General features: G+C 64.3%; 57 protein-coding genes (2 of these 57 only partly in view). 24 read left to right on the top strand and 33 right to left on the bottom strand.

The annotated features are described in order from the left end of the window. The 8 genes from ACP8ML_RS01725 to ACP8ML_RS01690 form a co-directional block, all read right to left on the bottom strand. Positions 1-1,541, bottom strand: partial view of a bifunctional uroporphyrinogen-III C-methyltransferase/uroporphyrinogen-III synthase gene (locus tag ACP8ML_RS01725; RefSeq protein WP_065674262.1) — the 5' portion only. The gene continues 175 nt to the left of window position 1, outside the view; only the first 1,541 of its 1,716 coding nucleotides appear in the window; the start codon lies at positions 1,539-1,541; its stop codon lies beyond the left edge, outside the window. A gap of 123 nt (positions 1,542-1,664) precedes the next feature. Further along, positions 1,665-2,009 carry a glutaredoxin family protein gene (locus tag ACP8ML_RS01720; RefSeq protein ID WP_065674261.1) on the bottom strand — a complete coding sequence of 115 codons (345 nt, stop codon included), beginning with the start codon at positions 2,007-2,009 and terminating at the stop codon, positions 1,665-1,667. A gap of 18 nt (positions 2,010-2,027) precedes the next feature. Next, positions 2,028-2,129, bottom strand: a complete 102-nt coding sequence (locus tag ACP8ML_RS01715; RefSeq protein WP_002550589.1) for a 30S ribosomal protein bS22 — start codon at positions 2,127-2,129, stop codon at positions 2,028-2,030. Between the two features lie 135 nt (positions 2,130-2,264). Continuing rightward, positions 2,265-3,056, bottom strand: a complete 792-nt coding sequence (gene proC, locus ACP8ML_RS01710; RefSeq protein WP_065674260.1) for a pyrroline-5-carboxylate reductase — start codon at positions 3,054-3,056, stop codon at positions 2,265-2,267. Then, the gene (locus ACP8ML_RS01705) at positions 3,053-4,084 is read right to left on the bottom strand and encodes an aspartate-semialdehyde dehydrogenase (RefSeq protein WP_486703006.1); all 1,032 of its coding nucleotides are present in this window, start codon (positions 4,082-4,084) and stop codon (positions 3,053-3,055) included. The genes proC and ACP8ML_RS01705 overlap by 4 nt, the downstream gene beginning before the upstream one ends. Positions 4,085-4,128: 44 nt before the next feature. Beyond that, positions 4,129-4,962 (bottom strand): CPBP family intramembrane glutamic endopeptidase, encoded by an 834-nt coding sequence (locus tag ACP8ML_RS01700; protein WP_065674258.1) that lies wholly within the window; start codon positions 4,960-4,962, stop codon positions 4,129-4,131. Positions 4,963-4,964: 2 nt separating this feature from the next. Then, complete coding sequence (locus ACP8ML_RS01695; RefSeq protein WP_117189020.1) at positions 4,965-5,861, bottom strand: proline dehydrogenase family protein; 897 nt, start codon at positions 5,859-5,861, stop codon at positions 4,965-4,967. A 59-nt stretch (positions 5,862-5,920) separates the two neighbouring features. Next, positions 5,921-6,751, bottom strand: coding sequence for a sugar phosphate isomerase/epimerase family protein (locus ACP8ML_RS01690; protein WP_117189022.1), 831 nt, complete (start codon positions 6,749-6,751; stop codon positions 5,921-5,923). Between the two features lie 215 nt (positions 6,752-6,966). Here ACP8ML_RS01690 and ACP8ML_RS01685 point away from each other — a divergent pair, with 215 nt between their 5' ends. The 4 genes from ACP8ML_RS01685 (at position 6,967) to disA (ending at position 11,932) form a co-directional block, all read left to right on the top strand. Next, positions 6,967-7,605 (top strand): VOC family protein, encoded by a 639-nt coding sequence (locus ACP8ML_RS01685; protein WP_016666929.1) that lies wholly within the window; start codon positions 6,967-6,969, stop codon positions 7,603-7,605. A 62-nt stretch (positions 7,606-7,667) separates the two neighbouring features. Next, complete coding sequence (locus tag ACP8ML_RS01680) at positions 7,668-9,314, top strand: NAD-dependent malic enzyme (protein WP_486703005.1); 1,647 nt, start codon at positions 7,668-7,670, stop codon at positions 9,312-9,314. 64 nt (positions 9,315-9,378) lie between these two features. Next, positions 9,379-10,779 carry a DNA repair protein RadA gene (gene radA / locus ACP8ML_RS01675; RefSeq protein WP_484483244.1) on the top strand — a complete coding sequence of 467 codons (1,401 nt, stop codon included), beginning with the start codon at positions 9,379-9,381 and terminating at the stop codon, positions 10,777-10,779. Positions 10,780-10,828: 49 nt separating this feature from the next. After that, complete coding sequence (gene disA / locus ACP8ML_RS01670; RefSeq protein ID WP_065674255.1) at positions 10,829-11,932, top strand: DNA integrity scanning diadenylate cyclase DisA; 1,104 nt, start codon at positions 10,829-10,831, stop codon at positions 11,930-11,932. Positions 11,933-12,004: 72 nt separating this feature from the next. On the opposite strand, the gene ACP8ML_RS01665 is transcribed toward disA, so the two are convergent. The 3 genes from ACP8ML_RS01665 to ACP8ML_RS01655 all read right to left on the bottom strand — a co-directional run bounded on the left by ACP8ML_RS01665 (position 12,005) and on the right by ACP8ML_RS01655 (position 16,157). After that, a complete protein-coding gene (locus ACP8ML_RS01665; protein ID WP_486703063.1) occupies positions 12,005-12,367 on the bottom strand; it encodes a hypothetical protein in 363 nt (120 codons plus the stop codon). A gap of 353 nt (positions 12,368-12,720) precedes the next feature. Next, the gene (hemQ, locus tag ACP8ML_RS01660) at positions 12,721-14,772 is read right to left on the bottom strand and encodes a hydrogen peroxide-dependent heme synthase (protein ID WP_486703062.1); all 2,052 of its coding nucleotides are present in this window, start codon (positions 14,770-14,772) and stop codon (positions 12,721-12,723) included. 50 nt (positions 14,773-14,822) lie between these two features. Then, the gene (locus ACP8ML_RS01655; protein ID WP_065674288.1) at positions 14,823-16,157 is read right to left on the bottom strand and encodes a glutamyl-tRNA reductase; all 1,335 of its coding nucleotides are present in this window, start codon (positions 16,155-16,157) and stop codon (positions 14,823-14,825) included. A gap of 129 nt (positions 16,158-16,286) precedes the next feature. Here ACP8ML_RS01655 and hemE point away from each other — a divergent pair, with 129 nt between their 5' ends. From hemE to ACP8ML_RS01595, 12 genes are all read left to right on the top strand, one after another. After that, on the top strand, positions 16,287-17,348 hold the full coding sequence (gene hemE / locus ACP8ML_RS01650) for a uroporphyrinogen decarboxylase (protein ID WP_065674252.1): 1,062 nt from the start codon (positions 16,287-16,289) through the stop codon (positions 17,346-17,348). A 23-nt stretch (positions 17,349-17,371) separates the two neighbouring features. Then, positions 17,372-18,802 (top strand): protoporphyrinogen/coproporphyrinogen oxidase, encoded by a 1,431-nt coding sequence (locus ACP8ML_RS01645; protein WP_270236800.1) that lies wholly within the window; start codon positions 17,372-17,374, stop codon positions 18,800-18,802. A 44-nt stretch (positions 18,803-18,846) separates the two neighbouring features. Further along, positions 18,847-19,851 (top strand): hydroxymethylbilane synthase, encoded by a 1,005-nt coding sequence (hemC, locus tag ACP8ML_RS01640; RefSeq protein WP_486703004.1) that lies wholly within the window; start codon positions 18,847-18,849, stop codon positions 19,849-19,851. Further along, positions 19,848-20,573, top strand: a complete 726-nt coding sequence (locus ACP8ML_RS01635; protein WP_486703003.1) for a uroporphyrinogen-III synthase — start codon at positions 19,848-19,850, stop codon at positions 20,571-20,573. The genes hemC and ACP8ML_RS01635 overlap by 4 nt, the downstream gene beginning before the upstream one ends. Before the next feature lie 30 nt (positions 20,574-20,603). Then, on the top strand, positions 20,604-21,650 hold the full coding sequence (hemB, locus tag ACP8ML_RS01630; protein ID WP_284950735.1) for a porphobilinogen synthase: 1,047 nt from the start codon (positions 20,604-20,606) through the stop codon (positions 21,648-21,650). Between the two features lie 47 nt (positions 21,651-21,697). Next, a complete protein-coding gene (gene hemL / locus ACP8ML_RS01625; protein ID WP_221268719.1) occupies positions 21,698-23,005 on the top strand; it encodes a glutamate-1-semialdehyde 2,1-aminomutase in 1,308 nt (435 codons plus the stop codon). 13 nt (positions 23,006-23,018) lie between these two features. Continuing rightward, positions 23,019-23,894, top strand: a complete 876-nt coding sequence (locus ACP8ML_RS01620) for an HhH-GPD family protein (RefSeq protein ID WP_065674249.1) — start codon at positions 23,019-23,021, stop codon at positions 23,892-23,894. Positions 23,895-23,899: 5 nt separating this feature from the next. Continuing rightward, the gene (locus tag ACP8ML_RS01615; protein WP_249361263.1) at positions 23,900-24,427 is read left to right on the top strand and encodes a nucleoside/nucleotide kinase family protein; all 528 of its coding nucleotides are present in this window, start codon (positions 23,900-23,902) and stop codon (positions 24,425-24,427) included. Between the two features lie 148 nt (positions 24,428-24,575). Further along, complete coding sequence (locus ACP8ML_RS01610) at positions 24,576-25,292, top strand: N-acetylmannosamine-6-phosphate 2-epimerase (RefSeq protein WP_065674247.1); 717 nt, start codon at positions 24,576-24,578, stop codon at positions 25,290-25,292. A gap of 1 nt (position 25,293) precedes the next feature. Beyond that, complete coding sequence (locus tag ACP8ML_RS01605; RefSeq protein ID WP_486703002.1) at positions 25,294-26,832, top strand: PTS transporter subunit EIIC; 1,539 nt, start codon at positions 25,294-25,296, stop codon at positions 26,830-26,832. A gap of 11 nt (positions 26,833-26,843) precedes the next feature. Then, positions 26,844-27,317 carry a PTS sugar transporter subunit IIA gene (locus ACP8ML_RS01600; protein WP_065674245.1) on the top strand — a complete coding sequence of 158 codons (474 nt, stop codon included), beginning with the start codon at positions 26,844-26,846 and terminating at the stop codon, positions 27,315-27,317. Between the two features lie 4 nt (positions 27,318-27,321). Next, on the top strand, positions 27,322-28,215 hold the full coding sequence (locus ACP8ML_RS01595) for a PRD domain-containing protein (protein ID WP_065674244.1): 894 nt from the start codon (positions 27,322-27,324) through the stop codon (positions 28,213-28,215). 87 nt (positions 28,216-28,302) lie between these two features. Here ACP8ML_RS01595 and ACP8ML_RS01590 read toward each other — a convergent pair whose 3' ends face one another. Continuing rightward, positions 28,303-28,830 carry an FxLYD domain-containing protein gene (locus ACP8ML_RS01590; protein WP_016666911.1) on the bottom strand — a complete coding sequence of 176 codons (528 nt, stop codon included), beginning with the start codon at positions 28,828-28,830 and terminating at the stop codon, positions 28,303-28,305. A gap of 160 nt (positions 28,831-28,990) precedes the next feature. On the opposite strand from ACP8ML_RS01590, the gene ACP8ML_RS01585 reads away from it, so the two are divergent. Both ACP8ML_RS01585 and ACP8ML_RS01580 read left to right on the top strand, forming a co-directional pair. Then, positions 28,991-30,223 (top strand): sensor histidine kinase, encoded by a 1,233-nt coding sequence (locus ACP8ML_RS01585; protein WP_065674243.1) that lies wholly within the window; start codon positions 28,991-28,993, stop codon positions 30,221-30,223. A gap of 45 nt (positions 30,224-30,268) precedes the next feature. Then, on the top strand, positions 30,269-30,922 hold the full coding sequence (locus ACP8ML_RS01580) for a response regulator (protein WP_284950692.1): 654 nt from the start codon (positions 30,269-30,271) through the stop codon (positions 30,920-30,922). 1 nt (position 30,923) lies between these two features. Here the strand turns inward: ACP8ML_RS01580 and ACP8ML_RS01575 are convergent, their stop codons facing one another. The 6 genes from ACP8ML_RS01575 to ACP8ML_RS01550 all read right to left on the bottom strand — a co-directional run bounded on the left by ACP8ML_RS01575 (position 30,924) and on the right by ACP8ML_RS01550 (position 36,605). After that, on the bottom strand, positions 30,924-31,826 hold the full coding sequence (locus tag ACP8ML_RS01575; RefSeq protein WP_065674242.1) for a rhomboid family intramembrane serine protease: 903 nt from the start codon (positions 31,824-31,826) through the stop codon (positions 30,924-30,926). Beyond that, entirely contained in the window at positions 31,823-32,722 is a 900-nt protein-coding gene (locus tag ACP8ML_RS01570; protein ID WP_486703001.1) for a TIGR01777 family oxidoreductase, read from the bottom strand. Before ACP8ML_RS01570 ends, ACP8ML_RS01575 begins: the two co-directional genes overlap by 4 nt. Before the next feature lie 67 nt (positions 32,723-32,789). Continuing rightward, positions 32,790-34,277, bottom strand: a complete 1,488-nt coding sequence (locus ACP8ML_RS01565; protein WP_065674240.1) for a DHA2 family efflux MFS transporter permease subunit — start codon at positions 34,275-34,277, stop codon at positions 32,790-32,792. A 71-nt stretch (positions 34,278-34,348) separates the two neighbouring features. Next, positions 34,349-35,221 carry a 5-oxoprolinase subunit C family protein gene (locus tag ACP8ML_RS01560; protein WP_016666905.1) on the bottom strand — a complete coding sequence of 291 codons (873 nt, stop codon included), beginning with the start codon at positions 35,219-35,221 and terminating at the stop codon, positions 34,349-34,351. After that, positions 35,218-35,838: a 5-oxoprolinase subunit B family protein gene (locus ACP8ML_RS01555; RefSeq protein ID WP_252908273.1), complete on the bottom strand. Its 621-nt coding sequence runs from the start codon at positions 35,836-35,838 to the stop codon at positions 35,218-35,220. Before ACP8ML_RS01555 ends, ACP8ML_RS01560 begins: the two co-directional genes overlap by 4 nt. Further along, positions 35,835-36,605 (bottom strand): LamB/YcsF family protein, encoded by a 771-nt coding sequence (locus ACP8ML_RS01550; protein WP_065674237.1) that lies wholly within the window; start codon positions 36,603-36,605, stop codon positions 35,835-35,837. The genes ACP8ML_RS01555 and ACP8ML_RS01550 overlap by 4 nt, the downstream gene beginning before the upstream one ends. A 128-nt stretch (positions 36,606-36,733) precedes the next feature. Here ACP8ML_RS01550 and ACP8ML_RS01545 point away from each other — a divergent pair, with 128 nt between their 5' ends. The 3 genes from ACP8ML_RS01545 to ACP8ML_RS01535 are packed head-to-tail and all read left to right on the top strand — an operon-like array spanning position 36,734 to position 39,506. Further along, positions 36,734-37,495, top strand: coding sequence for a DUF969 domain-containing protein (locus ACP8ML_RS01545; protein WP_065674236.1), 762 nt, complete (start codon positions 36,734-36,736; stop codon positions 37,493-37,495). Next, positions 37,495-38,481 carry a DUF979 domain-containing protein gene (locus ACP8ML_RS01540; RefSeq protein WP_270236813.1) on the top strand — a complete coding sequence of 329 codons (987 nt, stop codon included), beginning with the start codon at positions 37,495-37,497 and terminating at the stop codon, positions 38,479-38,481. Before ACP8ML_RS01545 ends, ACP8ML_RS01540 begins: the two co-directional genes overlap by 1 nt. Continuing rightward, positions 38,478-39,506, top strand: coding sequence for a DUF2891 family protein (locus tag ACP8ML_RS01535; RefSeq protein WP_486703000.1), 1,029 nt, complete (start codon positions 38,478-38,480; stop codon positions 39,504-39,506). The genes ACP8ML_RS01540 and ACP8ML_RS01535 overlap by 4 nt, the downstream gene beginning before the upstream one ends. A gap of 64 nt (positions 39,507-39,570) precedes the next feature. Here ACP8ML_RS01535 and ACP8ML_RS01530 read toward each other — a convergent pair whose 3' ends face one another. After that, on the bottom strand, positions 39,571-42,102 hold the full coding sequence (locus ACP8ML_RS01530) for an ATP-dependent Clp protease ATP-binding subunit (protein WP_486702999.1): 2,532 nt from the start codon (positions 42,100-42,102) through the stop codon (positions 39,571-39,573). A 260-nt stretch (positions 42,103-42,362) separates the two neighbouring features. Beyond that, positions 42,363-42,680: a histone-like nucleoid-structuring protein Lsr2 gene (locus tag ACP8ML_RS01525; protein WP_004810449.1), complete on the bottom strand. Its 318-nt coding sequence runs from the start codon at positions 42,678-42,680 to the stop codon at positions 42,363-42,365. A 200-nt stretch (positions 42,681-42,880) separates the two neighbouring features. Between ACP8ML_RS01525 and ACP8ML_RS01520 the strand changes: the two genes are divergently transcribed. Then, a complete protein-coding gene (locus ACP8ML_RS01520; RefSeq protein ID WP_117189778.1) occupies positions 42,881-43,999 on the top strand; it encodes an NADH-quinone oxidoreductase subunit D-related protein in 1,119 nt (372 codons plus the stop codon). A gap of 93 nt (positions 44,000-44,092) precedes the next feature. Here ACP8ML_RS01520 and ACP8ML_RS01515 read toward each other — a convergent pair whose 3' ends face one another. From ACP8ML_RS01515 to dacB, 13 genes are all read right to left on the bottom strand, one after another. Next, complete coding sequence (locus ACP8ML_RS01515; protein ID WP_065674232.1) at positions 44,093-44,770, bottom strand: cell division topological specificity factor MinE; 678 nt, start codon at positions 44,768-44,770, stop codon at positions 44,093-44,095. A gap of 84 nt (positions 44,771-44,854) precedes the next feature. Beyond that, positions 44,855-45,394, bottom strand: a complete 540-nt coding sequence (locus tag ACP8ML_RS01510; RefSeq protein WP_016666895.1) for a DUF3180 domain-containing protein — start codon at positions 45,392-45,394, stop codon at positions 44,855-44,857. Beyond that, positions 45,391-45,948, bottom strand: coding sequence for a 2-amino-4-hydroxy-6-hydroxymethyldihydropteridine diphosphokinase (gene folK, locus ACP8ML_RS01505; RefSeq protein WP_117189759.1), 558 nt, complete (start codon positions 45,946-45,948; stop codon positions 45,391-45,393). The genes ACP8ML_RS01510 and folK overlap by 4 nt, the downstream gene beginning before the upstream one ends. After that, entirely contained in the window at positions 45,945-46,307 is a 363-nt protein-coding gene (folB, locus tag ACP8ML_RS01500) for a dihydroneopterin aldolase (protein ID WP_117189760.1), read from the bottom strand. The genes folK and folB overlap by 4 nt, the downstream gene beginning before the upstream one ends. Before the next feature lie 87 nt (positions 46,308-46,394). Beyond that, positions 46,395-47,243 (bottom strand): dihydropteroate synthase, encoded by an 849-nt coding sequence (gene folP / locus ACP8ML_RS01495; protein WP_117189761.1) that lies wholly within the window; start codon positions 47,241-47,243, stop codon positions 46,395-46,397. Between the two features lie 37 nt (positions 47,244-47,280). Next, complete coding sequence (locus ACP8ML_RS01490) at positions 47,281-47,751, bottom strand: hypothetical protein (RefSeq protein WP_117189779.1); 471 nt, start codon at positions 47,749-47,751, stop codon at positions 47,281-47,283. Positions 47,752-47,903: 152 nt separating this feature from the next. Further along, entirely contained in the window at positions 47,904-49,022 is a 1,119-nt protein-coding gene (locus ACP8ML_RS01485; RefSeq protein WP_117189762.1) for an OmpA family protein, read from the bottom strand. 269 nt (positions 49,023-49,291) lie between these two features. Continuing rightward, positions 49,292-49,867, bottom strand: coding sequence for a GTP cyclohydrolase I FolE (gene folE / locus ACP8ML_RS01480; RefSeq protein WP_065673719.1), 576 nt, complete (start codon positions 49,865-49,867; stop codon positions 49,292-49,294). 45 nt (positions 49,868-49,912) lie between these two features. After that, positions 49,913-50,197, bottom strand: coding sequence for a hypothetical protein (locus tag ACP8ML_RS01475; protein ID WP_249361338.1), 285 nt, complete (start codon positions 50,195-50,197; stop codon positions 49,913-49,915). Between the two features lie 30 nt (positions 50,198-50,227). After that, positions 50,228-52,387 carry an ATP-dependent zinc metalloprotease FtsH gene (gene ftsH / locus ACP8ML_RS01470; protein WP_065673718.1) on the bottom strand — a complete coding sequence of 720 codons (2,160 nt, stop codon included), beginning with the start codon at positions 52,385-52,387 and terminating at the stop codon, positions 50,228-50,230. Between the two features lie 138 nt (positions 52,388-52,525). Next, positions 52,526-53,080 (bottom strand): hypoxanthine phosphoribosyltransferase, encoded by a 555-nt coding sequence (hpt, locus tag ACP8ML_RS01465; RefSeq protein ID WP_004810421.1) that lies wholly within the window; start codon positions 53,078-53,080, stop codon positions 52,526-52,528. 9 nt (positions 53,081-53,089) lie between these two features. Next, positions 53,090-54,043 carry a tRNA lysidine(34) synthetase TilS gene (tilS, locus tag ACP8ML_RS01460; protein WP_117189780.1) on the bottom strand — a complete coding sequence of 318 codons (954 nt, stop codon included), beginning with the start codon at positions 54,041-54,043 and terminating at the stop codon, positions 53,090-53,092. Beyond that, on the bottom strand, positions 54,043-55,473 hold the full coding sequence (gene dacB, locus ACP8ML_RS01455; protein WP_486702998.1) for a D-alanyl-D-alanine carboxypeptidase/D-alanyl-D-alanine endopeptidase: 1,431 nt from the start codon (positions 55,471-55,473) through the stop codon (positions 54,043-54,045). The genes tilS and dacB overlap by 1 nt, the downstream gene beginning before the upstream one ends. 70 nt (positions 55,474-55,543) lie before the next feature. Between dacB and ACP8ML_RS01450 the strand changes: the two genes are divergently transcribed. Both ACP8ML_RS01450 and ACP8ML_RS01445 read left to right on the top strand, forming a co-directional pair. After that, positions 55,544-56,104, top strand: a complete 561-nt coding sequence (locus tag ACP8ML_RS01450; protein ID WP_069101971.1) for an inorganic diphosphatase — start codon at positions 55,544-55,546, stop codon at positions 56,102-56,104. 140 nt (positions 56,105-56,244) lie between these two features. Then, positions 56,245-57,014: the 5' portion of a TRM11 family SAM-dependent methyltransferase gene (locus tag ACP8ML_RS01445; protein ID WP_117189781.1), read on the top strand. The gene runs 244 nt beyond the window's last position; the window shows 770 of its 1,014 coding nt (coding positions 1-770); its start codon is at positions 56,245-56,247; its stop codon lies beyond the right edge, outside the window.

The raw sequence follows: 57,014 nt of genomic DNA, 5'->3' as shown, positions 1-57,014 counted from the left end.
GTCTCGGCAGTGCGCATGCCCACGGCAGCGACGACGGTGTGCTTGTGCGGCTTACCGGCGATACCGACGAGGTTGCGCACCGTCGTCGAAGAGGTGAAGACGACGGCGTCGAACTTGCCGGTCTTGATGGCCTCGCGTGTCTCGGCTGGCGGCGGGGCGGCACGAACAGTGCGGTATCCGACGACATCCTCGACCTCCCAGCCCAGTTCGGACAGGTCGGCCGACAGGGACTCGGTGGCGATGTCGGCACGCGGCACGAAGACCCGGTTGATGGGGTCAAGGGCCTCGTCGAAGGCCGGGAATACTGCGGCCAGGGCGCGGGTGGACTGCTCCCCGGACGGCACCAAGTCAGGTCGCACTCCCCACTCGGCCAGGGCGTTGATCGTCGACTCGAAGATGGCGGCGATGCGCAGACCCGAATAAGCGCGGGCGTCCAAACCGATCTGCTCCAGCTTCTCGGAGACGGCCCGCACGGCATTGGCGGAGGTGAAGACAACCCACTCGTAGCGTCCCTCGACGAGACCGCGGATGGCCTTGTCCATTTGCTGCGGGGTGCGCGGAGGTTCCATCGAGATCGTCGGGACGTCGAGGGAGTGAGCGCCGTAGCTCTGCAGACGTGAGGGCAGGGTCGCGGAGTGGTCGCGAGTGCGCGGGATGAGGATCCTCCAGCCGAACAGCGGCTTGGACTCGTACCAGTCAAGCTGTTCGCGCTCCGGAGCCTCGACGACCTTGCCGATGGCAATGTGAATCAGCTCGGCGTCGGTTAGCCGAGCGGACTTGGCGGTCTGCGGCAGCTCGCCGAGGGTGGTGGTGTGGGTGGTCTGCTGGGTCGTTGCGCCGTGGCAGATGAGGGCTGCCGGCTCGTCCTCGCTGCGACCAGAGGCCATCGCATGCTTGACGACCTCCTTGATCCGGCCGGCCGAAGTGTTGACGACGACGAGTCCGTTGGCCGACCAGGTCGATCCCCTGCCCGCGATGTCTCGCTGACAGGCGGCGTCACCGATGAGCTGGACGTCATGGCCATGGAGGGCCAGACCGGCGTACTCCGGAACTGCCGTCATCCCGGTGACACCGGGGACGACGTCGACATCATGGTCGGCGCGGGCCACGGCAGCGGCCTCGGCGCCGATGTCGCCATCGAGGAATGGGTCCCCGCTAACGAGACGGACGACCTCAAGTCCCTGGGAGGCCGCATCAATGATGGTGGCGGTGACGTCGGCGCAGTGCTCCGCGACCTTGACCGGGGTAGGTGCCCCCGTTCCAGGCTGGCTGGGCAGGACGGCTGCCTCTTCGTCGGGGCTACCAGCCGAGACGATCCTGACGTCGGAATGGAGCTCCAGGAAGTCGTTGCCGAGCAGAATGCGGTGTCCCGGGCACGAAATGACGATGACCTGGGCGCGATTGATGGCATCGACGGCCCCCAGGGTCAACAAATTCGGATCTCCTGGGCCAGTGCCCACGAACTGCACCCTGGCCTGGGCCGACGCGGTGCCCAGATCACCGGCCGACTGTGGCATCGGCTGGAGAGCCTCGTCAGTCATCTGGAGTCCTTCCGGTGTCTGCCGCCATGCCGGGCGGTGTGCTCCAACATTGGGCATTGAGGTCAATAGTGCTGGTCTGCGGGGCAACGTGCAAACCTGCCCGCCCGCTGGACGTTCCGACTGTCAGGGCAGCACCGCCGGAAGAGTGGGGCCATCACATAAGGCCGACATGAACGTGTCGGCGTCAAGGGTCCAGTAGGCAATGAGGGTGCCGTCGACGAAGGTGACCGGGACGTGGTCGCCCCAGCGGGAGCGTAGGTCCTCATCGGTGTCGACGTCGACGATCGTCGGTTCGGGCACGAGATCGCGGTGATCCTCTCTCATCTGTGCAACGAGTTCGATGGCCTCATCGCACAGATGACACCCCTGGCGGGTGACAACAACGACGCGCCCCTCGACCGGCGGGTCGAGGGGCCGTGATTCACCGCAGCGAGGGGCAGTCGTGTCATGCCGATGTCGTCGCCACATGCACAACCGCCCGAAGCGTCACTTGCCGGCGCGACGACGCTGAATACGCGTCTTCTTGAGCAGCTTGCGGTGCTTCTTCTTCGCCATGCGCTTGCGACGCTTCTTGATCACGGATCCCACGGTCAACCTCTTTCGTTGGAACTGGAAGTTTGGTGCACCCGGGTGGGTGCGAAGTTCTCGGCCCACCGACAAGGCGGACAAAGGATTACTTTACGCTGTGATCTGCAATCGAGCCAAAAACGCCGCGCTGACCCGTCAGGACACGCCCGCCGCACGGTCTCGACATGCCATCATCGCATCGGCGAAAGTGGCGCGCAGCCCCCCAGCTTCCAACTCAGCCAGGGCCGCCGCGGTGGTCCCGCCGGGGCTCGTCACCTCGGAACGCAGCACCGCCGGGTGCTCGCCTCCGGACAACAGCTCGGCCGAGCCGGCCAGGGTGGCGACGGTGAGCTGGCTCGCCTGGTCGCGCGGCAGTCCCATGGCGACGGCAGCGTCAATCATTGCCTCGGCCACCAGGAAGACGTAGGCCGGGCCGGAGCCCGACACGGCCATGGCGGCATCATGCAGTTTCTCGGGCACCTCGACGACCCTCCCGACCGTCCCCAAGATCTCGACGATCTTCTCGCCGGCCTTCTCAGCACCTGGCGCAGGGCTGACGATAAACGCGCCCTTGCCCACTCGGACGGGGGTGTTGGGCATGACGCGGACGACATTGCCCTGCCAGGCAGCGAGCAACTTCTCGGTGGTGACACCGGCGGCGATGGAGATGATGATCGCGTCATCCTTGAGGGAATCCGCGACCTCCTCCAGCACTCCGGCGGCCGCATAGGGCTTGACGCCGAGAATGACGAGGTCAGCGTCACGGGCAGCCTGGGCGTTGACCGCCGTCGTCTTCACGCCCAGAGCCCTGGCGATCTCCTCGCGATGGGACTCCGACCGCGCCGTCGCCACGACATCGTCAGCCTTGATCGTGTCGGCGTCGATGAGCCCACCGATGAGGGCTCCGGCCATCGTCCCGCAGCCCAGAACCGCAACCTTCCCGCTCATTCGGCAGCCACCAGTTCGGCCAGTTGCACGGCATTGAGGGCGGCACCTTTTCGCAGGTTGTCCGCGGAACAGAAGAACACCAGCCCCCTGCCTGCCGGGGCGGACTGATCAGGACGGATACGCCCGACCAGGGACGGATCGGTTCCGGCGGCAGAGCGAGGATCCGGGACGTCGACGACCTTGACACCCGGAGCCTTCACCAACAGCTCGGTAGCCTTCTCGGGGCTCAGATCGTCACGGAATTCCGCGTGCACCACCAGCCCGTGGCCGCTGTACACCGGCACCCGCACGCAGGTTCCGGCGACCAGCAGATCCGGGATATGGAGGATCTTGCGCGACTCGTTGCGCAGCTTCTGCTCCTCGTCGGTCTCGCCGGTTCCGTCATCAACGAAGTTGCCAGCGACCGGGACGGCGTTGAAGGCGATCGGCGCGACGTAGGGCCCGAAATCATCGACCGGTACTCCCCGTCCGTCCAGGGCCAGGGCAGAGGGGCCGTCGATGGCTGCGGTCTGCTCGGTGAGGGCGCGCACTCCGGCGACGCCCGATCCGGAGACCGCCTGATAGGTGGCCACGACGAGGCGGGTCAGTCCGGCAGCGTCATGAAGCGGCTTGAGCACCGGCATGGCCGCCATCGTCGTGCAGTTCGGGTTGGCGATGATCCCCTTGGGACGCTTGGCGATGTCCTCCGGGTTGACCTCGCTGACGACCAACGGGACGTCAGGGTCGCGTCGCCAGGCCGAGGAGTTGTCGATGACGACGGCCCCGGCAGCAGCCACCTTGGGGGCGAACTCGCGAGAGGTACCGCCACCCGCGGAGAAGATCGCGATATCAAGGCCTGAGAAATCAGCCGTCGCAGTGTCCTCGACGACGACCTCACCGTCTTCCCATGGCAACTTCTGGCCGGCCGAACGGGCAGAGGCGAAGAACCTCACGTCGTCAGCTGGGAAATGACGCTCCGCCAGCAAGGTGCGCATGACCCGACCGACCTGTCCAGTGGCTCCGAAGACTCCAAGCTTCATGCCGCCCATGGTAGGGGCATGCCACGACAGGTCCGCGCAGTGTCCGAATGGACTCACAACCAGCTGACGTGACCGACCAGATAGGCGTATCCGATGAAGGAGCCGATGTCGAGGAAGACGTGGGCCACGATGAGGGGCAGAAGTCGACGTCTCTTGGAGAAGACCCATCCCAGGAAAAGACCCATGATGATGTTGCCGAGGAAACCACCCCAGCCCTGGTACAGGTGATAGGTGCCGCGAATGACGGCCGAGACGACGATGACCATCGTCGTCGACCACCCGATCTGACGCCACCGCGTGAACAGGTAGCCGACCATGACGGTCTCCTCCAGGACCGCATTCATGAGGGCCAGACCGATGAGTACCGGGACCATCCACCACACATGCTGCAGTTGGGAGGCCTGAACCGTCGTGTTCAGCCCCAGTGCGCGAGCGGCGAGGTAGAAACCAAGCCCGGGAATGCCAATGATGACGGCCAGAATCGCTCCGGCGCCGACATCCTGTCCCCACCCCGGCCCTTGCAGACCGAGGGCGTGACGAACACCCTTGCGAGGGGGCTTGACCTGGGCGAGCAGTAGCAGAGCCAGCAGGGCCGGTGCGACACCGAAGACGATGTCAGATAACTGGTAGAGCAGATCAAGCCAGGGACGCCCGGGGGTCACCGATGAGTTGAGCTTCGAGGTCTGTTGATCCATCGGCACACCGCGGGTGAGTCTCTCGATCATTCGCAGAATTGAGTACCACGCGGACTGCCCCAGGCTGACGGCCAGGAGGAAAATCGTCTCCCACAGCAGGCGCCGATCCGCCCAGTGGTCCCCTATGATTCCCCGGCGAGGGGTTTCGTCCAGGCACCGGCGAGGGGAGACGGTGCTCGTGCCATTCCACATCGTCAACGCCTCTCCACCAGCGACCTTCCGAACAGCCAAATATTGCCCGGTCTCTCGACGATCCGTCGAGTGCAGTACCGGTACCAATCATGTCCATAGGGCAGATAAACCCTCACCCGGTGGCCAATGTCCACCAGCCTGCGCTGCTCGAGGGGACGAATTCCTTGCAGCATCTGAAATTCCAGGGGTCGATCCAAACTAGCCATGAGCTGCTCGCCGAGGGCGACGAAGACCGGATCATGGCTGGCCAGCATCACCGTCGAGGGGCCGGTCATGAGGGCACGCAGGCATGCCGCCATCCTCAGATCGACGTCATGGGGATGGATCAGGGTGACCGAACGAGGGCCAGTGTAGGAACCCTTGCACAGCCTGATGCGCCTCCCCGGAGCGGCCAGTTCCCTCACCTGGGTGAGGGAATCGTGGCGGGCCGCCTGGATGACGATGCCGGTGTTCTCGTAGTCCTCCAGCAGGTCCATGCCGATGCGGTGGGAACGATCATGGATGTCCGGGCCCTCGTCGTCCACCGTCACGGCGACGTGGTTGTCGCGAGCGATATCGCAGATCTGCCTGGCGTTTTCCCGGGCGAGCTCGTCGTCAACTCGCAGTCCCAGAGCCGCGAGGCTGATGGAGACCTCGCTGTGGCCACCAAACGCCGGATCGGCACCGAGCCTCTCGATCACTTCGCACAGCCCGACTGTCGCCCGGCGAGCCTGGGCGACGTCGACGGCGGCGGGGGCGAGGGGATGCAGGCTGACGTCCAGACCCTTGAACACCTGGTCGGCAGCCTTTTCGATGGCTGTCCCGACGTCCTCACCAGCGACATAGGTCGCGGCGATCTCACGGGCCAAACGTGACTGGGAAACCTCGTCGGCAATGGTCGGATCCATCGCCAGTTGCATCGCTAGACGTCGACCCGATGCAAGCAGAGCCCCGCCACGGAAATCGTGTCGATTCTCGGTCACTGATGGGCCTCCTGCTGCGCCTCGATGTCACGACGCGCGAAGATGCCACGGTCAACGGCCATACGGGTCTGCATCAGGACTTCGGAGAGCGCCTCGAACCGGGCACCTTGCCCAGCTCCCTGCCCGGAGAGCTTACGGGTGTTGACCTCGAGGACGATGTCACCGTTGAACCCGCCGGCCACGGCACGCTCGACGACCTCCCAGGCATGCTGATTTCCCCGGCCGGGCAGAAGATGCTCGTCCTTGAAGGTGCCCGAACCGTCGGTGAGGTGGATGTGACGCAGTCGCGGCCCCCACAGGTCCACGAGCTTTCGCGAGTCCATCTGGGCCGTGGCGGCGTGGGAGAGGTCCAGGACGAGGTGGTCGTAGCTGAGTTTGGTGGGGTCGAATCCCGGCAGGTATGCGGCGAAACGGCCCGCCGGGGTACGCCACGGGTACATGTTCTCCACGGCAAAAACCAGTGGGGCGTATTTCTCGTTGAGCTCGGCGATGCCTTCCTCGAACTGGCTCGCATAGTCGCGCTGCCAGCGGAAGGGCGGATGGACAACGATGAGCTCGGAGCCAAGTCGTCCTGCAGCCTCGGCGGCCTTGTCGAGCTTGCCCCAGGAGTCGCCTCCCCACACATTCGGAGTGACGAGCAGGCATGGAGCGTGAATCGACCACACCTTGACGTCGTGTTCTGCCGACAAGTCGACGATTCGGTCGACATCAGCGGCAACCGGGTCGATGCCGACCATGAGTTCCACCCCGTCATAACCAATGGCCTTGGCGCGGGCGAAGGCATCGACCGTCGACTCGGGATAGACCGAGGTCGTCGACAACGTCACGCGGGGAGCACTGGAAGCAGCCGTGGTCGAGGGTTTGTCAGGTCCGGCACTGTCAGGCACACGCTCAACCTACCTTGTCGGGGTCGACGGCGTGCCACAAGCCAAGGAATGCGTGCCCCGTCCACATCCCCTCAAGACCTCGCTCGGACCCGCTTCATTGCAGCCAACCGGGGGTCGGATTTCATCATGGAAAGCACAAAGGGGACAATACTGCCATGCACGTCGACCATCTCATGTTCGCCGCTGGCCCTGCAGGTCTCGATGAGGATGCCGCTCGCCTTGGCGAAATCCTGGGGACCTCATTCATCAACGGCGGAGTCCATCCGAGCTTTGGAACCCGCAACCGCATTCTGCCGCTGGTCGGGCCGCGTTACATCGAGGTTGTGGAGGTGCTGGACCACCCCGCAGCCGAGAAGGCCGTCTTCGGCCAGGCCGTGCGCGCACGTCAGGAACAGGGCGGCGGATGGATGGGGTGGGCCGTCTCCGTCGACGATCTCGCCCCCTACGAGAAGCGCCTCGAGCGTGAGTCGGTGCCCGGTAACCGTACCTTCCCCGATGGTCGTCACCTCGAGTGGCGCCAGATCGGCATCAAGGGCCTGATGGCTGACCCGCAGCTTCCTTTCTTCATCAAGTGGACCTCCCCGGCCGAGCTGCTGCCCTCCAGCCTGAGCGGCAACGTCACCCTCGCCTCGGTCGAGGTGTCCGGATCGCGTCAGCGCGTCGAGAACTGGCTGGGAGAAACCATTCCCGACGAGGTCGAGGGCATCACCTTCGACTTCACCAGCCCGAATGGCCACCCCGGCATTGACGCCGTGACCTTCGACACCCCGTCCCACGGACGAGTTCGCATCTGACGTTAAAAACTGACAGAACCTCCCGGTAGTGTAAGAAACGAAGTCATTACCGGGAGGTTGTCGTGTCCAGGAAACCCGAACCCATGACGAACCCGATCACGAATCGGGGAACGGCTTTCACTCGCGCCGAACGGCTGGAGCACGGGATGATCGGACGGCTTCCGGTAGCCGTCGAGACTCTCGAGCAGCAGGCCCAGCGCTGCTACCGCCAGCTCCAGGGATTCGACCGCAGCATTGACCGTTACGTATTCCTGGAAGAACTGCAGAACCGTAACGAGACCCTTTACTACAAGCTGCTGGTCGATCACCTCGTCGAATTGCTGCCGGTGATCTACGACCCCACCGTCGGCGAGGCCATCAAGAAGTGGAGTCACGCCTACCGACGCTCCCGCGCGGTCTACCTGTCCGTCGACCACATCGAGGATGTCCGTCCCTCCTTCGAGACCCTCGAGTTGGGGCCTGACGACGTCGACCTCCTCGTTGTCTCCGATTCCGAGCAGATACTCGGAATTGGGGACTGGGGAGTCAACGGGACCGACATCTCCATAGGCAAGCTCGCTCTCTACACAGCAGCCGCGGGCATCCGTCCGGAGCGGACCATCGCCGTCAACCTCGACGTCGGCACCGACAACGCATACCTGCTCAACGACCCGTCGTACCTCGGCAATCGTCATGCCCGAGTGCGCGGGGAACGCTATGACGAACTCATCCACGAATACCTCGAGGTCGCCAGCGAGCTGTACCCGCATGCCCTGCTGCACTTCGAGGACTTCGGGGCCTCCAATGCCCGTCGGATTCTGGTGCAGAATGCCGGGAGCCATCGCATCTTCAATGACGACATGCAGGGTACGGCAGCCATCATCCTGGCCGCCGTTATCTCCGGTCTCAAGGTCACCCGACAGACCTTCGCCAGTCAGCGTCTGCTGGTGTACGGGGCAGGTACCGCCGGTACCGGAATTGCCGACCAGATCCGAGAGGCCATGATCAGTGATGGCCTGGGTCAGCAGGAGGCTATTGATCGAATCTGGCTCATCGACCGCAATGGGCTGGTCACCGACGACATGGAGAATTTGCCCGATTACCAGGAGCCTTACGCCAAGCCAGCCGGTAAGACGCGTCGTTGGGCTCATTCAAACGGGCATATCGGTCTGGTGGAGACGGTCCGGCAGGTTCACCCGACGATCCTCATCGGCACCTCCACCGACCACGACGCCTTCACCCAGCAGGTCGTCGAGGAGATGTGCAAGGGGGTCGAGCGTCCCATCATCCTGCCGTTGTCGAACCCCACCGAGAAGATCGAGGCGGTGCCGGCAGACGTCATCTCATGGTCGAGGGGAAAGGCCCTGGTCTCCACCGGCATCCCGATTGAGCCCTTTGAGTATGACGGTGTGCGCTATGAGATCGGACAGGGCAACAACGCCCTTCTCTATCCGGGCCTGGGGCTGGGGGTCATTGTCTCGGGAGCCGAGCGAGTGAGCGCCGGCATGATCCTCGCCGCGGCCGAGGCCGTCGCCTCCCAGGTGGACCCGCGTCCGGCGGGAGCATCCCTTCTCCCCGCCGTGGAGAATCTGCGGGCTTCCTCGGCGACGGTCGCAGTGGCGGTCGTCCAGGCCGCCATCGAGGAGGGAATCGCCACAAAACATCCCGACAACGTCGTGCAGGCAGTTCAGGACGCCATGTGGTGGCCGCACTACCCGCCGGTGGCCTGAGGAGGACACCACCGGAACACCACCATCGTCGAACCTGTCGGCCCCTGCTGACAGGGTATGAGCCATGGCGAAGAAGACGCAGGCTCCGACATGGGTGTGCACCGAGTGCGGCTGGACGACGTCCAAGTGGGTCGGTCGCTGCGGGGAGTGCCAGACCTGGGGTTCGGTGGTCGAGAGGGGAGCACCGAAGCTCACTGCGGTTGCCTCGTCGACACCCACCTCCAAGGCGGTGCCCATCGGCGAGGTGAGTGAGCAGGCCGCCAACCGTCACCTCACCGGGATCAGCGAGTTGGACCGGGTGCTCGGAGGTGGTCTGGTGCCCGGGGCCGTCGTGCTGCTCGCCGGAGAACCAGGAGTCGGAAAATCGACCCTGCTCCTCGACGTCGCTGCCAAATGGGCCAAGGCCGGACGACGCACCCTCTACGTCACGGGTGAGGAGTCGGCGGCACAGGTGAGACTGCGGGCGGGTCGTACGAATTCACTTGCTGACGAACTCTATCTGGCCTCCGAGACCGACCTGGGGACGGTACTGGGACACATCGAGCAGACCGAGCCTTCCCTCATGGTGCTGGACTCGGTTCAGACGGTGGGGACGAGTCAGGCTGACGGCTCCCCCGGCGGGGTCTCCCAGGTGAGGGAGGTCACCGGTGCGCTGGTACGGGTGGCCAAGCGGCGTGGCATGGCCGTCATCATCGTCGGTCACGTCACCAAGGAGGGGTCGATCGCCGGTCCGCGCACCATGGAGCACCTGGTCGACGTCGTCCTCAACTTCGAGGGTGACCGTCACTCCGGATTCCGCATGGTTCGCGCCGCCAAGAACCGTTACGGCCCGGCCGACGAGGTGGGCTGCTTCGAGATGACCGACAGCGGAATCATGGAGGTACCCGATCCGTCGGGACTGTTCACCTCGGACAATGCCGATCCCCAACCGGGCACCTGCGTGACGGTGACGATGGAGGGTCGCCGTCCCCTGCTCTCGGAGGTGCAGGCGCTGGTGGCCCCATCAGCATCCGAGAAGTACCCGCGGCGCACCACCCATGGGGTCGAGGGCAGCAGGGTCGCCATGATTCTGGCCGTCCTGGAACGCAAGGCAGGCATGCCACTGAGCAACCGGGATGTCTACGTCTCGACGGTGGGTGGGGCCAGGGTGTCGGACCCGTCGGCCGATCTGGCGATCGCAGTGGCGGCAGCCTCGGCTGTTCTCGACGCCAACTTCCCGACGCGAGTCGTGGCCCTGGGAGAGGTCGGACTCGCTGGTGATCTGCGACGTGTCCCTGGTTTGGAGAGACGCGTGGGAGAGGCAGCACGCCTCGGCTTTGACCTCGCCGTCGTGCCACGCAATTCCCGCGAGGCGCACACCAAGGTCCCGTCCATGCACGGCCTCCATGTCATCGAGGTCGGCAGTGTGGCCGAGGCACTGTCGGTGCTCAACCTGCGTCGGCAGCGCAAGGCGGACCAGTCATGATGAGCACATCCGAGGTGAGAACTTCAATGGGTAGAACTAGAGTCGTCTCATGACCGACGCCCAGCCGACCCCCGAGAGCGATCGGGAGACGGAGGCCGCACGGGTCCGTCACCTGATGGCCCTGCTCGCCCCCGGCACACCTATCCGGGAAGGACTCAACCGGATCATCAATGGACGTACCGGTGGCCTCATCGTGCTCGGTAATGGCCCGGAGATCGATGAGGTGTGTTCCGGCGGTTTTTCACTCGACGTCCGGCTCACTCCACAGGCTCTTCGCGAGCTGTCGAAGATGGACGGTGGGCTGGTCGTCTCGAGCGACCACGAGCGAATCACCGCGGCTGCGGTCCACTTCGTCCCGGACGGCAACCTGCCGACGATGGAGACCGGTACCCGTCACCGCACCGGTGACCGCCTCTCCCAACAAACTGGCGCACCGGTGGTCGTCGTCTCGGCGTCGATGTCAGTGATGTCCCTGTTCCTCAATGGCCGCCGTTACCCGATTGAGAGGCCGGAGCAGCTACTGGCTCGCGCCAACCAGGCACTGGCGACCCTGTCGAGTTACCGTGCTCGTCTGGTTGAGGAAGCTGACAACCTCACCATGCTGGAGGTCCGCGACCAGGTCCAGGTCCGTGACGTCGCAGCCGTCGCCCAGCGCGTCGAGATGTGGCGTCGGATCGACGCCGAGGTCCGCGGCTATGTCTCCGCACTTGGTGTCGAGGGGCGTCTGGTCCAGTTGCAGCGCAACGAGCTGTCCCTCGGGGTGGAGGACCTGGGACGTCTGCTCACCGAGGATTACCGGCCGGACTCCGTCGCCCCGGGCGAGTTCTCCCTGTCCGGTCTGCAGAAGCTTCCCTGGGAGGACCTTCTCGACGTTGCCAAAGTGGCTGGGGCCATCGATCTCGATCCTGTCGAGCACCCCCTCGACGCTCCCATGCAGCCACGTGGACACCGTCAGCTGGCATCGATCACCGATTTGTCGTCCCGGGCGATTCAAGCAATCATCGATCACTTCTCGAACCTGCAGACCTTGGTGTCGGCCTCCACGTCAGAACTTGGCGACGTCAAGGGAGTGGGGCTGAAGCGGGCCCGCGAGATCCGGCAGGGTTTGGAGTCAATCTTCGAGAACGACCAGCGCACCCATCACTTCCACTGACAACGATTTCGGCTCCCAGCTCGAGAGCTGGGAGCCGAAACATGTCATGGGGCAGGGGGTGTGGATGGAGGGTCACTCACTCATCTGCATGATGAACCGATCGCTCGAACCGCCATCAATGTTGACGGTGGCGATGTAGTAGCCACTCCCCAGGGTTTCCTTCGACAGCTTGCACTTGTCGGTGGACCGTTTGGTCGGCCATGAGACCTTATAGGTCCAAGGATCCTTAGACCTGATCTCACGGATGCCCTTTGGCCCCCAAGAGCCGCAGCCCTCGGTCGACCAGATGCGGTCTGATCCGGAGGTGACGGTGAGGGTCTGCTTCACCTTCTGGGTGTCCCAGCGACAGTCAGACGAGCTCTTCACCTCCACGGTGAAGGTCTCGGTGTCACCCACCTTGGGCTTCTTGCTGGCTCCCGTGATCTTGACCGTCAGCTGGGACCCTTCGCAGAGTTCGCCAGCGGTCGATGCGGATGGAGATGACGACGCTGATGCGGACGACGTCGCCAACGGGGATTTCGAGGAGGAAGCGGACTTGCCGGAACTGGCCGAACCCGAGGGAGTCGGAGTCTCCGGGCCCCAGGCGGTGTCAGTCCATGACGGGTTCGGGGTGAAGGACGACGCCGCCGGCGCCGCCGACTTCTTCGAACCGCCCATGAGCTTGGAAACACCCGTGACCACCAGGGCAACGACAATCACCACTGCGATGAGCAGGACCAGACGCCGCACCCAGTAGGTCTGCGGCGATTCCGGTCCCACCGGGTCGGTTAGGCCACGCAAGGGCGCCATCAAGCTCTCATCTGGCGGTCGGCCCAAGTCACCGGGGAGACGCGCTCGCCAGTGAAGAAGGGGGTGTCGACGTCAACATGACGACGAGCCTCGACGTAGCGCAGGTCCTTCATGACGTCGACGACGCGAGCGAGGTCGTCACCCTCCAGGGCGAGAATCCACTCGTAGTCTCCCAGGGCGAATGCGGCCAAGGTGGACGCCTTGACGTCAGAGCTGGCAGCACCGACCATGCCGTGCTCGCGCAGCATGCGGGAACGGTCAGCAGCCGGGAGCAGGTACCACCCCTTGGAACGGACGAAGGGGTAGAAGGCAGCCCAGCGCCGCGGGGCGACTCCGGCGAAGCAGGAGGGCAGGTGAGACTTGTTGAACTCTGCCGGACGGTGAACGCCCACATTCGACCACACCGGATCGAGATGGCGTCCCAGACCGGATCCGCGGAACCGATGGTAGGCGTCCTGCAGGGCCGTCGGATTGTCGCTCAGCCACCACACCAGCAGGTCGGCGTCCGCGCGCAGACCCGACAGGTCATACCAGCCACGGGTCTCGACGCCGGACTGTCCGACCCACTCGTCGGAGCCCTCGATGAGCTGACGGCGCGCCACATCGTCGGCGGGAAGCGGAGTGGCAACGCTGAATACCGAGTACATTGCCCACTTGCTGGAGGCATTGACCTCCTCCGGGACGACGGCATGATCACGCGGATCAGTCGGTGCGGTGTAGGAACCGGCGGGGGCCTCGTCGTCGCGAGGTCCCTCAATCACTGAATTGCTGCTCGAATGGTCAGTCATGGGGATCTCCTTGGTCAGAAGGTCGTAGGGGGAAGGAGCTTCTGGCTCCGGTCCGACGGCCTCAGGAATGGCGTCAGGTCCAGGAACGGTAGCAGGTCTGGGACCGGACAGGACCTCAGGTTCTGGGTGCGCGGCTTCCGCCGCCGTTGCCGTACCAGTCGATGCCACGGCTGCGGCCACCGGCTCGGAGGCCTGTGTCTCGTCAGGCTCGACGACGTCACTTCCGGAAATGGCCGGAATGTCCTTGGCGTCCGGGCAGCGTCGGCAGCATCCGGGAGCACAGGGGGTGGGCCAGGAGGTCAGATTTCCGCCCTCTCCTCGGGCAGCCGCTGCCTGGGTCATGATCAGGCCCGCCATGTCGGCGACGAAGGCCGGATGAGCGCCAGCGGTCGCAGCACGGGCAAAGGCCAGCCCGATTTCAGCCGCCGTCTCAGCTGCCTCGTGATCGAGGTCATTGACGACCTCCATGTGATCAGCGACGAAACCGATCGGCGCAACCACGACGGACTTGATCCCCTGCTCCGGAAGGGTGCGCAGGTGGTCACTGATGTCAGGCTCCAGCCAGGGGTCAGTAGGGCGTCCCGACCGCGAGCAGTAGGCCAGATCCCACTGCGGCATGTTGCCGAAGGCATGACGCACCTGGTCAGCAATCTTCTCGCACACCGCCTTGTGCTGGGAGATGTAGTCAGTCCCTGGCTGCCCAGCCCCCGACGCCTCCTGCATGGGGCCGGGGATGGAGTGGGTGACGAAAACGACTCGGGTGGCCTCGAGCGGAGTCGGCGGGATGCGCATGAAGGACTGCATGAGGGCTTCCGCATTGGCGCGAATGAAACCGGGGGCCTCGTTGAAGGGAGGCACCTTGTCGATCTGCATGTCCGTGATGCCGGCCTGGTCGAGGGCCGCAGCAATCTCCTCGCGGTACTGACGGCAACCGGAGTAGCAGGCATATGCGGAGGTGACGGCGGCAAGCACTCGACGCACACCGTGCTGGTGCATCTCGGGCAGGACGTCATCAAGGAACGGTGAGCCGTTGCGGTTCCCCAGCAGGATCGGGACTCGGACTCCGTGCTGGTGAAGCTCATTCTTCAAGGCGTTGACGAAGGCGTCCGTCGCCGCGTTGATGGGGCTCACCCCACCAAACTGGTCATAGTGGTGAGCGACCTCGGCCAATCGCTCATCCGGAATGCGACCGTTGGAAACCCTCCTCAGGAAGGGCCTGACCTCCTCCGGGGACCGCGGCCCACCGAAAGATGCGACGAGCACCGCGTCATAGGGAGCCAACGGATCCTTGGGGGCTGCATACGGGTTGGCGGTCACGAATTCTTCTCCTCACCTCGGGGCGCCGCATCCGCGGCAAGGTCCTCCACCCGCAGGCCGGTCACCGGGCAGGCCATGCAGTCAGCGTTCGTGAAGGTTGACATGTCGATGACGGGCGCGGCGATCTCGACGTCGATCCCCAACACGTCCGACAACGAGTTGAGCCAGCGATCCCCCAGGCCCTTCTCAGAGGCCATCCTGGCTCGCGCCGACGGGATGTGCGCCATGGACGCAGCAAGCCGACGCAAAGAAGCTGCCACCTCGTCGACCGGCACCGATCCCTCTTCGGGCAGGCGCTCAAGCTCGGCGGTGACGAGATCTGAGATGACGTCGCGCAGGGCGACGACGGCCGGAGCCATCCGACGACGCTCGAGGTCGATGGCAAGGTGCCGGACCCCGGCAGCGACGATGTGCTCGGCGGCGGCACGTTCGGCCTCGGCAGAGGCGGGAACGGCATGACGAATGGTCTCCAGGTCGATGACCTCAACCCCAGCGGGCACCGGATCCTCGACATCACCGCTGACGGCCAGATCAAGGACCAGCAGGTCTCGTCCGGCGCGAGCATCCACTGCGCGTCGGGCGGCCTGTGCGGAGAGGGCGGGCACGCCCGATCCACGGCAGGTGACGACGAGGTCAGCCTGTGCCAACGCGGCGTCCAGATCGACGGCCTCGGCCACACGGTGACGGCGTGCGAAGCCGGCGGCACGTCCGGAAGCGGAATGAACCTGAATGTCGGTCACCCCGCGGGAGTTCAGCTGGGCGCACGACGCGCCGGCGTAGGAACCAGTTCCCATGACGAGAACACGAACCCCGTCGAGGTCCATCCGCTGGGAAACGAGGTCCAGTCCGACGGCCACCACGGTGCGCCCTTCGGCAGCCAGTGCCGTCTCAGTGGCGACATGGCGGGAGGTCTTGAGCGCCTCCTCAACGACGTGGCCGATGATGTACGAAACCGTCTGTTCCTTGCGCGCCTCATTCAAAGCACGCTTCATCTGTCCGGCGACCTCGCGCTCACCGACGACCATCGACTCCAGGCCAGCAGCCACCCGGAACACACGCCAGACGGCGTCGTTCTCACAGAAGATCTGGGCCGAGTCAGCCAACACCGTCGCCCCCTGGTCGGCGAGACAGGCGCGCAGCGCGGTCTCGCCGAATCCTTGAGCGGCAGAGTCGGGAGAAGTCTCCACGATCAGGCACACTCGGTTGCACGTTGACAACACGAGAGCGCCACGGATCTGGGGATGGTCAGTCAGCGCCAGGCCGAGCCCATCGACCTGCGCGGCAGCCTCGGAAACGACGCCGAGTCCTTGCTCGGCATGATCCACGGTCAAGACACACAATCCCACGAGATGCTATTGAACCATGTGGTTCCGACGGTCCCCAGTAGCCGCGAGCCTTTCGCCGCAGTCGACAACTGCCCCATGAACGGCCTCTCGACGAAGTGAGGCACAATCGAGGTGATGACTGAAACCACCACTTCCACAGCCGACTCACCGCTTCTGCAGGCCATGACCGGGCATCGCCCTGCCGTCACCCCGGTTTGGTTCATGCGTCAGGCGGGCCGTTCGCTCCCGGAGTACCGCAAGGCCCGCGAGGGCACGACGATGCTCGACTCCTGCCTCAACCCTCAGCTGGCAGCTGAGATCACCTGCCAGCCGGTGCGACGTCACCATGTCGATGGGGCCGTCCTCTACTCCGACATCATGGTGCCGTTGGCCATGGCCGAGATCGGGGTGCGGATCGAGCCGGGAGTCGGACCAGTTCTCGACGAGCCTGTTCGCACCGAGGACGACGTCGACCGGATCACCCAGCGCGAGCCCGGCGATGCCTCTGCCATCGAAGAGGCTGCCCGCCTGGTGACGGAAGAACTCGGTGACACCACGCCACTGATTGGTTTCGCCGGCGCCCCGTTCACGATTGCCGCCTACCTGGTGCAGGGCGGGCCCTCTCGTGACCACCTGGCCGCCCGCGCGATGATGCACTCGGATCCGCAAGCCTGGGCCAGGCTCATGGAGTGGGTGGCCGACCTGGACGCCGCATTCCTGGCCGCCCAGTTGCGCGGTGGAGCTCGTGCCGTCCAGCTCTTCGACTCCTGGGCCGGGTCGCTGAGCGCCGTCGACTACCGCGCCAGCGTTGCCCCTTTCTCCCAGCGTGCTCTCGCCGAGCTCGACCCGAACACCCCTGTGGTGCACTTCGGCGTCAATGCCAGCCATCTGCTCTCCGAGCTGGCCCAGGTGGCCGCGACGGCGTCCCGCTACCCGGTCCTCGGCGTCGACCACCGCATCAGCCTCGACGAGGCCTGCGCCACCCTCATGGTCTCCGGGATGGACATGCCGGTCCAGGGCAACATCGACCCGGCCCTGCTCCTCGCCGGTTGGGAACCGCTAGAGAGCGCCACCCGCGAAGTCGTCGCGGCTGGACGTCAGGCCCCCGGCCACGTCGTCAATCTGGGCCATGGTGTGCCCGCCGACACCGACCCCGATGTGCTGACGCGACTGGTGAAGCTGGTGCACTCACTGTGAACCACAATTCCGAGGACGTGACGATGAACACCCCTGATCCGCACACCGTGGACGCCGTCGTCATCGGCGGTGGCATGGCCGGGCTCGTTGCGGCCTGGCAGCTCGCCCAGGAAGGGCTGCACCCCGTGCTGGTGGAGTCCCGCGGGTACACCGGAGGCCTGGTGGCCGGGTCCACGTTGGCAGGGATCAGCTATGACATCGGCGCCGAGGGGTGGGCCATTCGTCTTCCCGACACCGCCGAGCTGGCCGAGGAACTGGGGGTGACCGTCGAGAAGCCGAGGACCGCCCCGTCCTGGGTGTACTTCGACGACGCCTGCTTCGCGATGCCCGGCAATGCCATCCTGGGCATTCCTGCCGATCTGTCGGACCCGGCGGTCGTCATTGCGCTGGGAGCCCAGGAGGCCGCCCGCGCCGCCGCACTCGACCGCGCCCCGATGCCCGACGAACTCCCACGGGATCTGGGAACCCTGGTGGAGTCACGGATGGGACCGGAGGTGCTGAGGCGACTCGTCACCCCGATCGCCGGTGGTATCCATGCCGCCGATCCGCACCTGCTCTCGGCCGACGTCGTCTCCCCCGGTCTGCGGGCTGCCGCCCAGTCCACCGGGTCCTTGGCTGCCGGCGTGGCCCTGTGCCGTTCCCGGCTGCCGGAGGGGCCGGCCGTCGCATCAGTGGCCGGCGGCATGTTCACCATGCCGGCCGAGTTGCGTCGTCAGGCCGAGGAGGCCGGTGCAAGGATCATGACCCGGGTGGGGGCTCGAAAGTTGACCCGCCATGGTGACCAGTGGCTCGTCGAGACCGCCGGCACCTCGCGCAACCCGAATCCGTCCCTGCCTCCTGTCCCTGACGGCGAGGTGCGCACCTTCCTGACCCCGCGGGTCGTCGTCGCCTGCTCTGCCGGTCCTGCCACCGACCTGCTGAGCAGTGTCATCGACGTCTCCGGACCCGAGATGGTTCCCGGTGCGCCCATTGGCCACGTCAATCTGGCCCTGCAGGCTCCGGAGCTGGACGACAGCCCGCGTGGAAACGGCATGCTGGTGGCTCCCGGGACGACGAGCGTCAAGGCGAAGGCCCTGACGCACATGTCTGCCAAGTGGCCGAGCCTGGGGCAGTCCTGCCCCGACGGACTGCACTTGCTACGGGTCTCCTACGGGCGATCCGGGGAGACGGATGTCGCGCTCAGCGTCGAGCGGGCGCTGGAGGATGCCTCGATCCTGCTCGGTGTGGAATTGTCGTCCAATCAGGTGGTGGACTCCCAGATCATCCACTGGACGGGGGCGCTGGCCCCGACGACTCCGGAGACCAGGGCGTGGCGTGACGGTCTGCACCGCCAGCTCGAGGAGTTGAACCAGTCCGGACGAGGCCGCATCGGTCTGGTCGGGGCATGGGCGTCGGGTTCCGGCATCGCAGCTCTGGTGCCTCAAGCCCGCCACACGGCCCGTCAACTGGTCTGAGAGCAAGGGAACAGGCGTCGGAACCGAGTGCCACAATGGAGGACATGTCTTCAATCCGTCTGGGAACCCGTGCCAGCACCCTGGCAACCACTCAATCCGAGATGGTCGCAGAGCTGCTGAGATCACAGGGGCTCGACGTCGATCTGGCGACGATCACCACCCACGGTGACACCTCGACGGCCTCCCTGGCGTCGATGGGTGGCATCGGGGTGTTCGCCTCGGCGATCCGCACTGCCCTGCTGGAGGGCTCAGCCGACATCGCCGTCCACTCCTTCAAGGACCTGCCGACCGGACGCCCGCTCGGACTGGCGATTGGTGCCGTCCCTGTTCGCGAGGATCCGCGCGACGCCCTGGTGGCTCATGACGGTCTCACCCTCGGTGAGTTGCCGCAGCGGGCCAGCGTCGGAACCGGTTCGCCGCGGCGAGTGGCCCAGCTGTTGGCGGTGCGACCGGACCTGACGATCGTCGACATCCGCGGCAACGTCGATACCCGTCTGGGCCGGGTCAAGGGTCTGGGTCACTACGCCAAGGACAGCGGCAAGGAGGACCTCGACGCCGTCGTGCTGGCTGCCTCAGGGCTTGCTCGTCTGGGTCACAGTGACGTCATCACCGAGCTTCTCGACCCGTCGGTCGTGCTGCCGGCTCCGGCCCAGGGAGCCCTGGCCGTCGAGTGTCGGACCGCCGATGTGCATCACGGCAAGCTCGCCAAGGCCCTCGCCAGAATCGACGACCACGGCACGCGACTGTCGGCCACCGCCGAGCGAGCCGTGCTGTCCCATCTGGGGGCCGGGTGCGCCGCCCCGATCGGCGCGTTGGCCCATCTCACGCCGACCCCCGGGAGGTCCCCAGACGTGTTGACCCTGGACGTCGTTGTGGCTGCGGTCAACGGGTCGCGCACCATTCGGGAACAGGTGAGCGTCGAATTGCCTGAGGAGGTCGAGCCGGCACTGGCCGCGGCGCATACCCTGGGAGTGACGGCCGCCGAGGAGCTGCTGGACGACGGCGCCGCCGATGTCGCAGACCTCAAGGCCTCAGGAAGCACTCGATGACCACGAACCCTGCTGATCTCATCAAACCCCCAGTCGTCGTCCCCCGTGACGACTCCCACGACAAATTCGTGACGACCTTGAAGCAGGCCGGTTACGGGGTCATCCACAAGGCGCTGACCCGGACCGTCGAGCTCCCGGACGCCGATAGGCTCTCCGAGGCCGACCTGTGGCAGGCCGACTGGCTGGTCGTCACCTCGAAGACCACCGTCGGGCTGCTGCCCGATCCAGTGCCGAACCCTGACATCAAGGTGGCAGCCGTGGGCGCAGCTACTGCGAGGGCCCTGGAGAAGCGCAGTACTGGCGTCGACTTCGTGCCGGAGGACCACAGCGGAGCCGGTCTGGTCGCCGAATGGCCGGGTGGTGCCACGAACGTCCTACTCCCGGTCTCGAAACTGGCCGCCGACACCGTCCCCGAAGGACTGACGAGGGCCGGTTGCACCGTCAACCGGCTCGAGGTGTACACCACCGCTGCCGTTGAGGAACTGCCCCAGGTGATCGCCCAGTCCTGGCCGTCGGTCGGGTTCGTCGTCGTCACTGCATCCTCGGTGGGACGTGCCCTGATCGACCTCGTCGAACCGTTGGGATGGCGCCGTCAGAAGCTCATCGCGCTGGGCAAGCCCACCGCAAAGACACTCGAGGACCTCGGCCACCCGGCAGACGCGGTGGCCTCCTCCCCCACCCCGGAGGCCGTCCTCGAGGCGGTCGAGTCCCTGGTCGCCTGATCGACGACCTGTTTAAGAAGGAAGATGATCATGAACCTGTACCTGCCTGATTCCAGCGATCCCCGCATGGCCGGCGTCAAGCCGCTGCCCGAGGGCCTTCGCCCGGTTTCCCGCCCGCGTCGGCTGCGTACCACCCCTGCGATGCGACGCATGGTCGCGGAGACTCGGGTCGCCCCGGCCCAGCTCATGCTGCCGGTCTTCGTCAAGGAGGGCATCGACTCCCCTGTCGAGATCACAAGTCTACCTGGCCAATACCAGCACTCCATCGAGTCCATCAAGGAACTCGCCACCAAGGCCGCCGAGGCCGGCATCGGCGGTATCGACCTGTTCGGTATTCCCGAGCACAAGGACGAGATCGGTTCCCAGGCCTGGGACCCCAACGGAATCCTCAATGCCGGTATCTCTGCGGTGCGCGAGGCTGTTGGTGACGACCTCGTCATCTGTGCCGACACCTGTCTGGATGAGTTCACCGATCATGGCCATTGTGGTGCGCTGACTCCTGACGGCCGCGTCGACAACGACTCCACCCTGCCGCTCTACGCCGCGATGGCGGTGTCCCAGGCCCGCGCCGGAGCGCACATGGTGTCCCCGTCGGGAATGATGGACGGCCAGATCGCCGTCATCCGCGACGCCCTGGACCGCGAGGAGTTCACCGACGTGTCGATCATGGCCTACTCGGCCAAGTACGCATCTGCCTTCTTCGGGCCCTTCCGCGACGCCGTGGACTGCTCCCTCCAGGGTGACCGCAAGTCCTACCAGCAGGACCCGTCGAACCGTCGTGAAGGCATGCGCGAGACCCTGCTCGACCTGGCCGAGGGTGCCGATCTCGTCATGGTCAAACCCGCCTCTCACTACCTGGACGTGCTGGCCGACGTCGCCGAAGTCTCCCAGGTGCCGGTGGCCGCCTACCAGGTGTCCGGCGAGTACGCGATGCTCGAGGCCGCTGCCGCCAACGGTTGGATCGACCGTCGCCGCTGCATCAACGAATCCCTGACATCGATCGTGCGCGCGGGTGCCGATCTCGTCCTGACCTACTGGGCCATCGAGGCCGCACAAATGTTCCGCGAGGCCTTCTGATCCTTGGTGATCAAGCCCGCCACAAGCCCAAACACCGGAAGGAAGAAATGACCTCCAACGCCGAACTGTTCTCCGCCGCCCAGGCCGTCATTCCCGGCGGGGTGGATTCCCCGGTGCGGGCTTACGGATCGGTGGGCGGGGTTCCCCGCTTCATCGAGAGGGCCCAGGGCCCGTGGATCTGGGACGCCGAAGGCACCCGATACGTGGACCTGGTGTGCACCTGGGGTCCGGCCCTGTTGGGGCATGCCCGTCCCGAGGTCGTCTCTGCCGTCCAGGACGCCGCGTCGAAGGGACTGTCCTTTGGCGCGCCAACCCGTACCGAGACCGAACTGGCCGATGCGATCATCGAGCGGATGGCCCCGGTGGAGAAGGTGCGCTTCGTCTCGACAGGTACTGAAGCGACGATGACTGCGGTTCGACTGGCCCGTGGTGCCACCGGCCGCGACGTCATCATCAAGTTCGCCGGCAACTACCACGGTCACTCCGACGCCCTGCTCGCCGCAGCGGGTTCGGGGGTGGCGACGGCCGGTCTGCCCGGTTCGGCGGGTGTTCCGGCCGCCTCGACTGCCGACACCATCGTGGTGAGCTACAACGACGTCAAAGCCCTTGAGGACGTGTTCTCCGAGCGTGGCGACCAGATCGCTGCGGTGATCGTCGAGTCCTGCCCGGCCAACATGGGCGTCGTCCCGCCCGAGCCCGGCTTCAATGCGACGATCCGTCGCCTCACCAAGGAGCACGGCGCCCTCATGATCGTCGACGAGGTGCTCACCGGATTCCGGTGCAGCGCGTCGGGATTCTGGGGTTTGCAGCAGCAGTCCGGCGAGAACTTCGCCCCCGACATCTTCACCTTCGGCAAGGTTGTCGGCGGCGGGATGCCGCTGGCTGCCTTGGGCGGGCGCGCCGAGATCATGGACCTGCTGGCGCCGACCGGCCCCGTCTACCAGGCCGGGACCCTGTCAGGTAACCCGCTGGCCACCGTCGCCGGCGTCAAGACCCTGCAACTGGCTGACGCCGGGGTGTACCAGCGTCTCGATGCGCGCTCCGAGCAGTGGCGAGGCGAGCTGGCTGCTGCCCTCGACGCGGCTGGCGTCTCCTACCGTCTGCAGACCGCCGGGAACCTCTTCAGCGTGTTCCTCGGGGTCGAGGAACCGGTACGCGACTACGAGGATTCCAAGTCCCAGAACGCCGATGCCTACACCGCCTTCTTCCACGCCATGTTGAACGCCGGGGTCAACCTGCCGCCGTCCTGCTTCGAGGCTTGGTTCCTCTCCGACGCCCATGACGACGAGGCCTTCGAGGTTTTTTGCAAGGCCCTGCCGAAGGCTGCCGAGGCCGCAGCCAAGGTCATCGGCTGAGATCGGCTGATCCGTGCCTGAAACCGGGCTGACTCCGCGGGCCGTCGAGACGGTCTGCGACTGGTTCGACGTGCAGGGACGGGACCTGCCGTGGCGTCGACCGGAGACCTCGCCGTGGGGAGTGCTCGTCAGCGAGGTGATGAGCCAGCAAACACCTGTGTCGCGAGTCATTGGTCCGTGGCATGAGTGGATGAATCGTTGGCCGACTCCGGACGATCTGGCCGAGGAGGAGTCCGGTGCCGCCGTCGCCGCGTGGGGACGTTTGGGGTACCCCCGTCGCGCGCTCCGTCTGCACGCCTGCGCGGTTGCCATCGCCACCGAGCACGGCGGGGTCGTGCCCAGCACCTACGACGAGCTCATCGCCCTGCCGGGTATCGGCGACTACACGGCTGCCGCGGTGGTGTCTTTCGCCTTCAGAGGGCGCGCAACCGTGCTGGACACCAACGTGCGTCGCGTCATTGCACGCGCGGAGTCCGGAATCGCGAACTGTCCGACCTCGGTGACGAAGGCCGAACGGGTCGTCGCCGACGCACTGGTTCCCGAGGAGGACGGCACAGCCGCGAAGTGGGCAGTGGCCTCCATGGAGCTGGGAGCGCTGGTGTGCACGGCTCGTTCACCACAGTGCGAGGTCTGCCCGATCAATGCCCGATGCCGGTGGGTGGCTGACGGCAAGCCCGACAACGCCCCGGCCCGTCGCGGACAGCCGTGGAAGGGGACGGACCGTCAGTGTCGCGGGGTGATCATGGACGTCGTCCGCAACAGTCCGCACGGCGTCAGGGTTGATGTGGCCCTGTCAGCCTGGCCGGAATCTGACCAGGCGTCACGTTGCCTGACATCTTTGCTTGACGACGGTCTGGTGCACCGCAGCGGGGAGTTGGTGACGCTGTGAATACGATCGCGAGAAGTGCTGCCGCCGCCCAGGCCATTGCCGAACACATCGACGCCGCATCGGGGCGGGCGGTCGTGCTCATTGACGGCGGGTCGGGTTCGGGGAAGACGACCCTTGGCGAGCGCGTCACGAGGCTCTGCCCGCAGGCCCAGATCGTCCATGGCGACGACCTCTACCCCGGCTGGACCGGGTTGTCAGCGGCGTGGGATTTGAGCGAACTCATCGTCAAGAATCGCTATCAACAGTGGGACTGGTACCAGCATCGCTTTGCCGAAGAGATCATCCTCGACGCTCGTAGTCCCCTTGTCATTGAGGGGTGTGGGGTTCTCACCCCGGCGAACGCCAAGCACGCCTCGATGACGGTGTGGTGTTCCTGCCCCTACAAAACCCGACGCGACCGCGCCCTAGGTCGTGACGAATTCTTCGTCGACTCGTGGGCGATGTGGGCCGTCCAGGAGAGGCTGCATCAAGTCCGTCACCACCCCGAGCAGCTCGCTGACGTCGTGGTGGATCTGACAGCCGTCGCCCAGTGACTCACCCCACCCCGCAGCGCTCCACCAGGGCTGTGTTAGGGTTCCAGCAACATTTCATGGATCTCAGGCTTGTGACTTTCGGCAATACCTGATCCACCGGCGGGCACGAGTGTGTCCACGCCGGTATCTCACATTGCCGGAGGTATTCATGAATCCAGTGGTGCAGGCCCTGGAAAAGGGGCTCGTCGTCTCCTGCCAGGCGTTACCTGGCGAACCCATGTATTGCGAGGACGGTGGCGTCATGCCTCTGTTCGCAAGGGCAGCTGCTCAGTCGGGAGCCGTCGGTATTCGCGCCAATTCGGTCCGCGACATCAAGGAGATCCGGGCAGCCGTCCCATTGCCGGTGATCGGCCTGCTAAAGAGGGAATACGACGGTTACGAGCCCTACATCACCCCGACCCTTGACGACGTCGAGGCGGTCCTGTCCGCCGGAGCCGACATCCTCGCCTTCGACGCCACCGACCGCGTCCATCCAAATGATGTCTCCACGCCCGACCTCATCGCTCAGATTCGCAAGGCCCATCCCACCGCCGTCCTGATGGCCGACATCTCCACCTATGACGAAGCAGTCATGGCCGCGAAGTGCGGAGTCGACCTGGTCGGAACCACCCTCTCCGGTTACACCGCCGCCTCTGCGAACTCACCCGCGCCCAACCTCGAGCTGGTGCGTCGTCTCGCTGCGGACCTGTCCATCCCCGTCATCGCGGAGGGCAACATCTCAACCCCTGACCTGGCGGTCGACGCCCTCAACTGCGGAGCCCACGCTGTCGTCGTCGGCGGCGCGATCACCCGTCCCGCCCAAATCTGTGCCCGCTTCGTCGACGCGATCCGTGCCCGCGTCGCCCACACACCCACGGAGAACTGACATGTTCAAGACCCTGCAGAAGATCGGCAAGGCCTTCATGCTGCCGATCGCCATCCTCCCAGCGGCAGGTCTGTTGCTGGGTATTGGTGGTGCGTTGTCCAACCCCACCACCGTCAAGAGTTACCCCGCTCTCGGCAATCCGATCCTCCAAGACATCTTCCAGGTGATGAGCGCTGCTGGAAGTGTCATCTTCGAGAACCTCGCTCTGCTGCTGTCGATCGGCTTGTGTATCGGCTTGGCGAAACGAGACAAGGGAACCGCAGCCCTCGCCGGTATCACCGGCTTCCTCGTCATGACAGCCACCACCAAGGCGCTCGTCTCCCTCTCGAGCAACCCCGACCGGACGATTGACACCGGCGTCATCGGTTCACTCGTCATCGGTGCCGTCGCCGTGTGGCTCCACAACCGTTACCACAACATTGAGCTGCCAGCCTTCCTCGGCTTCTTCGGCGGCTCGCGCTTCGTCCCGATCGTCACAGCCTTCGCCGGAATCATCATTGGCGCATTTTTCTTCCTGGTATGGCCGCCGGTCCAGGCCGGAATGATGTCGGCCGGCACCGCGATCGCCGGATGGGGAGTCATCGGAACCTTCTTCTACGGCTTCCTGATGCGTCTGGCAGGCGCCGTTGGTCTGCACCACATGATTTACCCGATGTTCTGGTACACCCCTCTGGGTGGTTCTGAGGTCGTCGCCGGGCAGACTGCCGTTGGCGCGCAGAAGATCTTCTTCGCTCAGCTTGCTGACCCGAACCACGTCGGGCTGTTCACCCATTCGACCAAGTACTTCGCAGGTCGCTTCGCGACCATGATGTTCGGTCTGCCGGGCGCGTGTCTGGCGATGTGGCAGTGCGTGCCGAAGGGACGTCGCGCCAAGTACACCGGCCTGTTCGCCTCGGTGGCCTTCACCTCCTTCCTGACGGGAATAACCGAGCCGATCGAGTACATGTTCCTCTTCGTGGCTCCCCTGCTCTACGTGTTCCACTCCGTCCTGGATGGCATCTCCTTCCTCGTCGCCGACCTCATGAACATCCGCATCGGCAACACCTTCTCCGGTGGCGCAATCGACTACCTGCTGTTCGGCGTCCTGCAGGGCGAGTCCAAGACACACTGGTTGTACGTCCTGCCGATCGGAGCCATCTGGTTCGCCATCTACTACTTCTCGTTCATGTTCTTCATCAAGAAGTTCAAGATCGCGACCCCGGGACACCTCGAGGACACCATGGCGGCCGCGGCACCGACCGGCGGCAAGTCGACCGACGATCCCGCCGAGAAGTCCGAGAGACGAAATGACGGTATTGAGGAGGGGGCGACGCAGGTCATCGCCGCCCTGGGTGGCCCTGAGAACATCGAGGATGTCGATGCATGCATCACACGCCTGCGCGTCTCGGTGAAGGCGGCTGATCAGGTCGACAAGGCTAAGCTCAAGAATTTGGGAGCGACCGAGGTCTTCGAGGTCGGCGGAGGCGTCCAAGCTGTCTATGGTGCGAAGGCCATCCTTTACAAGAACGCCATCAACGCCCAGCTCGGAATCGACGACTGAAAGGCATCAACATGTCCCTCTTCCACAAGCGCCACAAGGACGAAACCCTGAAGGTCGCAGTGCCCGTCTCGGGAACCATTCTGGACATCACGGACGTTCCAGACCCAGTCTTCGCCGGCCAGCACATGGGCCCCGGGTTCGCGGTTGACCCGACCTCGGGAGAGTTCACCTCTCCCATCGACGGCGAGGTCACGCTGGTGGCCCCGACTCTGCACGCCGTCGGTCTCAAAGCCGACAATGGCGCCGAGGTCCTCGTCCACATCGGCATCGACACCGTCGAGCTCAAGGGTGAGGGGTTCACCGCCCATGTCAAGGAAGGTGATGCCGTCACCGCTGGCACCCCGCTCCTGACCGTCGACCTTGACGCCGTCAAGCCGCGGGTGCCGTCAATGGTCTCTCCGGTGGTCATCACGAATGGGTCCGACTTCACCGTCTCCGAGCGCAGCGACGATCCGGCGGCGGTGCTGACCATCACCACAGGATGACGCAGTGCCTCCCCTGGAACACTCCCTGACCGAGCTCGGTCCCGAGCAGGTCGTCGTCAAGAAGGTTTACAACAACAATGTTCTTCTCGGCGTCGACCGCTCCGGCACGGAGATGGTCGTCAACGCCCGCGGTATCGGCTTCGGTCGGCACCGCGGGGAGGTCGTCGACGCCTCGTCGGCCCAGCGATACCTGGCGGAGGGCACCTACCGAACGGCTGCGATCGCCTCACTCCTATCCAACGCCACTCACACCCAGGTGCGGGTGGCGCAGGCGATCGTCGAGCTGGCTCAGGAGGAACTGGGGATCCCGAACGCCCAACGCATGATGCTGCCGGTGCTCGATCACCTCGTCGCGGCAGTACACCGAGCAGAGCAGGGAAGCGTCATCGACTTTCCCCTGACTTGGGAGGTTCAGCAGTTGTACCCCGACGAGGCGCGCCTGGGTCACCGGGCCGTCGAGATCGTCGACGGTGCTCTCGGCATCCATCTGCAACCCGAGGAATGGGCGGCGTTCGCGCTGCACTTCATCAACCACCAGTGGGATGGCAAGAGTGTGTCGCGCACCGTGACGATGACTCAAGCGATCTCCGAGGTCTTCACCGAACTCGAGAATCTCTGGCAGGTCCAGATTGACCGGTCCTCCATGAGCGCATCACGGTTCGTCACGCATCTTCGTTACCTATTCGCGCGAGCCGCAGACAACAAGCAGCTCTCCCACATCGACCTGGACATCATGGGTCTCATGTCGGATCGCTACCCGGAGGCCACCTCGGCGGCTCTTACGGTGGCCGAGCACATCTCGACGGCGATCGGCGACGACCTGACGAAAGCCGAGGTCAACTACATCGCACTGCACACCACACGCCTTTACGGCGAGGTGACGGTTGTGGATGGTTGACCTCTGGCCAGTGTCGTTGTGGATCTGGCGGAATGGCGGTGGCGGCCTCTCTTGCGAGAGGCCGCCACCGGCACCACGAGGACGGGATCAGAATCCCGACAGGTCCTTGAACTTGACCTTTGCGACGTCGTCGGTGTCGCACAAGGCCTTGAACTTCCACTTTCCGTTGGCGTCGATACTCTCCGTCGAATCCGTGCAGGTTCCGACGTTGGCCCCCGAGTCGTCATAGGCGTTGAAGGTAATCATCACGGCGACCTTCACAGGCTTGTCTGAATTGTTCGTAACTGTGCCCTTCACCATTGGGGAGAAGTCATCAGTCGTGAACTTGTAGCCCTTCTCCAGGACGAGACGTTCGGTCGGCTTCGCATCCTCGGCCTTCTTCTCGTCCGCCTTCTTCGCTGCCTTGTCGGTCGACTTGGCTTCACTGGACGCGGCGGTATCCGTCTTGGCATCGGAACCGTCGTCACCGCCGCCCATCGCGCCAAAGGCGAGCAAGAGAGCGACGATGACGAGCAGCCAGAACCACACGCGCTTGTAGATCGGCTTCTTCGGCTTGGGCTGTGGGGCCTGCGGTGGCTGGGGTTGAGACTGGTTCGGCCAATTGGTGTCGGTCACGATCACTCCTGAGGTGTTTTCGATTGATGCATCAAGTCCACCGCCGCAGGCCCCGTCCCCACATCACCCGGACGGCCAGGACCGCCTCTGTCGATCGGCCCCATCGCCTCTCCCGAACGGCGGTGCCACGAGTAGAGCCCAACTCCGTAACATAGCTGCCGTGTTCAAATTCCAGAAGGTCGGCCGCGACAGCCGTCCAGCGGTATGGCGGACCATTCTTCTGGCCCTGATCAGTGCCTTTGGTGGCCTGATCTGCATCGTGTTCTCACCGGCAGGGTTTCGGGCTGGGACTCCGGCGGGAACCGACATTGACGCCGCAGTGGTCATCGTTGCGCTGATCCTGGACATCGCCCTGGCAACGGCCTTGGTCTGGCGTCACCGCATCCCCTTCGGATTGACGATCGCTGCTGCGCTCGGCGCCGTGATCCTGCCCATTGGGACGGTACCTGCTCTCATTGCCCTGGCAGCCCTGCTCGGCCGACGGCGTGGTCCCGCGACATGGTGGTGCACCGCTCTGGTCGCTGTGACAACCGTCATCGACGTCATTGTTGACGGTCGAGCCCAACCCATCGGGGCGTCAGTGACGGCGTCGATATTTCAGGCGAACAACTCACTGGAGGCCCGCAACACAACTTCTATCCTGACGGCCCTTCTTGGTGCAGCGACGTTTCTCATCATCGGGATAGGTGCTGGGCTCATCCGCCGTTCGCGTCGTGAAGTCATCGTCACGGGCCGGGACTTGTCTGCAGCTCACCAACGCGTGGCCCGGCTCGATGATGAGGTTTCACGCCGTCAAGAGCGGGAAAAGATTGCCCAAGAAGTTCACGACTCACTGGGGCATTCGCTGTCCCTCATCTCACTGCAGGCCGCATCTTTGGAGACCAAGCTTGACGGCACTGACCACGTGGAGAGCGCCAAGACGCTGCGCGAATCGGCGGGCAAGGCGATGTCTGAGCTGAGGTCCTTGCTCTCCTTGCTCTCCGAGCCCATGACGCCGGCGCCGGATCTTCCGTTGTCAAAACTCGCCGAGGTCGTCGAGGACACTTTTGGCGCCGGTCAGCCGATCACGGCATCAATTTACGTTTCCGAGGGAGACTCTGCTGATCCTGCCCTCTCTCGGGCTGTGTACCGGACCGTCCAGGAGCTGCTGACAAACACCGCCAACCACGCGCCAGGAACAACTGCCGCTCTCAAGGTGCACGCTTCACCGGCCGACGGAGTCCGCATCGAATGCTCGAACCCGATCGTAGAAGGCGGGCGCGGCGAAGGCTCTGGACGTGGACTCTCTGGCATCAGTGAACGGGTCAAGTTGCTCGACGGCACCGTGTGTCGAACTGAGGAAAACGGGATGTTTTCAGTCACCGTTACGATCCCGTGGCGCAACGCTTCTTGACCCTGCGACGCCTGACGTGGGAGTTCCTGCAATACCATGCATTGAGTGGTTACCGTTCTCCTCGCCGATGACGATCCGTTGGCACGCAGTGCTGTGTCGACAATCGTCGGCCATGACGACGCCATCACGATCCTGGGGCAAGCGGGAGACGGCCGGGACGCCATCCGCATGGCACGTGAATTACGACCAGATGTCGTCCTCATGGATCTGCGTATGCCCGGAATGGACGGCGTGACGGCCACGGCAACACTCCGCGCCGATCCGCAGCCTCCTCAGATTGTTGTCCTGACGACCTGGGATGTCGACAATGCCGTCATGTCGTCGATCAATGCCGGAGCCTCAGGATTCCTTCTCAAGTCCGCCTCTCCACAGGAGATCACCACGGCCATCAAGGCTGCTGCCGCGGGAGACGCTGTGCTGTCAGCGCGCAGCACCAAGCAACTTCTCGACACCGTGCGCACCGATCCGTCCCGTCGCCGGCGTCGTGCGGCCGCCAAACAGCTCTCCCAACTGACCGACCGGGAGCGCGACATCGCCATTGAAGCGGCCCGAGGGTTGTCGAACGCTGAGATCGGCGAACGCCTCTATCTGGCTGCAGGCACCGTCAAGTCCCACTTGGCAAACATCCAAGCCAAACTTGACATGTCGAACAGGGTCCAAATAGCCGTCCTCGTAGAGCGAGCCGGCCTACTCGATTAGCTCAAAACACGTAGTACTTCAGCAGTACCAGGATGACGAGCACACCCAGAAGCATTGCCATCCTCGGCCACGTCTGCGGGGACTTACCGGCCTGAATGCGCTTGGGGTCCTCGAAGAAGATGACTCCGCACGCCAGCCCGACGACGAATCCGCCCAGGTGGGCCTGCCATGCGATCCCGGAGATGAACAACAGCAGTGCCGCGTTGATGGCCAGCACGATCCACAGGTCTCGGGTCGACGCCCCGAGCCTGCGCTGCACGATGAGCAGCACTCCGAACAGGCCGAAAATCGCGCCGGATGCGCCGACGACGCCGTCATTCATGTTCGGCAGGAACCTCCCGTCACCATGTGGGGAGGCCATCAGGCAGAACAACACTCCCCCGCCCAGACCGGACATCAGGTAGGCGGCGAGAAACCGGGCTCGTCCCAGGAAGGGCTCCAGCGACCGCCCCAAGGCCCACAGGGCGTACATGTTGAAGCCGATGTGGAGGATGCTCAGCGCGTGCCCGAACATCGATGTGACGAATCGCCAGGGCTCGTGGAACCCCTGGATGGGCGCCAGGACGACGGCGTCGCGGATCTGAGGGCTGACCCACTCCCCGGCCCACACCAGGAAACAGACGCCGATGAGGGTCCACGTCACCACCGGGAGGTCACTGCGTCGTTTCACGCGGGCAACAGGCCTGGGAGCTGCCTGCTGGTACGACGCCGAGGGCGCCTCCCACGAGGGATCGACCTCCGCCGAGCGATACGGCTCGGACTCCGGTCTCGACGTCCTTTCTGCCTGCCCGGAATCTGGCTGCGAAGGTGCCCAGGAGGACTCGTCATGTTTCGGCTCGTCCGCCCATGAACCCCACTCGTCTGGGCGGGAAAAATTGTCGGGACGTTGGTTGTTATGGCTCATCGGCGTCCTGCAAGTGCTGAGGTGATTGACTCGGTGATGGAGGTGTCGCGGAACTCGAATCCGTGATCAAGGAGTTTGGCGGGCTTGACCCTCTGCCCGGAGCACAGCGCCTCATCGACGAGCTGGGACCCGACGATCATCTTCGCCGCCGGGGTCGGGAAAGGCAGCACTGACGGCCGGTGCATCGCCTTGGCCAGGGTTTTCGTGAACTCGGCATTGGTGCATGGATTCGGTCCGACGAGGTTGACCGGTCCACTGATGGAATCGTCAGTGAGGATCCGCACCATGGCCGACACATGGTCATGAAGGCTGATCCACGACATGTACTGGCTGCCGTCACCGATCTTGCCGCCCAAGCCGAGCCGGAAGAGTGGGCGCTCCTTGCCGAGGATGCCGCCGAACGAGCTCATGACGTGACCGGTACGCAGGGTTGCCCCTCGCACTCCCTCGGGAGCGGCGCACGCGGCTGCTTCCCACCGCTGGCAGACCTCGGCCAGGAACCCTTCGCCAGCGGGGTCATTCTCGTCGAGCCATTCATCGCCACGAGGGCCGTAATAGCCAACGGCCGATCCGTTGATGAAAATCCGGCAGCGTGGCGAGGATGCCAGGGCTCGCACGATGAGACGAGTGGAGTCGATGCGTGAGGCCAAGATGCGGGTCTTGCGTTCATCGGTCCAGCGTCCCCCGGCGATGGGAGCTCCAGCCAGATTCACCACAGCGTCGACGTCGTCGAGGAATGGCGGGGCGATGGACAAGGTGTCGAGGTCCCACCTGCGGTCGGAGGGTTGGATGGGTTCGTGACGAGTCAGTGTGACGACGTCGTGGCCTTCCTTGCGCAGCCGCTGAACCAGCGCTGTGCCGATGAGACCGGCAAACCCTCCGATGGCAATCTTCATGTGGTCATCCTACGGGGCGGGCGAAAGGCACCCCGGCGACGTCCACCTGCCTCACACAGGATTGTCGTCAGGAATTGTGCTGAGATGAACGCTGGAAGTTCGCGAAGAAGGCACAGACGATGACGCAGATCATGCCGGCGATGATGGTGATGAACATCGACTCGCCGAGCCCTCGCCCCAGGTCATGGCGGGCCATGATTCGGGCGTCCATCATCATGGCAATGAGGGCCGAGCCAAGGGCCGAACCGACCTGACGAGTCGTATTGAAGACTCCTGAACCGGCTCCGGCGTCAGCCTGACCGAGATCGTCAGTGCCCACCAGCGAGATCGGGCTCCACATCATGGCCGAACCGATACCGGCGACGACCGACAGCAGCAGGAAGACCCACACCCCAGTTGACGGCACCATGAACAGCCACCATCCAATCGAGGCAATCACGTAGAGAGCCACGCCGATGGTGGCCATTCGCCCCGACGAGCGGCGCTGGAGCACCCGTCCAACCACCGGAGACAGCGCACCGGAGAAGACGGCGGTGGGGATGAGCAGCAGGGCGGCGATCGTCGGGGACTTGCCACGCACGTTCTGCAGGTACACAGTGGTCGGCATGAAGTAGGCAGTCACGAGCATGCCGACCAGGAAGATCGCGATATTGGCGAGGGTGAAGTTGCGCTTGGTGAACAGACGCAGCGGAACCAGTGGTTCGAAGTCGCTGGCGTGAGCATGCAGATGGGCCTGCGCCCATTCGGTCTGGGAGACCACGAAGAGCACCATGAAAACCACGCCGAGGATGACGAGCAAGGGTACGGAAATGATGCCGGTAATCGTCCCCCAGTTGTACTGCTCACCCTCCTGAATACCGAAGACGAGCAGGGTCATGCCGATACCCGACAGGATGACGCCCAACCAGTCGAAGGCGTGACCATGAGTCTCCAGGGCGGGGACGTTCCGGATGGCCAGCCACAGCCCGATGATGGTGACCGGGACGTTGACGAAGAAGATCCACTCCCATCCCAGGGTGTCGACGAGAATGCCGCCGAGGACCGGGCCGACGAAGCTGGCCACACCTGCCGTGGCTCCCCACAGGCCCATGGCGGCGCCGCGCTTTTCCGGTGGGAAGAGTCGGGTGATCATCGACAGGGACTGCGGGGTCATGAGGGCAGCACCGATTCCCTGAACCGCACGAGCGGCGATGAGAGCCTCGATCGTCGGGGAGAGACCACAAGCCAGCGAGGAAACTCCGAAGACGAGCATGCCAATGAGGTACATGCGACGCGGGCCCCACCGGTCGCCCATACGTCCGGTGATCAGCAGCGGGACGGCGTAGGTGAGCAGATAGACACTGGTGATCCACACGCCGTGGTTGAGATTGGCGTTGAGGGCGCGGATGGTCGCTGGCAGTGCGGTCGTGACGATAGACGTGTCAACGAGGATCATGAAGAAGCCCACGAGGAGGGCCCACAGAGCGCTCCATGCCTGCTTCTCGGTGACGACATTTCCATCCCGGTCCCGGGCAAGGCGATCGACGTCCACGACTGGCGATTGCTCGGACGACAAGAGGTCTCCTAGGGGGCGAAGAGGTTAGGGCAAGGGCCGATGATACCCCGGCGGATTACCCCGGGAACGTGTCATCGCCACGGCTGCGATGACATCCGAAACCTCACGACGACCCCGGCTCGAGCCTGGGCAAGACGGTCTGCGTCGTCGGGGTCGACAACCCCGATGACTGGGTACCCACCGGTCGTCGGATGATCCGGGCCGAAGACCAGGGGCACACCCGAGGTGGGCACCTGGATCGCTCCTCGCACCACCGGCTCACTCGTCAACTCCCCCGTCACTGCTCGCTCCAGGGACGGCCCTTCCAGCCGCGTCCCGACGCGGTCGCTCGCCTCTCCGACCCGCCATGTCGTCTCCTCGAGCGCGCGTCGGCCAGCGTCAGTGAACCAGTCGTCGCGCGGGCCCCATACGCCGTGGAGGATGAGTTCTTGTGGCGCGGGACCGACGTTGACAGGCTTCGTAGTGATGACGCCGGCTGGCCCATCCCCAACGGTGACGACGTCTCCCGTCTTGAGCGGGGCTGGTCCCATCCCTCGGGTCGGGTCGGCCGAGACGCTGGCGAAGGTCGGCGTCGCACTGATGCCTCCGGTGACGGACAGATAACTCCGTAATCCCGTTTCCGGCGCACCGACCGTCAGCGTCTGACCATCGGCGACGAGGAATCCACGGCCATTGGGACGTGGTGATCCATCCAGATCAATCTCGACGTCTGCCCCTGTCGCAGCAACAAGAACAGGCTCTCCGATGCACGTCAGACGCACTGGACCGAGCAGAACTTCCAGGCACCCGAGACCGGCTGCGTTACCGACGAGACGAGCTCCCTCCCGATAGGCGCGACGATCCCACGCCCCGCAGCCACTGATCCCCAGATCGGCCCATCCTCGACGTCCAGCATCCTCGACGAGGGTTCTGGGCCCGGCCATCTCCACGACGAAGTGAGTCATGAGGTCACCGCCTCGAACTTGATGACGGCACCCGGCAACAGCAGGGCCGGCGGGTCAGCGTTCTCGTCCCACAGCGTCATCTCCGTCGTCCCGATGATCTGCCAACCGCCCGGTGACGCTTGCGGATAAGCCCCGGTGAATCCGTCGGCCAGGGCGATACTGCCCGGTGGGATCCGGGTTCGGGGGCTGGAGCGACGTGGAATCCGGTAGGGCCAGTCCACCCCGGACATATACCCGAACCCAGGCATGAATCCCGCGAACTCCACCGTCCACAGCTGGTCGCTGTGGTGCTTCACCAGCTCGTCGGTCGTCATGTCGAGCAGATCTGCCACGTCCGACATATCGAGTCCGTCGTAACGCACGGGCACTGGGAGGGGCTCCCGCGATCCCTCCTCGACAGCGTCCAATCCCCCGGCGAGCAGGTCTTGGACATGGGCGACGGCTCCCGGCAACAGGTCAGCGGACTCCACCTGGACGAGCACCGTCGTCTGGGCCGGTACGAGATCCACCGTCCCTTCAGCCGGGTGGTCGCTCAGGGCGCGATGCAGACGCCGCCGCTGACCGGCGTCGTCCAGTTCGACGAGAACCGCCGTCCGCCCGGCCGGCAGCAGTCTCATGCGACAGCCCGCAGCTCGACACCGGCAGCAGCAAGACAATCGCGCACCGCCGTGGCCATCGCGACAGCCCCCGGGGTGTCACCGTGGACGCACACCGAATCGGCCTGGATACTCACCTCGGTGCCATCGATGGCGGTCACCGCTCCCTGGGTCACGAGCTTGACGACCCGCTCGGCGACCTCGTCGGGGTCGTGCAACACCGATCCCTCCTGGCTACGCGACACCAGGGTGCCGTCCGGGTTGTAGGCGCGATCAGCAAAGGCCTCACGCAGGGTTCGCACCCCCTGCTGCTCGGCAAGGTCGAGGACGAGGGCGCCGGGCAGACCGAGGATGGCCACGTCAGAATCCGTGGCGGAATTGACGGCGACGATCGCCTCGACGACAGCTCTGGCCTGCGCCTCGTGGTGGACGATCGTGTTGTACAAGGCGCCATGAGGCTTGACGTAGCGCACCGACGCGCCGTGAACCGCGGCAACCCCGCGCAGCGCCGACAACTGGTAGATGACCTCGTCCCGCAACCGTCCGGGGTCGACGTCGATGAAATTGCGACCGAACCCGGCGAGGTCCCGGTAGGCGACATGGGCTCCCACGCACACCCCGTGTTCTGCGGCGGCCTCACAAGTCCGCCCCATGACGACGGCGTCGCCGGCATGGAACCCGCAGGCCACGTTTGCCGAGGTGACGATTCCCAGCAGAGACTCGTCGTCACCCATCTTCCACGACCCGAAGGACTCCCCCATGTCTGCATTGAGATCAACAGTTGTCATGACCCAAGATTGCCGCAATCTGCCTGGCCGTCGTGACAGATCTGGCAATGGAGACGTGAAATACTCCCGACACGCTCTCTAGAGTGACGCGACAAAATCCCCAGAAACACCCAGGAGAGGAGCGAACCATGTGGGTTCTGCTTGCCGTGGCGATCGTCGTCGTCGGCTTCGCGCTGCGGCTCAACGCCATGCTCGTGGTCGCAGTCGCCGGTGTCGCTGCCGGCCTCATTGCCGGCATGTCGCCGGTCAAGATCATTGAGACCTTCGGCACCGGATTTGCCAGTTCTCGATCCGTGACGGTCTTCATCGTCGTCCTGCCCGTCATCGGATTGCTCGAGCGCCACGGCCTCATGCAGCAGGCCGGCCGTCTGATGTCGAAGATGAAGTCCATGACGGCCGGGAAGCTCCTCACCGTCTACCTCGCCGTTCGCCAGATCACCGCTGCAGTGGGGCTGTCGTCCATCGGTGGACCAGCCCAGGCGGTGCGCCCGCTCGTCGTGCCGATGGCTGAGGCCGCCGCGCGACGCAACCACCCTCGTTACACCCGCAAGATGCGTGAGAAGCTGCGCTCCTACGCCTCCTCGGCGGACACCATCGGGCTGTTCTTCGGTGAGGATGTCTTCATCGCCATCGGGTCGATCCTGCTCATCACCGGCTTCGTCGATGCCACCTACAACCTCAAGCTCGAAGCCCTCCAGATCGCCCTGTGGGCCATCCCGACGGCTATCTGCGCCTTCCTCATCCATGCCCCACGGATGTGGCTGCTGGATCGCAAGCTCGCCAAGATGGCCGCCGAGGGAGGGGATGACGTCGGCGTCGACACCACTCCTGAGCCTGGCCACACCGTCAGTCTGCCTTCGGGCGGCAATCCTGAGCAGGGGGTCCGCTAATGATCAAGGTGGAATGGTTCTACTGGCTGTGCGGAATTCTCTTCCTCATCATCGCCGTCGTCCGGATGCGCGATCGCGATGACAGGAAGCGGTTCGGATCAGCAGCCTTCTGGGCGATCCTGGCCTTCTGCTTCGGCTACGGCACCTTCGTCGTCGACAAGACGGCACCGGCACTCGTGGAGGGCGTCGCTGTCCTCCTCCTGGTAGTACTGGCGACATGCGGCTTCCCGGGCCGCGGCTCCAACGAGACCACTACTGACGCCGAGCGGGAGGAGCTCTCCGAGAGGTTCGGCAACAAACTGTTCGTGCCCGCCCTCATCATTCCGATCGTCGCCGCGATCTTCGCGGTGGCCGGCATGCGTGACCTGTCCTTCGGCGGAAATCCGGTGTTGGAAACCGGCATGGCGACCATCATCGGTCTAGGAGCTGCTTCGCTGATCTCCCTCGTCGTCGCCATGATCATGTTCAAAGTACGCTCCCCCATGGTGCCCTTCAAGGAAGGCGACCGGCTGCTCGGCCACATCGGTTGGGCGGCGATCCTGCCCCAGTTCCTGGCGACCCTGGGCACCCTGTTCAATAATGCCGGCGTCGGTGACGCAGTGGGACGCATCACGTCGTGGATCCTGCCGTCCGGAAGTCTCTTCGCAGCGGTCTGTGTTTACTGCATCGGCATGGCCTTGTTCACCCTCGTCATGGGCAACGCCTTCGCGGCCTTCCCGGTGATGACGGCTGCCGTCGGGTGGCCGCTACTCATCCAGCACTTCGACGGCAATATGGCTGCCATCTTCGCGATGGGTATGTTGGCCGGATTCTGCGGCACCTTGTGCACCCCGATGGCCGCGAACTTCAATCTGGTCCCGGCAGCTTTGCTTGAGCTTGATGACAGTTATGGTCCTATCAAGGCGCAGATCCCCACCGCTGTTCCACTGCTGTTCTGCAACATTCTCATCATGTATCTGTGCTGCTTCCCAGGAGGTTTGCTGTGAGCGTTGACGATTACGCCCAAGGATGGGCCACGACGATCATTGACGGCCTGAATCGGCCCTTCCCATGGGGTTCAGCCCACCAGTCCCAAGGGCCGGACGACGTCGACGTCACGCCATGGCGTCTCCATCCGTTTTTTCATGGGTGTCTGGACTGGCATTCCTCGGCACACATGCAGTGGTCGGCCCTCACCTTGCTCGAGCACGCAAACCAGACGATCGATTGCGCAACCATTGACGAGCTGGTTGGCCTTCTCAATGCGCGTCTGACCAATGAGAATGCCCAGGTGGAGGCGGAGTACCTGCGGGTTCATCGCGGGTACGAGCGTCCCTATGGCTGGGGATGGGCGGCACTGTTGTCCGCCAAGTGTTCAGCGCTGGCCACCATGGCGAGCAATTCGCCGGAGTGGGCGTCCGCGACTCGGATCGTCGGACGCCAGATCTTCGACAACCTGCTGGCATGGCTGCCGACGATGACCTTCCCCGTCCGCACCGGAACCCACGACAACACCGCTTTCGGTATTGGCCTGTGCCTCGATGCCGCCCAGGCCCTGGGACGTAGCGACGTCGTCGATGCCATTGTCAAGCACTCCCACCGTTTCTTCGACGCCGACACCGACTACCCGTCGTCCTGGGAGCCCAGCGGCAATGACTTCTTGTCGGCGGCGTTGAGCGAAGCCCACCTCATGGCGCGGGTCTACCGGGCCGAAGGTCGCTCCGATGAGTTTGGCACCTGGCTGCATGCCTTCCTACCGCATCTGGGACAGGCTGACGACAACCTGTTGGACGTCGCCGAGGTGACCGACGGCACCGACGGCAAGCTCGCCCACCTGTATGGGCTGAGCCTGTCGCGGGCCTGGCAGCTGCGGGTGCTGACACCATGGCTCGACGACGACGCTCGTCGCCGCATCGAGGTGGCCACTAATCGTCAGATCAGCGAGGTAGCCTCCCAAATCACTGACGGCGACTTCATGTCCACCCACTGGCTGGTGTCCTTCGCACTCCAGGCGGTACTCGCCAAGCTCTGAGACCCACACACAACACTGCGGCCCGGCGCATCGAGCGCCGGGCCGCAGTGTTGTGATCGAATGATCAGTCCTGCTGACCGTTGTTGTCCCCTGCCGACGAGGTGAGCTCCTCAGGGACCTCATCCGGAAGCTCGGAGCGCTCCGTGCCCTTGAACACGAACGGCTCCTCGGAACCCTCCGGAGCGGCGTCGACAACCACGATCTGACCGGGCTTGACCTCGCCGAAGAGGATCTTCTCGGCCAGGACGTCCTCAATGTCGCGCTGGATGGTGCGACGCAGTGGACGGGCACCCAGCAGCGGGTCGAAGCCACGCTTGGACAGCAGCTCCTTGGCGGCCGGGGTGACCTCGATGCCCATGTCCTTGTCGCCCAGACGCTCCTCCAACTGGTCCACCATGAGGTCGACAATCCGCAGGATGTCAGACTGGGTGAGCTGGTGGAAGACGATGATCTCGTCGAGACGGTTGAGGAACTCGGGGCGGAAGTGTCCCTTGAGCTCCTCGGTGACCTTGGCCTTCATCTTCTCGTAACTGGACTCGGCGTCGTTGGCCTTGGAGAAGCCAAGGTTGACCGACTTGGAGATGTCACGGGTACCGAGGTTGGTCGTCAGCACGATGACGGTGTTCTTGAAGTCCACCACACGACCCTGGGCGTCGGTGAGACGTCCCTCGTCGAGGATCTGCAACAGGGAGTTGAAGATGTCGGGGTGGGCCTTTTCGATCTCGTCGAAGAGGATGACGCTGAATGGCTTGCGGCGCACCTTCTCGGTGAGCTGGCCGCCCTCCTCATAACCGACGAATCCCGGCGGGGAACCGAACATCCGGGATGCGGTGTGCTTCTCGGAGTACTCGCTCATGTCCAGGGCGATGAGGGCATCCTCGTCACCGAAGAGGAACTCGGTGAGCGCCTTGGTGAGCTCGGTCTTGCCGACACCGGACGGGCCGGCGAAAATGAACGAACCAGCCGGACGCTTCGGATCCTTGAGGCCGGCGCGGGTACGACGGATGGAGCGGCACAGCGCCTTGACAGCGTCCTCCTGTCCGACGTAACGCTTGCCGATCTCGTCCTCCATGTGAAGCAGTCGCTGGGACTCCTCCTCGGTGAGCTTGAAGACCGGGATGCCGGTGGCTCCGGAGAGCACCTCGGCGATCTCGTCAGGACCGACGACGGCCGGAACCGACTCGTCTCCCTGCTTCCACTCCTCCTCCTTGGCCTCACGCTCGGCGAGTAGCTTCTTCTCGTCGTCGCGCAGCCCGGCAGCACGTTCAAAGTCCTGGGCGTCGATGGCGGCTTCCTTCTCCACGCGCACGTGGGCAATCCGCTCGTCGAACTCGCGCAGGTCCGGCGGGGCCGTCATACGGCGGATGTTCATCCGGGCGCCAGCCTCGTCGATGAGATCAATGGCCTTATCAGGCAGGAAGCGGTCCTGGATGTAACGGGCCGCAAGGTTGGCCGCCGAGGTGATGGCCTCGTCCGTGATGGTGATCTTGTGGTGAGCCTCGTAGCGGTCGCGCAGGCCCTTGAGGATCTCGATGGCCAGCGGGATCGACGGCTCAGCCACCTGGATCGGCTGGAAACGACGCTCCAGGGCGGCATCCTTTTCGATGTACTTGCGGTACTCGTCGAGGGTCGTCGCACCGATGGTCTGCAACTCGCCGCGGGCCAGCATCGGCTTCAGCATGCTGGCGGCGTCGATGGCGCCTTCGGCAGCGCCGGCACCGACGAGGGTGTGGATCTCGTCGATGAACAGGATGATGTCGCCGCGGTTCTTGATCTCCTTGAGGACCTTCTTCATCCTCTCCTCGAAATCGCCGCGGTAACGCGATCCGGCGACCATGGAGCCGAGGTCCAGGGAGTAGATCTTCTTGTCGCGCAGGGTCTCGGGGACATCTCCACGCACAATGGCCTGGGCCAGACCCTCCACGCAGGCGGACTTGCCGACGCCAGGCTCACCAATGAGAACCGGGTTGTTCTTGGTACGGCGGCTCAACACCACCATGACCCGCTCGATCTCCTTCTCACGCCCGATGACCGGGTCGAGCTCGCCGTCACGGGCGGCGTCGGTGAGGTTACGACCGAACTGATCGAGGATCGTCGCCGAGGACTGCTGCGGGCCAGCCTCAGGCGCGCCCGAGGTGGCAGCCTGACGCTCGTCACCCTGGTAGCCCTGCAGCAATTGCAGGACGCTGTTGCGCACTGTGTTGAGGTCAGCGCCAAGGCGGATCAGCACCTGCGCGGCGATGCCTTCTCCCTCACGGATGAGGCCGAGCAGGATGTGCTCGGTACCGATGTAGGAGTGATTCATCTGGAGGGCCTCGCGCAAACTCAGCTCGAGGACCTTCTTGGCGCGCGGGGTGAAGGGGATGTGGCCAGTCGGTGTCGAGGTGCCGTGACCTATGATCTCCTCCACCTGGGCGCGGACTGCCTCCAGGGAAATGTCAAGGGACTCGAGGGCCTTGGCGGCAACGCCCTCGCCCTCACTGATGAGCCCGAGCAGCAGGTGCTCGGTACCGATGTAATTGTGGTTCAGGGCCTTGGCCTCATCCTGGGCCAGGACGACGACCCGGCGGGCCCGATCGGTGAACCGTTCGAACATGAACTCTCCTCGTATGTGGAGCAGATCAACCACCGAAAAACACCGGTGTACGGATCCACTCGCGGTCGCGTGAAACTTTCATGCAACCAACCGACAGCACTGGACCGCCGGCCTGTGTAGTCAGTCTAATAACCGCTGACGACAGATCTGAGACACCCACTTACGCCGCTGGCACAACCCGGGTGGAACAGCGCGACGCCGGAGCCTTCCTGCTCCGGCGTCGCCACCGACACGCCCTGTCAAGGATCACATGACTGGGATCAGTGAGCGCGATCGTAGGCCTCACGAATCTCGTTGGCGACGCGTCCGCGCTCTGAGACCTCGTAACCCTGCTCCTTGGCCCACTGACGAACCTCGTTTGCGGTCGGGCCTCCGGTGGGCCGACGACCACGGGTACGGCGACCACCGGTGCGACGAGCATTGGCGGTCCACCTGGACAGATCATCGCGCAGCTTGGAGGCGTTCTCCGCGGACAGGTCAATCACATAGCTGACACCATCAAGGGCGAAATTGACGGATTCCTCGGCAGGGCTTCCGTCCACATCGTCGACAAGATCAACACGCACACGCTGTGCCATGGTATTCCTTTCAGACTTGCGCCGTAGATACAACTTCGGCTTTTCAACTGACAGTTTATGTTGATGACACAGAAAAACACAAGGCAACTTCTGTTCCTCTTTCATCGAAAGGTTGTCCTGAAGGTGCATCTGGGCGCGTAATGAGGCATCCTTGAAGTGTGCTCAGTTCCACGCGAAAGATCTTGTTCGTCGTCGGAGCGATGATGTTGGCAACCCCTGCAGAAACTCCAGATGGCGAATATGAGGTGATCCGGCTTGATCTCGGGCGGCTGCACCCGACGAGGCCAGGTCTGGTACGTATTGCCACAACTGTCGAGGATGGTCTCATCACCTCGGCACAGGTAAATGCCGGCAACCTTCATCGCGGGGATGAAAAACTCTTCGAGGTTCGTGATTACCGACAGATTCCCATGCTTGCATCACGTCATGACTGGACGTCACCTTTCATCGGTGAGACTGGTGCAGCACATGTCGTCGAAGAGGCGATGGGTATTACTGTGCCGATTCGGGTGACATGGATACGAACGTTGCTCGCAGAGTTCAGCAGAATCACCTCACACCTCACATTTTTGTCATGGGTGGGTCATCACTGTGATGACCCAGACCTCGAGAATGAGATTGCTTCCACGATTGAAAGATCACGAACGATCTGGCAGTCGTGTTCAGGAAATCGCATTCATCCCATGATCACGCGGATCGGAGGGCTCGAGATCCATCCGGGGCAGGAGTGGTGCCCCGGATTACGGGAATGGCTCGACGAGGCAGACGCCCTCCTCCCCCGGCTGCGCGCCGATCTCGAGGCCGCCGAGGGGATTCGCGAGGTCGCCGTCATTCCCACAGAGATGGTCGACGCCTACGGCCTCTCCGGGCCCGTCTCACGGACGAGCGGCGTCGACATGGACATTCGCAAGGGTTTGCCGGTTTACGACGAGCTGAGCTGGCCTGAGACGGCTGCAGAGCCCCTGGGAGACGCCTACTCCCGGCTGACAGCCCTGTGCGACGACGTGACGGTGTCGTCAAGCCTGTGCCGTCAGGTCCTGGATCGGCTGCCGACTCTCGACGGGCCGCTGGAGACTCGCCTGCCGACGTCCATCAAGGTTCCCCGTGGACGCACCTGGACGGCCATGGAGGCCCCTTGGGGACGAGCCGGGTACCTGCTGGAATCTCGCGGCGGCACGACGCCGTGGAGAATGGCGCTGCGCACTCCCACCTTTGCCAACGTCCAGGCCCTGGAAGCCATTCTGCCCGGTACTCGGACGGACGATGTCGAGGCCGCCATAGCATCCCTGGGATGGACCTTGGGAGATCTGGACAAGTGAGGACGGGGGCACCGCCCACAGCCCCCTCAGGCGAACAAGCATGGGGCCCAGCCACATGGCTGGGCCCCACATGAGGTCTTCGGCGGCTGAGTGTCAGGCCTGGCGGCGAGCCACGCGAGTCTCGTCAGACAGACGGGGAAAGGCGACGCGAGAGAGATCAGCGATGGTCGCGTCGTTGCCGCGCTCCCAGATCTCGTCAGCGGTGGGGACGCCCGCGTCGGTGACGGTGCGCAGGGTTCCCAGGCGTCCCGAACGACCGTCAGCCAGCAGGGCGTCAAGCTCAGTCTCCAGCTCGGTGATACGCATCTCGAGGGAGGCGACCTTCTTATTACCGACCGTGACCTTGTACTGCAAAGCAGCCTTGTCGCCACGGAGGGTCGACAACTCGCTCTCGGCGTGATCCAGCTTGGCGCGAGTGTCGGCGAGGGTCTTCGAGATGGAGCCGACACGACGCGAGAAGGTGTCGATCATCTCCATGGACTCAGCATGGTGACGCTTCTCCTGCTCGGATGCAGCGTGACGAAGTTCCTTGATGGTGTCGTAATGCATCTGGCGAATGGCATCGACCTGACGCCACGCCATGAAGACCGAGACCCACGCTCCGACGAGGGCTACGAGCACGCCAGCCCGGACCGCCCAGATGGAGGGAATCAGTCCACACGCAATGGCAACAACCGTTGCCGCGATGAGAATGACGAGCACACCCTTGCGCTCGCCAGTGTCCTTTTCAACCCGTTTGAGATCATGCACGCCGCTCACGCAATCAATCATATCGCGTGAGGCGTCCTCAAGTACAGTCCGTTGGGCCTCGCGTCAAGCACTGAACACTGGCGAGTCGCGATCTTGTGGTCGCTGTCACCTCTTGGAGCGCTCGTCCGGATCCTCCGGGCCCTTCGGCACCTTGCAGGCGTTCTCGAGGAACCACCCGGCCCATGCCATGACCGCGCAGGTGATGGCTGTCACCGCCCCGACGATGGTCCGCTGCCGGGGGTAGGGGATGTTGAGGTGCCAGACGTAGGTGAGGACGTACACGATGCACGCCCCGACGAGAGCAGCACCCGACAAGGTGATGGCCTTTCCCAGTGCCAGTGACACGAGGCCTTGGTTCGCCTCGACCTCTCGCTTGGGGTCGACGACCTTGGCGCGAAAGGCCCTGGCATATCCCCATGTCGCGACAGCGACGACAAGGATGACCACCGGGAGCGACCAGGGCAGGATCGGAACGGTGTTGTCACTGACCTTGTAGATGCTCAGCGTGAACCATCCCAGGGCAGCTCCACACAGAGCTGCCACGATGACGACCTTCCAGTCGGTCGGAGCGAGATTGCCGTGGGGATCATCGCCGCCGTCGGGGCGTCGATCGTCATCCCAGTCCGGTGGCAGGCTCCGTGTCATAGATCCTCCTCTTCGCGCCTCTCGTCCCATCCTCTCGCAACGGTGACACCAGCCACGTCAATCTGGCGTGAATACGGCTTGACGACGTTGGCTACGTCGTCGGCGTCGAAGCGGGCCAGCAGATCGACAACCCGTCCGTACCCGGGCAACTCGGCCTCAGGGTCGGCGTCGGACCACGGCACGAGGACGAATGCGCGCTCATGTGCTCGGGGGTGCGGAAGCGTCAATTCGTCAGTAGTGACGGTTTCATCACCGACGCAAATGAGGTCAACGTCGAGGGTACGAGGACCATTTGGGATGGTGCGCTCACGCCCGTGGGCGTCTTCGATGACGTGAGCACGCTCCAACAAGACTGATGGTGGAAGGTCACTGGTTGCGACGACGACCAGATTGAGGAAGTCGTCCTGCTGCACTCCCCCAACAGGGGCAGTGACGTAGACCGGTGAGACGACGACGTCGTGAAGGCCGGGGGTTTCGGAGATGAGGCGGACGGCGTCTCGCAGATGAGCAAAGGGGTTTCCCATGTTGGAACCCAGGCTGAATACAGCTTTCACTCGGCATCCTTTCGGCACGTGACGGCCACGTCGTCGAGGGCTACTCCTACCGGGGCGTGCGGCTTGTGGACGGTCACCTGGACATGACGTACTCGCGGACTGATCGCGAGAACGGTGTCGGCAATCCTGCCAGCCAAGGTTTCGATGAGATTCACCGGTTCCCCTGCGAGAACGTTGAGCACCTGCTGTGCGACTGTCGCATAATTGACGGCTTTGGTGATGTCGTCAGAGTCGGTGTCCATGTCGACGCCGAGGGTGACGTCAGCGCTGAAGGGCTGGCCGAGCTCACGCTCGCTGGCGAGGATGCCGTGGTTCGCGTGGGCGCGGATGCCCGTCAGGGTGATCTGTCCATCGGTCATGTCGGAAGGTTACCTGTACACCGCAATTGGGCTTGTCGACGACGTCTGCGAGGAGAGGCACAGCGTCAATCAGCAAGAAGCGCAGGCTCAGGCGAGGAGGCGGGCGACGGTCTCCATGGCGTCGCGGTTGGCACGGACCTCGTGGGTGCGCACACACCAGGCACGATGGAGGGCGAGGTAGGTCGACAGGGCCATCGTGCTGGCATCGCGTTCCAGGGCAGGGCGGTCCTGGCCGTTGTCAGCAAGTAGTTCGCCGAGGAAGCGCTTGCGGCTGACTCCCCACAGCACGCGCAGATCCTTGAAGCCGTCCTGGAAAGCGTCGACGGCGTCGATGAGCTGCCAATTGTGCTCAGTGGTCTTGGAGAAACCGATACCCGGGTCGACGATGATGCGCTCACGGTCGATACCGGCGGCGATGGCGGCGTCAACCTGCTGGGAGGTTTCGCTGATGACGTCGGCGACGACGTCATCGTAGTGGATGAGATCCTGCATGGTAGCCGACTGACCACGCCAGTGCATGAGCACGTAGTCGACTCCGGCGTCGGCGACGACGTCGAGGATGGCCGGGTCGGCCTTGCCCCCGGAGACGTCGTTGACGATGGTGGCTCCGGCCTCGACAACGGCTTCCGCCACTGAGGCGCGCATGGTGTCAACGGAGACAGTGGCCCCGTCGGCTACCAGGGCTTCGACGACAGGCAGCACGCGACGCAGTTCCTCGTCCTCGGGGGTGCGCTCGGTGCCAGGGCGAGTGGACTCGCCGCCGACATCAATGATGTCAGCCCCGTGGGCGACGAGGTCGCGGGCGTGCCGGATGGCCACCTCGGGATCGGCCCACATGCCTCCATCGGAGAAGGAGTTGGGGGTGACGTTGACGACTCCCATAACGAGGGTGCGGGCAGGATGCGGATTGGTGTTCACAGGGTCCACGGAGATCATGGGGTGAAGTCTAGGGCGAACTCACAGCTGGCAGTGATCAGCGAGTCACGGGCACATCGGGGGAGGTCTTCGCCGACCCGACCGATATCTTGACCTTCTTCACCGAGTCGGGCAGCGGCGGGTACGCCGCCTGCATGAGGTACACGCCATCGGGACCGATCTCGGGGTCCTCGCTGCCGACAACGAGGGGCGTGTCCTTTCCCGTGCTCAAGGAGTCTACCGAGTACTTCACTCCCCCAGCGGTGTCGACGAGGGACGGGAAGTCCTCCGGATTGGCGACAGCCATCGCATGGTCGATTCCGCTCGAGGTGAGCCAGAAGGTGAGGACGGTGCCCGTGACGCCCGTCTTGACCGAGGCGACGTGCAGTGTCACGGCGACTTTGTAGCGAGGGGGTTGGAACGAGACCTTGACCACTTCCTTGGGGACGGGCCCGCCCGCATCCTTGAGCTTGCCCATCACCTGCTGGGCCGCCACCGACTCATGGAAGGCCACCTCGGCCGAGCTCATGGGGCTCGGCGGGGCGGTGGTGCTCGTCCCGGATGTCGTCGTGGCAGCCACGGTCGGCGTCGGGGTGTGCGTCCCGTCGGACTTGTCGGAGCCCCCGCAGGCGGTCAGGAGCAGGGCCGCGGCGAGGCCGACGGCGACAGCATGAGCTTTCATCATCCCTCCCTGACCGTGATCGTCACGCGACGGTTGAGGCGTCGTCCCGCCTCCGTGTCATTGCTGGCCACCGGGTCGGCCTCGCCCTTGCCGGCGGTCACCAGGGTGACCCCCTTGGGCAGCTGCGGCCCCAGGACCTTGGCCACCGCCGCCGCGCGACGCCGCGAGGGATCGAGGCCGTGCTCGGCGGTACCGAGGTTGTCGGTGTACCCGGTGACCTCGACCCTGCCCGCCGCCTTGCGCGCCACGAGTTCCTTGGCCGCCCGATCGATGACGGCGCGTCTGGCGGGCTTGATGACGTCAGAGTCCTTGCCGAAGAGGACTGAGGAGTCCAGATCGATGTTCGTGGCCTCCTTGGTCACCCGCTCCCGCCGGGCATCGGAGACCTCGCCCGTCGTGAGGATGAGTGGGCTGACGTACGAGGCCACATCGACACCCGAAAGATCGTTCGGGTCCAAGGCAGGCCAGGCTGCCCCCAGCGGCAGGCCGTCGTTCCACTGCCGGGTCGCCGTGTCCTTGTCGATAGTGGGGGTGAGTGCACCATCGTCCACCGGCACGTCATGGAAGATGCGGTTGCCGACCGCGACGTCGGCTCGCTGGACGTCGGACGGCACCGGAGGGGTGCTGAACCAACCGACCACGGAATGCCCGGGCTGAGTCAGGGCCGGCGATCCGTTCCACCACGCGTTCCCGCACATCTTGCAACCCTGGAAGTCGCCGATCGTCCGGTAGAGCTTCCGATTGCGGACGTCAATGATGCCGCCATCGGCGCTGAGGGTCTTGCTGTAGTGCGCCTGGGCGCCCTCGGAACCGACGAAGTACCCCGGGTCGGCGGGCCCCGACGCCGACGCGTCGATCGTCACCGAGTAGTACACGACGGTAGTCTGTTCCAGACGTCGTACGGCGTGCAGCGCCAGGATGACCGAGCCCGGCTTCGCCTTCTGCCTCTTGGCCCGGTCATTGAGGCTCACGGCCACCGCATCAACGATCGGCACCGGTACCGCCGTTTGCCCTGGCGCCGGCGAATTGTTGTCGGCGTGTGCCAGCGCTGTCGCCGACACCACCGCCATGGTGAGTCCGCAGAGGAGCCCAGTTGCCCGGGCCTTCAAGTTACGCACGATTATGACGCTACGGTAGAGGCCAGGTCACGTCCATACCGCACCAGAACGAAAAGCCCTCGCGGGAACAACCGTTGCGGTGATACCCGGCCAACTTCCATCAAATGTCCGCACTACGACGCGAATCGAATCCGATATGCATGTCGACTCACTTGGCCAAAGACGCCCTGTGATCGCCAACAAGAAGGTCCCTGATCTGCTCAGGAAATATCTCGGGCGCCGATAGCGCTTCGGAATTGCCAAAGCGAGCTAGCATCCCCCGCCACACCTCACCTCCCAGTGATCAACCCCATCGCCTCGGCACGGGTGGCGGAGTCACGAAGGATGCCTCGCACAGCCGAGGTCACCGTCCGCGACCCCGGCTTGCGCACGCCGCGCATTGTCATGCACATGTGCTCGCACTCGATGACGACGATCACCCCGCGGGCATGCAGGTACTCGACCATGGCGTCAGCGACCTGGGTCGTGAGCCGCTCTTGGACCTGGGGGCGTCGGGAGTAGACGTCGACGAGTCGGGCGATCTTGCTCAGGCCCGTGACGCGGCCGTCCTTGGCCGGGATGTAGCCAACATGGGCGACGCCGGTGAACGGCAGCAGGTGGTGCTCGCAGCACGACTGCACCTCGATGTCGCGCACGAGGACCAGCTCGTCATGGGAGATGTCGAAGGTCTTGGAGAGGATCTCGGCGGGATCCTGGGCCAGGCCCTGGAAGATCTCGGCGGCGGCCCGAGCGACCCGCTCGGGAGTCTCGCGCAAGCCCTCCCGATCGGGGTCCTCTCCGATCGCCAGAAGGAACTCGCGCACCGCGGCCCGGGCCCGACGCAGGTCGACTGGTAGCTCTGGCATGGACTCACTCACCCGAACGATTCTAGGGCAGCGCCGAGGGCCGCCTCAGGCCGCAGCCGACAGGCTCGACGTCGGCGTCACGTGGTCCCGCGCCCAGGCAATCAACACCTCGACGATGATCTTGGCAGCGGCGTAGAGCACCAGCGCCCCCGAGGAATAAGGCCAACGCACCGGCAAAGCTGACGGATCGACCGGAATTGGCTCGCCGGTGCGCCTCGACTCCCGCCGCAAACGTCCATTGGCCAGCGCCGCGGCAATGACAAACATGACGTTCTCGCACCAGCCGAGCAAAAGAATGTTGCCACCGGCCAGCCTGGGACGACGGCCCACCGCGTCACACGCAGCAGGCCGTAGCGATCGTCAGGACCTACGCGGACCCCAGGGGTTACCGCCCGACGGCGGCTGGGGGCCCTCACCCGGCTGGGCTGGCCCGGGGCTCGGGGGCTGAGGCGACTTTCCTCCCCCGACGCTCGGTGGCTGCCAGTCGGACGGCGGCTGCCACTCACCGGGGTTGTCCCCCGGAAGATCCCCACCAGGCTCAGGAGCCGGAGGAGCTATGACGCCACGACGCGGAGCACCAACCTCGGGAGCATCCTCGTCCACACCGACAACCTGTGGGGGCTTGACCGGCGGGATGGACGACGGCACACGCTTGTCAGAACCGGTGAAGGCACCGCGCTCGGGCCACCGCTTGAGCGGCTTGAAGATCTCGGCGACCTCAGCCTTGCTCAATGTCTCCTTGGCGAAAAGCTGGCACACCAACTCGTCAAGCACCTCACGGTTGGCGTCCAAGCAGTCAAATGCTTCCTGGTGCGCATTTTCGAGAAGTTCACGCACCTCGTCGTCAATGATCTTGGCGGTCTCGTCGGAGTAGTCGCGCTGTTGCCCAGTCGTCATGCCGAGGAATGGCTCGCTGTCCCCTGACCCCAGTTGCACCGTGCCGACGCGAGCCGACAAACCGTACTGAGTAACGAGAGCGCGGGCCACCTTGGTGGCCTTCTCGATGTCGTTGGAAGCACCCGTCGACGGGTCGTGGAAGATGAGCTCCTCGGCCGCACGACCACCCATCATGTACGCCATCGAATCCAGCAATTCGCCGCGCGTCTGGGAGTACTTGTCAGAGTCTGGCATGACCATCGTGTAGCCCAGCGCCCTACCACGCGGCAGAATCGTAATCTTCTGTACCGGGTCGGTACCCGGCATGGCCGCTGCCACCAGGGCGTGACCACCTTCGTGGTACGCAGTTACCAAGCGCTCGTGCTCGTTCATGAGTCGAGTCTTCTTCTGCGGCCCCGCAATCACACGATCGATCGCCTCGTCCAGCTCCGCGTCACCGATCACCGGCAGATTGGCTCGCGCCGTCAGCAATGCAGCTTCGTTGAGGACGTTGGCGAGGTCAGCGCCCGTCATACCGGGAGTGCGACGAGCAATCGACGCCAGGTCGACATTGTCAGCCATCGGCTTGCCGTGGGCATGGACCTGGAGGATCTTGAGGCGGCCGTCGAGGTCCGGGGCCTCCACCGCGATCTGACGGTCGAAACGACCGGGACGCAGCAAGGCCGGGTCAAGGACGTCGGGACGGTTCGTTGCGGCGATGAGGATGACGCCACCGTGGACGTCGAAGCCGTCCATCTCGACGAGCAACTGGTTCAACGTCTGCTCACGTTCGTCGTGGCCGCCGCCCATACCAGCACCACGGTGCCGGCCGACAGCGTCAATCTCATCGATGAAGATGATCGCCGGAGCTGCCTCCTTGGCCTGCTCGAAGAGGTCGCGGACCCGGGAGGCGCCGACGCCGACGAACATCTCGACGAAGTCCGAACCCGAGATCGAGAAGAAGGGCACTCCAGCCTCACCGGCCACGGCACGAGCCAGCAACGTCTTACCGGTACCAGGAGGGCCATACAGCAGGACGCCCTTGGGAATCTTGGCGCCGACCCGCTGGAACTTCGCCGGCTCAGCGAGGAACTCACGGATCTCCTGCAGCTCGTCGATCGCCTCCTGGCAGCCCGCGACATCAGCGAAAGTCGACTTGGGGGTGTCCTTACTGCCGACCTTGGCCTTGGACTTGCCGAACCCCATGACGCCGCCACGGCCGCCCATGCCCTGTGCTGCGTTCATAGCCCACAAGAAGAACAGCAGGATGATGACGAAAGGCAGGAAGTTGATGAGCAGAGCCTTCCAGATGCTCTGCCCAGGGTTCTCCCCCTGCCACGACTTCAGCGTCTTGTCCTGGACCCGGGCGTTGAGCTTGTCAACGAGTTGGTCGGACTGGTTACCAACCCAGTATGAGCGATACTTCTTGTCGTCGTTCTCAGTGATCTTGATGACCTGATCGCCGTCAGTCAGCGTGACGCTATCCAACTTCTTGTCACTGTTGATGATGCTGACGGCCTCAGAAGTCGGAATGTCCTTGTACCCGTTCCCCGACCCGGTGAACTGCAGGAACACAATGATCAAGCCGATGCACAACAGGATCCAGATCAGAGGACCTTTGAAGATGCGGGACACGTTTTTCATGTACTACCTAGGGGCATGGGTGGGTGGGACTCAAAGCGTCACGATACCAGCGCATGACAACATCGCAGTGTTGACGAACGCTGTACCGCATCGCGATCATTCCAACCCGATGGCGGTCCGCCCTTCGACGTCGATCCCTCAGGAGTTGTAGACGTGCGGCGCCAGCGTCGCCACATCCGTGAGGTTGCGGTACTTGTCGGCGTAATCCAGGCCGTATCCCACGACGAACTCGTTGGGGATGTCAAAACCGACGTACTTGACGTCCAACGGGCAGGTCACGGCCTCCGGCTTGCGGAACATCGCCATGATCTCGATGGAGTTGGGGTTGCGGCTGCGCAGGTTCTGCACCAGGTAGCTCAGTGTCAGGCCGGTGTCGATGATGTCCTCGACGATGAGGATGTCGCGACCCTCGATGTCCTTGGTGAGGTCCTTGAGGATGCGCACCACGCCGCTGGACTTCGTACCGGCACCGTAGGACGACACGGCCATCCAGTCCATGGACATGTGGGACTTCATCGCGCGGCACAGGTCCGCCATGGTCATGACAGCACCGTTGAGCACACCGACCATGAGGATCTCCCGCCCCGCATAGTCGGCGTCGATCTGGGCAGCAACCTCGCGGACACGAGAGGCCACCTGCTCATCGGTGTACAGAACGCGGTCGAAATCTTCGGGAATGTCAGAAGCTCGCACGGATCCAGCTTACCGATCCCGGATCTGCCGCAGGCGCCGAGTGAGGTACAGAGTCCCGCGCCTCATCTCGACGCGGCCGCCAGGAACGTCTACCCCCGCGCCTCCGGGACCGTCCAGAAGCCCCAGGACGGCGTCGACGTGAACCATTGCCGCCTCGGGCAGCCAATTCTTGACGACCCGTCGGGCCACCCCGGATTCCACACCTCTCAGCCCAGGCAGAACGTCATCCGTCACCTCGTGGTCTCGTGCCCACTGGTCAGCCACAGCCGTGACGACGACGTCTTCTCCGGCCAACAGGGACGCGCTGCGGGCCAGGGATTCCGCCACCCCCGATCCGAGGACGTCCTCGAGAACCGGCATGAGCTCGGTGCGCACCCTGGAGCGCAGGAATCGCGAATCACTGTTGTGGGGATCATGCCATGGCTCGACGTCCCATTCCTGGCATGCCTGCAGGGTCTGAGCCCGACGCACCCCCAATAGCGGGTGCCAGAACTGGCCTGCCCGCGGCCGAATACCGGCGAGCGACGTCGTCCCGGAGCCACGGGCCAAGGACAGCAAGACCTGTTCGGCCTGGTCGTCGAGGGTGTGGCCGAGCAGGATCGGCGTCTTCCCAGCGACGTCAACCAGCGCTGCTCGACGAGCGGTTCGAGCCGCTGCCTCCGGGCCGTCAGGGTCATTCGGATCGATCTCGACGCGACGCACACAGGCGTCCATCCCACGGTCGGCCAGCAGGTCTCGAGTGCGCGCTGCCACCTCGTCCGACCCATCCTGCAGCTGATGGTCGACGATGACGACCATCACCTCGGCTCCACGGCGTCGAGATGCCCACTCCGACCCCAATGCCAGGGCGAGGGAGTCTGGCCCGCCAGAACACCCGACGACGAACCGGTCGATTCCGCGGACCTCGCGCTCGACGACCTGGGCAACCGTCAGGGCTGCCGGACCGAGTTCACGGCGTGCCATCAGCGGGTGCAGCCGCACCCGGCCAGGTTGCCGTAGACGACGTCCAGCCAGGATCGAGCGGAGCCGTCGGTCTGGTTGACGATGAAGGAGGTCACGAGGATGCGCCCGTCGGCGTCACGCAGCCATCCCGACATCGAGATAACCCCTTGGAGGCTGCCGGTCTTGGCGTGGACCACGCCACGGGCCGCTGCCGTGCTCGGCTCGGAGAAGCGCTTGTGCAAGGTTCCCGATACCCGACCGACGGGAACCGCATTGGCGGCCGGCTGCAGCTTCGGCGTCGTCAGAACCTTCCGCCAGGCGCGGGAAAGCATGCCCGCCGTGATCCGGTTGCCTCGGGACAGGCCCGACCCGTCCTGAACGACAGCGCCGTCCTGCCAGGCTCCCATGTTCTTGAGGTGCTCCTCGAGGGCCTGGGAGGCGCCGGCGAAGGATCCCGGCTTGCCGCTCGCAAGGGCCATCTGACGGCTCAGCACCTCGGCTGCAGAGTTGTCGGACTCCTCCAAGGTGCGGGTGACGAGGTCTTCCACCGGAATCGACTGCACGGCAGCAATCTGTTTGTCGGACTCAGCCGCCTTGTGCCGGGCAACCGACCCCGTCACCTTGATCCCGGCGCTGCGAAGCTGTCCGACGAAGGTGTTCGTCGCCAAGACTGCGGGCGTCTTGCTCCGATTCCACGGGCTGTTGTTGATCATTCCTTCGTCAACCCACAGCGAGGTGATCGGGGTGACCTCATCGGAGTAGTTGTCGATCGGCCATGCACTGTTCCACGTGGGACCGGAGAACAAGGTGTCGTCAAATCTGACGGTGACCGACTTCGTGCCAGCCTTCTTGAGGGCCGCCGCGGTGCGCTTGGCAAGCTGCTCCGTCGACGGGTACTCAGGACGCTTGTCGGAGACCGAGGAACGCAGGTAGGGATCGCCGCCGCCGACCAGGGTCAACGCCGACCCGTCAGCGACGACCTTCGTCGTGTAGCGGTGCCCGGCATCCGTGCAATCCAGCAGCGCAACCGCGGTCATCACCTTGAGGTTCGAAGCAGGAGTCAAGAGAGTGCTCTGCCCGGATTGATAGAGGGTTTCACCAGTCACAGCATCCAGGATGTCGGCACCAAGCACGCCTGGGGCCGCACCGGCAGCTTTCACACGATTGGCCACGCTTGCTGCCAGTGGCTTGGCTGACGGAGTATTCGGGGCCACGGCAGCAACAACCCCTCGACCTGGCTGCACCGCGGGGGCACTGCTCTTCTGACGATGCGGAATGAGTCTGCGTTCGGCCTCATTGGTCGCCGGACCAGTCCGCAGGGAACTGAAGACCACCGCAAGGACGACAATGATGGTCACGGCGACGCCGACAGCTACTGGAACCCATGCCGGCGTGCGACGTCGTGGCTCGGGAATAGCACGTTTCGGCTTAGGTTGATCTGGGTGTGGCACGAAAAATCCCTCCTGCAAACGGATACAGTGTCGACCATCACCGTGTCCAATACAAGAAGAGGGGCTCCTCGTGACTGATGATTTCACCAACCCATTCCAGGGAGAACAGCCCGATAGCTTGCACTTTGATGTGACCATCGAGATTCCGCGCGGCAACAAGAACAAGTACGAGATGGACCACGAGACCGGTCGTATCCGTCTTGACCGTACGCTGTTCACCTCTACCCAGTACCCGTACGACTACGGGTACATCGAGGGAACCCTCGGCGAGGACGGCGATCCGCTGGACGCCCTGGTCCTCCTCCCTGAGCCCACCTTCCCCGGCTGCCTCATCGAGTGCCGCGCACTGGCCATGTTCCAGATGCAGGACGAGATGGGTGGCGACGACAAGGTGCTGTGCGTCCCCGCTGACGACCCCCGTCGTGCCAACCTCATCGATCTTGACGACGTCGGCAGCATGACCCTCATGGAGATCGAGCACTTCTTCACCGTCTACAAGGACCTCGAGCCCGGGAAGTCGGTCGAGGGCGCCACCTGGACCGGCCGCGAAGAGGCAGAGGCCGAGATCAAGGCCTCGATCGAGCGCGCCAAGGGCACCTCCTACGAGCACCTGCAGGTCAACCTGGCCTGACAGCTCGACCTCGTCTCACGGCACCGCCCCGATACCGGGAGGCGAGGTTCACCAACACACCGCAATCGGCGGTCGCGACGCAGCGGCCGCCGATTGCCATTTCCTCGGCATGTCGGACGGGTCATGACACAATGTCAGCCATGTCCGAGACCCTCGTCCTGCTCGCCCCTGCCGCCAACCACGTCTATGCCGGGCAGGCAGGGCCTCTGTGCGCTGCGGAGTTGGCCCTCACCTGCCCGAATGCCACGACGGTCTCACCGGTGACGGTGGCTGGGGTCGAGTACCTCACCGTCAATGGCGACGAGCCCCTCGGACCTGCGGACTTGGCTGCGTTAGCGCGGTCCTCGGCAGCTCTCGCCTGCTTCGAACGTCATGGCGACCTGTTGGCTCCCCTGGAACTGCCGCGAGTCGACGTCGTCGATGAGGATCTTGTCACCATCCCCAAGTACCGGGGCAAGACCAATGAGCAATTCACCCGACTGCTGCTCAACCTCACGGTCGCAAGCCTCGGCGGCCGCTGCGCGACTCGTCGCGACGAGGGCCAGAGACTGGCCATTCTCGATCCGTTGGCCGGGCGTGGTACCACCCTGGAGTGCGCATGGATGGCGGGTCATGACGGATTCGGGGTGGAACAGGACGCCAAAGCCGTCGAGGCGATGGCCGCCCACGTCACCACTTGGCTGCGTCGCAAGCGTCTCAAGCACAGCTGCGGCACCCATCCGGTGCGCCGCGACGGCCACTCCATCGGCAAGCGGTTTGACGCCGAGGTGCGGCTCCCAGGAGCCGAGCCCCTGACGATGGGGGTGTTCACGGGGGACGCCGTCAACTCGGCGAACCTATGGGGACGCAAGACCTTCGACGCCGTCGTCACCGACGCCCCCTATGGAGTCGTGCACGGATCCCACAGCGG

This window comes from Cutibacterium sp. LaCa_255, assembly GCF_057458005.1.
This window is presented reverse-complemented; position numbering and strand designations above follow the sequence as displayed.

Excerpts from the sequence above, each read along its gene's own strand:
- ACP8ML_RS01490 (WP_117189779.1), bottom strand. The coding sequence starts at position 47,751 with ATGAGCTCGGCCGAGGTGGCCTTCCATGAGTCGGTGGCGGCCCAGCAG.
- ACP8ML_RS01605 (WP_486703002.1), top strand. The coding sequence starts at position 25,294 with ATGTTCAAGACCCTGCAGAAGATCGGCAAGGCCTTCATGCTGCCGATC.
- ACP8ML_RS01525 (WP_004810449.1), bottom strand. The coding sequence starts at position 42,680 with ATGGCACAGCGTGTGCGTGTTGATCTTGTCGACGATGTGGACGGAAGC.
- ACP8ML_RS01555 (WP_252908273.1), bottom strand. The coding sequence starts at position 35,838 with ATGAGACTGCTGCCGGCCGGGCGGACGGCGGTTCTCGTCGAACTGGAC.
- ACP8ML_RS01635 (WP_486703003.1), top strand. The coding sequence starts at position 19,848 with ATGACCACGAACCCTGCTGATCTCATCAAACCCCCAGTCGTCGTCCCC.
- ACP8ML_RS01610 (WP_065674247.1), top strand. The coding sequence starts at position 24,576 with ATGAATCCAGTGGTGCAGGCCCTGGAAAAGGGGCTCGTCGTCTCCTGC.
- ftsH (WP_065673718.1), bottom strand. The coding sequence starts at position 52,387 with ATGAAAAACGTGTCCCGCATCTTCAAAGGTCCTCTGATCTGGATCCTG.
- hemE (WP_065674252.1), top strand. The coding sequence starts at position 16,287 with ATGACTGAAACCACCACTTCCACAGCCGACTCACCGCTTCTGCAGGCC.
- ACP8ML_RS01570 (WP_486703001.1), bottom strand. The coding sequence starts at position 32,722 with ATGAAGATTGCCATCGGAGGGTTTGCCGGTCTCATCGGCACAGCGCTG.
- radA (WP_484483244.1), top strand. The coding sequence starts at position 9,379 with ATGGCGAAGAAGACGCAGGCTCCGACATGGGTGTGCACCGAGTGCGGC.
- hemL (WP_221268719.1), top strand. The coding sequence starts at position 21,698 with ATGACCTCCAACGCCGAACTGTTCTCCGCCGCCCAGGCCGTCATTCCC.
- ACP8ML_RS01510 (WP_016666895.1), bottom strand. The coding sequence starts at position 45,394 with ATGACACGGAGCCTGCCACCGGACTGGGATGACGATCGACGCCCCGAC.
- ACP8ML_RS01645 (WP_270236800.1), top strand. The coding sequence starts at position 17,372 with ATGAACACCCCTGATCCGCACACCGTGGACGCCGTCGTCATCGGCGGT.
- disA (WP_065674255.1), top strand. The coding sequence starts at position 10,829 with ATGACCGACGCCCAGCCGACCCCCGAGAGCGATCGGGAGACGGAGGCC.
- ACP8ML_RS01695 (WP_117189020.1), bottom strand. The coding sequence starts at position 5,861 with ATGCAACTGGCGATGGATCCGACCATTGCCGACGAGGTTTCCCAGTCA.
- ACP8ML_RS01545 (WP_065674236.1), top strand. The coding sequence starts at position 36,734 with ATGTGGGTTCTGCTTGCCGTGGCGATCGTCGTCGTCGGCTTCGCGCTG.
- ACP8ML_RS01575 (WP_065674242.1), bottom strand. The coding sequence starts at position 31,826 with ATGAGCCATAACAACCAACGTCCCGACAATTTTTCCCGCCCAGACGAG.
- ACP8ML_RS01520 (WP_117189778.1), top strand. The coding sequence starts at position 42,881 with ATGATGTTGGCAACCCCTGCAGAAACTCCAGATGGCGAATATGAGGTG.
- folB (WP_117189760.1), bottom strand. The coding sequence starts at position 46,307 with ATGACCGATGGACAGATCACCCTGACGGGCATCCGCGCCCACGCGAAC.
- ACP8ML_RS01720 (WP_065674261.1), bottom strand. The coding sequence starts at position 2,009 with ATGTGGCGACGACATCGGCATGACACGACTGCCCCTCGCTGCGGTGAA.
- ACP8ML_RS01540 (WP_270236813.1), top strand. The coding sequence starts at position 37,495 with ATGATCAAGGTGGAATGGTTCTACTGGCTGTGCGGAATTCTCTTCCTC.
- ACP8ML_RS01705 (WP_486703006.1), bottom strand. The coding sequence starts at position 4,084 with ATGGGCGGCATGAAGCTTGGAGTCTTCGGAGCCACTGGACAGGTCGGT.
- ACP8ML_RS01550 (WP_065674237.1), bottom strand. The coding sequence starts at position 36,605 with ATGACAACTGTTGATCTCAATGCAGACATGGGGGAGTCCTTCGGGTCG.
- hemC (WP_486703004.1), top strand. The coding sequence starts at position 18,847 with ATGTCTTCAATCCGTCTGGGAACCCGTGCCAGCACCCTGGCAACCACT.
- folP (WP_117189761.1), bottom strand. The coding sequence starts at position 47,243 with ATGATCTCCGTGGACCCTGTGAACACCAATCCGCATCCTGCCCGCACC.
- ACP8ML_RS01700 (WP_065674258.1), bottom strand. The coding sequence starts at position 4,962 with ATGTGGAATGGCACGAGCACCGTCTCCCCTCGCCGGTGCCTGGACGAA.
- ACP8ML_RS01600 (WP_065674245.1), top strand. The coding sequence starts at position 26,844 with ATGTCCCTCTTCCACAAGCGCCACAAGGACGAAACCCTGAAGGTCGCA.
- ACP8ML_RS01530 (WP_486702999.1), bottom strand. The coding sequence starts at position 42,102 with ATGTTCGAACGGTTCACCGATCGGGCCCGCCGGGTCGTCGTCCTGGCC.
- ACP8ML_RS01515 (WP_065674232.1), bottom strand. The coding sequence starts at position 44,770 with ATGATTGATTGCGTGAGCGGCGTGCATGATCTCAAACGGGTTGAAAAG.
- folE (WP_065673719.1), bottom strand. The coding sequence starts at position 49,867 with ATGCCAGAGCTACCAGTCGACCTGCGTCGGGCCCGGGCCGCGGTGCGC.
- ACP8ML_RS01685 (WP_016666929.1), top strand. The coding sequence starts at position 6,967 with ATGCACGTCGACCATCTCATGTTCGCCGCTGGCCCTGCAGGTCTCGAT.
- ACP8ML_RS01560 (WP_016666905.1), bottom strand. The coding sequence starts at position 35,221 with ATGACTCACTTCGTCGTGGAGATGGCCGGGCCCAGAACCCTCGTCGAG.
- tilS (WP_117189780.1), bottom strand. The coding sequence starts at position 54,043 with ATGGCACGCCGTGAACTCGGTCCGGCAGCCCTGACGGTTGCCCAGGTC.
- hemB (WP_284950735.1), top strand. The coding sequence starts at position 20,604 with ATGAACCTGTACCTGCCTGATTCCAGCGATCCCCGCATGGCCGGCGTC.
- proC (WP_065674260.1), bottom strand. The coding sequence starts at position 3,056 with ATGAGCGGGAAGGTTGCGGTTCTGGGCTGCGGGACGATGGCCGGAGCC.